Below are 53958 nucleotides of genomic sequence, written 5' to 3'. Positions count from 1 at the left end.
TCGAGGCCGATGCGATCGTCGCGGTGAAGCCCGCCTAAGGGCATAAGTGGCCGAAGCCGACCCACCCCAGCGTACCATCTCGCTCGGCACCGGCGTCGCCGCGGTCGATGCGGCGGCGTGGGATGCGCTGGCGGGCGACGGCAATCCGTTTGTCAGCCATGATTTTCTGGCGCTGCTCGAGGAATCGGGCAGCGTCGGACCGGGCACGGGCTGGCAGCCAGCGCCGATCCTGATCGAGGACGAGAAGGGCGCGCTGATCGGCGCCGCGCCCGCCTATCTCAAATCGCACAGCCAGGGCGAATATGTCTTCGACCACGCCTGGGCCGATGCCTGGACGCGCGCAGGCGGCGATTATTATCCGAAGCTGCAGATCGCGGCACCCTTTACCCCGGTGCCGGGGCCGCGACTGCTCGCGCAGGAGGGGGAAGCGGCGCTGCTCCTGATCCGCGGCGCCGAGGCGGTGGTGCGCCAGAATGAACTGTCGTCGGCGCACGCGACCTTCGTCGCGCCCGAACAGATGTCTGTCTTCGAGGAGGCGGGGTGGCTCGTCCGCCGCGACATCCAGTTTCACTTCGCGAATGCGGGCTACGCGAGCTTCAACGATTTCCTCGCCACGCTGACCTCGCAGAAGCGCAAGCAGCTCCGCAAGGAGCGCGCACGCGCGGTCGAGCGGCTGCGCATCGAGGAGCTCACCGGCGATGCGATCCGCCCCGGACATTGGGACGCGATGTGGGCCTTTTATCAGGACACCGGCGCGCGCAAATGGGGGCATCCCTATCTGACGCGCGAGGCGTTCGACCTGATGGGGCGGCGGATGGCCGACCGGATCATCCTGCTGATCGCCTATGACGGCGAGCAGCCGGTTGCGGGCGCGATGCACCTGATCGGCGCCGATACGCTCTATGGCCGTTACTGGGGCTGCCTTGTCGACATCCCCTATCTCCATTTCGAGCTATGCTATTACCGCGCGATCGACATTGCGATCGCGCGCGGTCTCAAGCGGGTCGAGGCCGGGGCGCAGGGCGGGCACAAGCTCGCCCGCGGCTACGGCCCCGTTGCGACCTGGTCGGCGCATTTCATCGCCGATCCGGGCTTTCGCCGGGCGGTCGCGGATTACCTCGAACAGGAACGCCGCGCCGAAGAGGTCGAGATGGAATGGCTCGAAGGGCATATGCCCTTCAGGCGGAAGGATTAGGCGGCGAAGCGGCGTGCTGCCGGACGGCGCGCGGTCTCGTCGAGCCAGGCGCGCGCCTGACGCTGCGCTTCGGCGATTTCGTCGCGGCTCATTTCGTCGGACAGGTCGGCGCGGCATTGCTGGCCTTCCTTGTTGCCGCCGAGCGCTGCGAGGTTGAACCATTTGTGCGCCTGGATCAGGTCGACATCGACACCGCCGGTCCCGGTGGAAAATGCGATGCCGAGATCGAAATAGGCATTGGCGTCGCCGCGGGCGGCGTCGAGCAACCGGCTCTCGATCAGAAACTGCGCGGACTTCAGACTGTTGGCCATGATAACCCCCTGTCGCTTCCCCCCACAGGAAGCTTCGGGGTCCAAATTTGCGACTTATGGTCAACAAAGCGTTAACGGCGATCCGAATTTTTTGTGGATATCGCGGGAAACTACCGGAAATCCGTCGTTTCCGGAGTTAATCAATCGACCGCAAGATTGTCGATCAGGCGCGTTTTCCCCATTCGAGCCGCGGCCAGAAGCCGCGCGGGCCGCCTCAAATTGCTCAATCTTTCCAGACTGTCGGCGTCGGCGAGCGCAACATAATCGACGCTGTCGAACCCGCCCGCGACGATATCGGCCTCGGCCTTGGCCAGCGTTTCGGCAATGTCGGCGCCGCCTGCGATTGCCTTCGCGGCCGCTTTCAGCGCATTCGGAAAAGCGGTCGCGGCGGCGCGCTGCTCTTTCGAGAGATAGGCGTTGCGCGACGACAGTGCCAAGCCATCCTTGTCGCGCGCGATCGGCGCACCGAGGATGTCGAGCGCGAAGTCGAGGTCGCGCGCCATGCGACGGATGATCGCGAGCTGCTGCCAGTCCTTCTCGCCGAAGATCGCCACGTCGGGGCGGACCTGATTGAAGAGTTTCGACACGACCGTCGCGACGCCGTCGAAATGGCCCGGCCGCGCGGCGCCACAATAATCGGCACCGAGTTCGGCGACCTCGATATGCGTCGAATGGCCCGCCGGGTACATGGTCGAGACATCGGGCGCCCACAGCAGGCTGACGCCTTCCTCGACCAGCATCGCCGCATCGCGCGCTTCGTCGCGCGGATAGGCAGCAAAATCCTCGTTCGGTCCGAACTGGGTCGGGTTGACGAAGATCGAGACCACGACATGGTCTGCAACGCGCTTGCCCATCCGGACGAGCGACAGATGCCCCTCGTGCAGCGCGCCCATCGTCGGCACCAGCGCGACGCTCTTGCCGCCCTGCTGCAGTGCCGAAACGGCACGCCGCAGCATCGCGATGTCACGGATGATTTGCACGCTTGCCCGGCCTCCGATATTGGCGGCGCAACTGCCACCCCGTGCGGCCCCCATGCGCCGCCAACAGGAAAATCGCAACGCTCATGACGACGCCCGCCCCGCACCGCATCATCTTTGCCAATGAAAAGGGCGGGACCGGAAAATCGACCTGTGCGGTACATTTCGCGGTGGCGCTCGCGAGCCAGGGTTTTCGCGTCGCCGGCCTCGATCTCGACCCGCGCCAGCGCACCTTCCACCGCTATCTCGAAAATCGCGAGAATACGGCAAAGCGTCGCGATATCGACCTGCCGACCCCGACCTTCGAGGTGTTCGAGGGCTCGACGATCGAGGAGCTCGACGCGCAGGTCGCGCGGCTGTCCGCGGGCGCCGACTATTTCGTCGCCGACACCCCCGGCCGTGACGACGTCTTCGCGCGCCACCTTGCGACGAGCGCCGACACGCTCGTCACCCCGATCAACGACAGCTTCATCGATTTCGACCTGATTGGGCAGGTCGATCCCGAGACGTTCCAGGTCGTGCGCCCCAGCTTCTATTCGGAGCTGATCTGGGACACGCGCAAGGCGCGCGCCAAGACCGACGGGCGGACGATCGACTGGATCATCCTCAGGAACCGTCTCCAGCATGTCGACGCGCACAATATGCGCCGCGTCGGCGAGGCGTTGACCCAGTTGTCGCGCCGCGTCGGCTTCCGCGTCATCCCGGGGCTCGGCGAACGCGTCATCTACCGCGAGCTCTTCCCGGCCGGCCTGACCCTTCTCGACAAGGTGCATCTGGGTGGCATGGGGATCGGGCATGTCGTGGCGCGGCAGGAATTGCGCGAGGCCATGGGCGGGCTGAACCTTCCGGCGCGCGAGCGGTTGCATCCCGACGGCGACCTGTTCGCTGCCGCCTGACATCCTTCTTCCCCCAGAGGACTCCCGATGACCCATATTTTCCACCCGACGATGCTCCGCGAATATGACATCCGCGGCGTCGTTGGCGACACGCTGTCCGAGAAGGATGCCCGGGCGATCGGGCGCAGCTTCGCGACGCTGATCGCGCGCGCCGGCGGCAAGCGGATCGCGGTAGGCTATGATGGACGCCTGTCGTCGCCGATGCTTGCCGATGCGCTGATCGCAGGGATCAATGCCGCGGGGGTCGACGCACTGAACGTCGGGCTCGGTCCGACGCCGATGCTCTATTATGCCGCGTCAACCGAAGATGTGGACGGCGGCATACAGATAACCGGCAGCCACAACCCCCCCGACTACAACGGTTTCAAGATGGTATTTCAGGGGCGTCCCTTCTTCGGCGCCGACATCCAGCGGATCGGCGAACTCGCCGCGGCCGGCGACTGGGAGGCCGGCGAAGGCGCGGTGGAGAGCATCGATATCATCGACGCCTATGTCGACCGGCTCGTCGAGGGTTTTGCCGGCGGCGCCTTCCGCATCGGCTGGGACGCGGGCAACGGCGCCGCCGGCACCGTCATCGAGAAGCTGACCGCGCGGCTCCCGGGCGAGCACCATCTGCTGTTTACCGATATCGACGGCCATTTTCCGAACCACCATCCCGATCCCACCGAAGAGAAGAATCTGGCGGACCTGAAGAAGCTCGTCGCCGAGAAGAGCCTCGACTTCGGCGTCGCATTCGATGGAGACGGCGACCGCATCGGCGCGATTGACGGACAGGGCCGCGTGATCTGGGGCGACCAGTTGCTGCAAATCTATGCCGCGGCGGTGCTGCGGGACCATCCCGGCGCGACCGTGATAGCTGATGTGAAAGCGAGTCAGGCGCTGTTCGACCGCGTCGCCGAACTGGGCGGTACGCCGCTGATGTGGAAAACCGGCCACAGCCTGATCAAGGCGAAGATGAAGGAAACCGGCAGCCCGCTGGCGGGCGAGATGAGCGGGCATATCTTCTTCGCCGATCGCTATTACGGCTATGACGATGCGCCCTATGCCGCGATCCGGCTGATCGAGGCGGCCGAGAAGCTCGGCAAGAGCATCACCGAACTCCGCAGCGAAATGCCCGTGATGGTCAACACGCCCGAGCTGCGTTTCCAGGTCGACGAGGTGCGCAAATTCGCCATTGTGGACGAGGTTCTGCAGCGCCTGACCGAAGCTGGCGCGACGGTGGACCGCACCGACGGCGCCCGCGTCCTCACCGGCGACGGCTGGTGGCTGCTCCGTGCCTCGAACACGCAGGACGTTCTGGTCGCGCGCGCCGAGGCAAAGGACGAGGCGGCGCTCGCGCGGCTGATGGCGGCGATCGACGACCAGCTCGCCGAGTCGGGCGTGGTGCGCGGGCCGCAGGCCGTGCACTAGGCACGGCGACAGCTTTCGAAGGCTCCCCTGCAATTATCTTGCCAGATTGACCTCTGCCGCGTCGCTGGGGTAACGCGCGCTTGGGGCTAGAAACGGAACCGACCGACCTATGACCGATGAATCGACCGCTGGCACGCTGACCGACGATCATGGTGTCGCCGAGCACAAGGCGCATGTTCAGGAGGATGCGGTAGCGGGCAACGGTCTCGCGGTGATTTCGATCGCCAAGAGTTACGACAAGCGCACAGTGCTGTCGGACGTGTCGCTCTCGGTCGGCAAGGGCGAGGTTGTCGGCCTCCTCGGCCCGAACGGCGCCGGCAAGACGACCTGCTTCTATTCGATCATGGGTCTGGTGAAGCCCGACGCCGGGCGCATCATGCTCGACGGCGCCGACATCACCGCGCTGCCGATGTATCGCCGCGCGATTCTCGGCCTCGGCTATCTGCCGCAGGAAACCTCGATCTTTCGCGGCATGACCGTCGAACAGAATATCAGCGCGGTGCTCGAACTCGCCGAGCCCGACAAGGTGTCGCGCGAACGCCGGCTCGAGGAACTGCTCGACGAATTCGGCCTCGCGCGGCTGCGCGATTCGGCGGCTATGGCGCTCTCGGGCGGCGAACGCCGCCGCGCCGAAATCGCCCGCGCGCTCGCCGCGAACCCCTCGATCATGCTCCTCGACGAGCCCTTCGCGGGCATCGATCCGCTGTCGATCAGCGACATCCGCGACCTCGTCGCCGACCTGAAGACGCGCGGCATCGGGGTGCTGATCACCGACCATAATGTGCGCGAGACGCTGGACCTCGTCGACCGCGCCGCGATCATCTACGACGGCAAGGTATTGCTTGCCGGCTCGCCGGCCGAACTCGTCGCCGATCCCGAGGTCCGCCGCCTCTACCTCGGCGAGGGCTTCTCCTTGTGACGAGCTGACGCGGCAGCATGGCGTTGGGTCCGCGCCTCGATTTACGCCAGTCGCAATCGCTGGTGATGACGCCGCAGCTGCAGCAGGCGATCAAGCTGCTTGCGCTGTCGAACCTCGAACTCGAAGCCTATCTGGCCGAGGCTCTGGAGGGTAATCCGCTGCTCGATACGGCATCGGGTGACCGTGAGGATGGCGGAGCCGACGAGCCCGGCGACGAAGCGCCGGTCGCTGCCGTGTCGGGCGAGACCGATACCGATCAGGCCCTGTCCTCCGACGCGGGCACGGCCGACGATCTCGACGTCGATTTCAACGAAGAGCGCTTCCATCACGACAGCGCCAGCGATTCGGTCGGGCTGTCGGGCGACAGTGAAGGCATCGATTTCGACAGCTTCGCCGAACATGACGGCACGCTCCACGACCATCTGCTCGCCCAAGTCGGCGAGCGTTTCGACGGGATCGAGGCGGTCGTCGCGGGCCAGCTCGTCGCGCTGATCGACGAGGCGGGCTATCTTCGCGCCGACCTGTCCGAGCTCGCTGCGCAGCTCGGCGTGCCGCTGGCGCTGCTCGAAGCGGTGCTGGCGGGTGTCCAGCTGTTCGACCCGTCGGGTGTCGGCGCGCGCGATCTGGCCGAATGCATCGCGATCCAAGCACGCGAGGCCGATCGCTATGACCCCGCGATGGCCACCATGATCGCGCATCTCGATCTCGTCGCAAAGGGTGCCTTCCCGCAACTCAAGCGCATCTGCGGCGTCGATGACGAGGATCTCGCCGACATGATTCGCGAGCTGCGGGGCTATGATCCCAAGCCCGGCCTGAAATTCGGCGGCGAGGGCGCGCAGGCGGTCGTTCCCGACCTGTATGTGCGCCAGACCGCGAAAGGCTGGGCGGTCGAGGTCAACAGCGGCACCTTGCCGCGCCTGCTCGTCAACCGCCGCTATTATACCGAGCTGGCGACGGGCGCGGCGGCGAAGAGCAAGGCATGGCTGTCCGAACAGCTTGCAGGTGCCAACTGGCTTGTCCGCGCGCTCGACCAGCGCCAGCGTACGATCGTCAAGGTCGCGAGCGCGATCGTGAAGCAGCAGGAGGGGTTTTTCCTGCACGGTGTCGCGCATATGCGCCCGCTGACGCTGCGGCAGGTCGCCGAAGAGATTGGCATGCACGAATCGACCGTCAGCCGCGTGACCAGCAACAAATATCTGAGCTGCGCGCGCGGGCTGTTCGAGCTCAAATATTTCTTCTCGTCGGGGATTTCCGCGACCGAGGGCGACGGTGCCGTATCGGCCGAGGCGGTGAAGAGCCGGATCAAGGCGATGATCGAGGCCGAGGATGCCAAGGCGATCCTCTCCGACGAGACGATCGCGCAGAAGCTCTCGGCCGAGGGCCACGACATCGCGCGGCGCACTGTGGTCAAATATCGCGAGGCGATGGGCTATGGCTCGTCGGTTCAGCGGCGGCGGCAAAAGGCGCTCGCGGGCTGATTTTGGCCGGAAAGGCGGTTGACTTTCGGACCGCTTCCCCATAGTTGCGCCGCTTCGCGTCAATACGCCAAGATTTACGGACAGAGATCATGAAGATTCGCAACAGCCTGAAGTCGCTGAAGGACCGCCACCGGGATAACCGCGTCATCCGTCGTCGTGGCCGCACCTATGTGATCAACAAGACCAACCGCCGCTTCAAGGCGCGCCAGGGCTAATCACCCTGTCGGGACATATGTCCCGCGTGCATTTGCAAGTCAGCGTAACGCCGTCGGATGCTTCCGGCGGCGCTTTCGCGTGTCCGGAGGCCCCATGATTCGCCAGAGCGTGATCTTCGACGTCGGCCGCGTCCTGTTCGACTGGGATCTGCGCTATCTGTTCGCCAAGCTGATCGACGACAGGGAAGAGCTCGAATGGTTCGTGACGCATGTCGTGACGCCGCAGTGGCACTTCCAGCACGATGCCGGCCGCCCGCTCGCCGAGATGCTGCCCGAGCTGAAAGCCGAATTTCCGGGGCACGACGCGCTGATCGACGCCTATGCGGCGCGCTTCAACGAGACGATACCCGGGCCGATGCCGGGCAGCCTCGAACTGGTCGAGCGGCTCGATGAGGCGGGTGTGCCGCTGTTCGCGATCACCAATTTCGGGCATGAATTCTGGGAAGGCTTTCGCCCGACCCAGCCGGTCTTCGACCGTTTTCGCGACATCGTCGTGTCGGGTACCGAAAAGCTGATGAAGCCCGACCCCGCGATCTACCACCTCGCGATCGAGCGATTCGGCATCGACCCCGCGGGCGCGATCTTCATCGACGACGTCGCGAAGAATATCGAAGGCGCCGAATCGGTTGGTATCGCTGGGCACCGGTTCGTCGACGCGGCGACGCTGGAAGTCGACCTGACCGCGCGCGGATACTTGCCTGCTTGATGAGCAGGGCGGATCGCCTTGAACGCCTCGATGCCCGTCGTATCGAACTGGAAGCCGAATATGAGGCTGTCCTGATGGACGCGTTGCGTCGGGTCGCGGCTGGCTCGTGGGGTCTGTTTGGGCATAACAAAGACCGAGCGGCCAGTGCCAAATGGGAGCCCGTCGTTACGGATCTGTACGACAGGGGCGACGAAATCGATCAGATGCGCGATCAACTCGGGTTGCAGCCCTTCTCGTTGCACGGAGAGTTCGAGGCATCGCGCGGGCCCGTCTCGACGAACGCTCCGGGCGAACCCAAGCAGGCCAAGGCGTGGCTTCAACGACTGGGCAAGGACGTCTAGTCCGGCCGTTGGCCGAAGCCTGATTGCGCCCTACTTCTCGATCCCCAGCTGCGTCAGCACGAAGGCGAACTCCTCGGCGTCCTCGTGCAGTGCGCCCCAGCGGCCCGATTTGCCGCCGTGGCCCGCGCCCATGTTGGTGCGCAGCAGCAAGGTCGAATCATTGGTGCGCGTCGCGCGGAGCTTTGCGACCCATTTGGCGGGCTCCCAATAGGTGACGCGCGGGTCGTTGAGGCCCGCCGACACCAGCATCGGCGGATAGGCCTTTGCGGTGACATTGTCGTAGGGGCTGTAGCTCAGCATATAGTCGAACGCGGCCTTGTCGGTGATCGGATTGCCCCATTCGGGCCATTCGCCGGGTGTCAGCGGCAGCGTTTCGTCGACCATCGTGTTGATGACGTCGACGAAGGGCACGCCCGCGAGCACCGCGCCCCAGAGTTCGGGCGCCTCGTTATAGATCACGCCCATCACCTGTCCGCCCGCCGAGCGGCCCTCGACCGAAATCTTGCCGGCGCTGGTGTATTTCTTCGCGATCAGGCCCTTCGCGACGTCGATGAAGTCGTTGAACGTGTTCTTGCGCTCGGTCGTCTTGCCCGCGAGATACCAGCCGCGGCCGAGGTCGTCGCCGCCGCGGACATGCGCGATCGCATAGATCATCCCGCGATCGACGAGGCTGAGCCGCGTCGTCGAGAAGCCCGGCGGGACGCGGTAGCCGTAGGATCCATAAGCATAGAGATGCATCGGGGCGCTGCCGTCGAGCTTCGTCCCCTTCTTGTAGACGAGCGAGGCGGGGATCATCGTCTTGCCGTCGCGGCTCGGAAGGCTAACCCGTTCGGTTACATATTGTGTCGCATCGTAACCTGACGGGATTTCCTGCACCTTCAGCGTCTCGAGCTTCCCGCTCGCCAGATCATAGTCGTAGACGGTGTCGGGCGTGACCATCGATTCATAGTCGAGCCTGAGCTTGTCCTGATGATATTCGGGGTTGTCGCCGAGACCCGCCACATAGGTGGCCTCAGGGAATTTGATCCGGCCGGGGGTCAGCGGGGCGTCATATTTGCGGATATCGACCTGATCGAGCCCGTCCTCGCGGCTTTCGACGACGAAATAGTCGCGGAACACCGACAGGCCGGTGATGTAGCTGTGATCCGATCCCGGGATGAGCGTCGTCCACTTGCCGGGATCCTTCACGCTCGCGGTCGCGATGCGGAAGTTCGGATGCTCGTCGTTGGTGTGGATGTAGAGCGTGCCGTCGCGTTCATCGACGCTATACTCGCGGCCCTTCTGGCGCGCCGCGACGAGCTGCATGGGGGCTTCCGGATTGTCGGCGGGGAGCAGATAGACCTCGCTCGTCTCGTTATCGCCCGTCGCGATCACGATATAATTGTCGGCCGCGGTCTTCCCGATCCCGACCCCGAAACCGATGTCGGCCTCCTTGTAGAGCAATTTGTCGTGCGTGACGGGGGTGCCGAGCTTGTGCAGCCGGACATTGTCGGTGCGCCAGTTCTCGTTCGCGAGGCCATAGAGGATCGCGTCATTGCCCGACGTCCAGACCAGCGACGACAGCGTGCCGGGAATGACGTCGGGCAGTTGCTCGCCCGTCTCCAGATTGCGGATGCGCGCCTCGAAGCGTTCCGAGCCATTGTCGTCGAACGAGTAGGCCATCAGTTTGCCGTCGGGGCTGATCGACAGTTCGGCGAGGCGGAAATATTCCTTGCCTTCGGCCATTGCGACCTCGTCGAGGATCAGCTGCGCCTCGCCGCCCGCGACGGGCCTCCGGTACCATTTCTTGTACTCGGCGCCTTCCTCATATTCGACCCAGTAAACCCAGTCGCCATCCTTCTGCGGCACGCTCGAATCGGCTTCCTTGATCCGGCCCTTCATCTCCTGGAACAAGGTCTCGACCAGTTTCGCATGCGGCTTCATCGTCGCGTCGAAATAGGCATTCTCGGCCTTCACATAGGCGAGGATGTCCTCGTCATCGACGACCGGATAGCTCTGGTCGCGCAGCCAGAAATACGGATCGGACAATGTCTCGCCATGCATCGTCAGTTCGTGCGGTCGCTTGTCGGCGACCGGGGCGGTCGGGGTGTTGGTCAATTGGGTCTCTTTCTCTTCGGCGAAGGCGCTCGGGGCTGCGACAAGCGGGGTGGTAATTGCGGCCAGAAACATCCAAATAGCGCGCATAGAAAACCCCCGCAGCATCGCCCCGACCGGGCAGGATTGCTGTGATGTAGGAACAAGGAACAGCGCATGTCCACCCCCGTCCATGCAGAACGTCTCGCCCGCGTCCGCGCAGAACTGAAGGCGCGCGGCCTCGATGGCTTCGTCGTGCCGATCAGCGACGAACATATGAGCGAATATGTCGGCGCCTATGCCCAGCGCATGGCGTGGCTGACGGGCTTCGGCGGCTCGGCCGGAACCGCGGCGGTGCTGCCCGCGAAAGCTGCGGTGTTCGTCGACGGACGCTATACGGTGCAGGTGCGCGATCAGGTCGATGGCGCGTTGTTCGACTATGTCGGTGTGCCGCAGTCGAGCGTTACCGAATGGCTGGGGGCCAATGTCAGCGCGGGGCAGAAGGTCGGTTACGACCCGTGGCTCCACAGCATCGACTGGGCGCGCGGGCTGGAGAAGGCGCTCGTGGCGAAGGGCGCGAGCCTCGTTGCGGTGACCCCAAACCCGCTCGACGCCGCGTGGGACGACCAGCCCGCGCCGAGCGACGCGGTGGTGACGGTGCATGACGCGGCATTGGCTGGCCAGAGCGCGGTCGAGAAGCGCGAGGTGATCGCCGACTGGCTGAAGGTGAAGGGTCTCGACACGACGGTCATGACCGCGCTCGATTCGATCGCGTGGACCTTCAACATCCGCGGCACCGACGTCAGCCACACGCCCGTCGGGCTGGCCTTCGCGCTGCTCCACGCCGATGCGACCGCCGATCTGTTCATCGCCCCCGAGAAGGTCACCGACGCGGTGCGCGCGCATCTCGGCAACAGCGTCCGGATCCACGACCGCGATGCGTTCGAGGCGGCGCTTGCCGATCTGTCGGGCAAGAGCGTGGCGGTCGATCCCGACCGCGCGGTTGCGGCGATCTTCACCGCGCTCGAAGCTGCGGGCGCGAAGATCGAGCGTCACCGCGACCCGGCGGTGCTGCCCAAGGCGATCAAGAACGACACCGAACTCAATGGCACGCGCGTCGCGCATGTCCGTGACGGAGTCGCGGTCGCGCGTTTCCTGAAATGGATGGAAGAGGTCGCGCCCGAGGGGAATCTCGACGAGCTCGGCGCGGCGGCGAAGCTCCGGGAATTTCGTGACGAGAATGGCGATCTCCGGGATTTGTCGTTCGATACCATCTCGGCCGCGGGTCCGAACGGCGCACTGCCGCATTACAAGGTCGACGAAACGACCAATCGCGCGATCGAGACGGGCACGCTCTATCTGGTCGATTCGGGCGGGCAATATGACGACGGCACGACCGACATCACGCGCACCATCGCGATCGGCACGCCGACCGCCGAGATGCGCCGCCGCTTCACGCAGGTGCTGAAGGGCCATATCGCGCTTGCGGTCGCACGCTTCCCCAAGGGCACGCGCGGCAGCCAGCTCGACATTCTCGCGCGGCAATATCTCTGGGCCGACGGCGTCGATTATGCGCATGGCACCGGCCACGGCGTCGGCACCTATCTGGCAGTCCACGAAGGACCGCAGCGCATCGCGAAGCCCTCGGGCGGGCAGGCGGGAACCGAGGAGCCGCTGCACGCCGGCATGATCCTCTCGAACGAGCCCGGCTATTACAAGGCGGGTCATTTCGGCATCCGCATCGAAAATCTCGTCGTCGTCGAGCCGCAGAGCATTGCGGGGGCCGAGGAGGATATGCTCGGTTTCGAGACGATTACCTTTGCGCCGATCGCGCAGAATCTGGTCGATGTGGCGCTGCTGTCGCCCGCCGAGGCCGACTGGCTCGATGCCTACCATGCCGATGTGCTGGCGAAGCTCGGCGCGGGAATGGCGGGCGACGAGCGCGCCTGGCTCGAAGCCGCGTGCGCGCCGCTCGACCGGACACCGGCTGCGCTCGCCGCATGACCGACACCCGCAGCAATGTGCCGCTCGCCGATTTCCGCGTGCAGGAGCGCGTGCGCGTGCGCTTCAACGAGATCGACGGCCAGAACATCGTCTTCAACGGCAATTATCTGGTCTATGCCGATATCGGAGTGACCGAATATTTTCGTGCGCTCGGTGAGGGGCAGCCCGGGCCCTATTTTCACCAATATGGTACAGATATTCGCGAAACGCATTGCGAAATCGACTATCATGCGCCGGCGCGGCTCGACGAGCTGATCACGATCGCGGCGCGGGTCAGCGCCTTCGGGCGGACGAGCTTCACGCTTCATTGTGGTATTTTCCGCGGGAATGAACGGCTGACCGATATCGAGATCAGCTACGCCCATATCGATTCGGACAGCGGCCAGCCAACGCCATTGCCGGGAAGTTTCATCGCCGAAGTGCGGCGATTCGAATCGCGGACGCCGGTTCAGGCCTGATTCGCACCGGCCGATTCGAACCGGATCGTATTTCTCGACCGAAATACTCAGGATTTTGGCCAAAAAGGCCAAAAAAAGGGCCACCCGAAGGTGGCCCGTGAAAGTTTTGGGAGAGGATGCCTAAAAGGCAAGTGTGTTATTGCACTGCACAATGAATGCTGCAACTGCGAAATGAGCATCCGCTATTGCATTTTTTGCAATCGATAACGTTATCAGCGTGCACCATGCGCAATCGCCCTGCCCTGACGCGCCTCTCGCAAATCGCGCCGACATCGCCTAGATTGTGCGCATGGGAATGTTCAACAATTGGGATGTCACCGGCGGCGTCAGCGATTTCTGGGGCTATGTCCGCGAGCCCCGTCCGCATCGCTGGGCGATCTGGGGCGTCGCGATCGCGCTGACGTGGGTCATATTCCACGGCGTTTCGGAATATCTGATCCCCTACGAGAAGCCGAAGGCGTCGATCATCTATTTCGAAAACTGGAAGACGACGCGGAGCGAAGGCGAAATTCGCGCCGACTGGGTTGCGCGTGCGAAGGAGACGACGCTCCGCAACGCCGAGACGCGCGCCGAATATCAGCGGCTCGCGAAGGGTCTCGGAATCGAATATGATTCGACCGAAGCCGACCGGCTGACGCGCGAAACGCTCGGCGACGAAGCCGCGGCAGCGGCGATGAAGAAGCCCGAACCGGCGAAGACGCGGTCGACGCTCGCCGAACGCGCGGCGCGCGCGCCGGCAGCGGCCAAAACGCAGCCCTGATGCGGCGACCGCACGCCGACGCCGACTGGATGGCCGCGGCGGTTGCGCTGTCGCGGCGGGGATGCCCCGCCTCGGCGCCCAATCCCAATGTCGGATGCCTGATTGTCAGCGAGGGCAGAATCGTCGCGCGCGGGTGGACGCAGCCGGGCGGCCGGCCGCACGCCGAGGCCGTCGCGCTTGCCGCCGCCGGTGACACGGCGCGGGGCGCCACCGCCTATGTCAGCCTCGAGCCCTGCGCCCACGCAAGCGCGCGCGGCCCCGCATGCAGCGATTCGCTGATTGCAGCGGGTATCGCCCGCGTCGTGATCGCGGCGCAGGACCCCGATCCGCGCACCGACGGCGAAGGGATTGCGCGGTTGCAGGCAGCCGGGGTCGAGGTGCTGTTCAATGTCCTTCCCGCCGCAGCGCGGGCCGCGATGGCGCCGTGGTGGACGCGGCAGGCCGAAGGGCGACCCTTCGTCACGCTCAAGCTCGCAACCTCGCTCGACGGCTGCATTGCGATGGCGAACGGGGCGAGCCGCTGGATCACCGGCGCGCCCGCCCGCGCGCACGGCCATCTGGAGCGCGCGCGCCATCAGGCGATTCTCGTCGGGCGCGGGACGCTGGAGGCCGACGCGCCGAGGCTCGACGTGCGGCTCCCGGGCCTTGAGGACCGCAGCCCGAAGAAATTGCTGCTGACATCGGGCACCGCCCCTGACGGCTGGATGGCGGTCGCGTCGCCCGAGGCCGTCGACGATGTCGATTCGGTACTTGTCGAAGGAGGGGCCGGCGCGGCCTCTGCTTTCCTTTCCGCCGATCGCGTCGACCGGCTGCTGCTGTATCGTGCTCCGATCCTGATCGGTAGCGGCAGGCCCGCGCTCGGCGATATCGGTCTGACCGATCTTGCCGAAGCGCACGGTCGCTGGCGGCTTGCCGACAGCCGCCTGCTTGGCAGCGACCGGCTCGACGTCTACGAGCGCAACAGGACAATTTGAGGGCATCCATGTTCACCGGAATCATTACCGACATCGGCACCATCCGCAGCCGCGAGGACCGCGGCGACACGCGGCTCGTCATCGGCACCGTCTACGATACGGCAACGATCGATCTCGGCGCGTCGATCGCCTGTTCGGGGGCGTGTCTGACCGTCGTCGACAAGGGGCAGGACGCAGACGGCCACTGGTTCGCGATCGACGCCAGCGGCGAAACGCTGGCGCGCACCGCATCGGGAATGTGGGACGCGGGTCGCCGCCTCAATCTCGAACGCGCGCTCCGGATCGGCGACGAGCTCGGCGGACATATCGTCACCGGCCATGTCGACGCGGTGGGCACGATCGTCTCGGTCACCCCGGTCGGCGACAGCGTCAGTGTTACCGTCGAGGCACCCGCCGAACTGGCCCCGCACATCGCCGCCAAGGGCTCGATCACCGTCGACGGTGTATCGCTGACGGTGAACGAGGTGGCCGATCAGGCTGACGGCACCGCGCACTTCACCCTCAACATCATCCCGCACACGCAGGAAATGACGACGCTGGGCGAAGCGGCGGCCGGACGCCCGGTCAATCTGGAGATCGACATCCTTGCGCGCTATCTGGCGCGGATGCAGGCACGGGGATGAACGAGAATTCGCGGATTCTTTCGTGGATTCGTTGGGGCGCGCTGCTCCTCGCGGCGGTGATGATCGCCGCGCGGGTCGCGAGCCACGGCTTTGATCTGTTCATCCTGATATCGGCCGCGCTGCTCGTCGTCCTCGGCCTCGCGCTGCAATATGTCGAGGCGCACACGGTCCGGCCGCGCAAGAACTATCTGCGCTGGCTGCTCGGCGCGGTAACGCTGGGCCTGATACTGGTCGTCCTGCCGCTCTACCTTGGCGCAAACCTGCTTGTCGGCGCGATCCTCTGGCTCGGGCTTTCGGCGGCGGGTCTGGTCTGGTGCGTCAACTATGAGCGCACCGAACCGCTCTGACACCTAGCCTTCGGTCCAGCCAGCCGCGAGTTCGGGATCGGCGGCCAGCATTGAGCGGCGCATCGCGACGCGCCCGATGCGGAGCAGCTCGGCCTTGCGCCGGGCAGGTGCCAGGTTGCAACTCGCAGCCTCGCGCACGACCGCGGCGCCATAACGGTCGGCGATGATCAGCCCCGAGGTTTCGGGACGGTAGCCTTCGGTTTCGAGGATCGCCGGGTCGAGCCCCGATGCCAACGCCCAGTAAAAGCGGTCGCACCAGTCGCAATAGTCGGGCCATTTGCCGTCGCCGTGCAGATCGGCGCGGCTCACCTTGATCTCGACGATCGTGATATTGCCTTTGGCGTCGATCGCGGTGAGGTCGGTGCGTCGCCCGTTGGGCAGCGTCACCTCGGGAATCGCGACCAGTCCCTGCTGCGCGAACAGCCGGCACACGCCGCGCGCGACGTCCGCGGCGGTCAGCAGGTCAGTCGCCATGCGTTGCTATCCTCAGAACGGAACGTCGTCGTCCAGATCGTCGTCGAAGGGCGCGCGGCCACCGCCGCCGCCACCCGAGCTGCCACCGCCGCCCTGGTTCCAGCCGCCGCCCGAGCTTCCACCCGACGAGCCGCCGCCCTGATCCCAGCCGCCGCTTGATCCGCCGCCGCCTTGGCTCCAGCTGTCGCCGCCGCGCGAACCGCCGCCGCCGCCGCCGGGCGCGCCGTCGAGCATGGTCAGCGTGCCGCCCATGCCGGCGATCACGATCTCGGTCGTATATTTGTCGTTACCGTCGCGGTCCTGCCACTTGCGGGTACGCAGGCTGCCTTCGATGTAAACCTTCGAGCCCTTTTTCAGATAGCGCTCGACGACGCCGATCAGCCCTTCGCCGTTGATGACGACCTGATGCCACTCGGTGCGCTCCTTGCGCTCGCCGGTCATCCGGTCCTTCCACTGCTCGGACGTCGCGATACGGAGATTCGCGACCTTGCCGCCGTTCTGGAACGACTTGATTTCGGGGTCGGCACCGAGGTTGCCGATCAGAATTACCTTGTTGACGCTGCCAGCCATCCGCCGCTCCGCTCCGCTTTAAAAGTTGGGAGGATCAGCCGAGTCCGAAGGCGACGGCTGTCCAGTAAGTGATACCAGCAGCGGCATAGGCGAGCAGGAACAAATAGCCAACCATGAACATCGGCCATTTCCACCCATTGGTCTCGCGGCGGGTGATCGCGATCGTCGAAATGCACTGCGGCGCGAAGACGAACCAGGCGAGGAAGGCCAGCGCGGTCGCGAGGCTCCATTTGCCCTGGAGCCGCTCGCCGAGCGTCTGCGCCATCGCATCCTCGTCGCCATCGGCATCGATCGCATTGGCGGTCGCCATCGCCGACACCGCGACCTCGCGCGCCGCCATCGCGGGGATCAGCGCGAGCGCGATATCGTGGTTGAAACCGATCGGCTTGACGACGACCTCCAGCCCGCTCGCGATCCGGCCGCCCAGGCTGTACTCGACCTGGCTCTGACCCTCGGGTGCCTTCGGAAAGCTCAGCAGCAACCAGAGGACGACGGTCGTCATCGCGATGATCGTACCCGCGCGGCGCAGGAAGATCCACGCGCGCTGCCACAGGCCGAGCGCGATGTCGCGCCATTGCGGCATCTGGTAGCGCGGCATTTCCATCATGAAGCCGGCGGCATTGCCCTTGGCGATCGTCCGGCGCAGCGCGAAGGCGACGACAAGCGCGCCGACGATGCCCGCGAGATAGAGGCCGAACAGCACGAGACCCTGAAGCCCGATGCCGGTGCCGCCGACGGTGCGGTCGGGAATGAAGGCGGCGATGATCAGCGCATAGACGGGCAGGCGCGCCGAACAGGTCATCAGCGGGGCGATCAGGATCGTCGTCAGCCGGTCCTTCTCGTCGGGGATCGCCCGCGTCGCCATGATGCCGGGGACGGCGCAGGCAAAGCTCGACAGCAAAGGAATGAAGCCGCGGCCCGACAGACCGACCTTGGCCATCAACCCGTCCATCAGAAAGGCCGCGCGCGTCATATAGCCTGACGCCTCTAGCAGCAGGATGAAGAGGAAGAGGATCAGGATCTGCGGAAGGAAGACGACCACTGCGCCGACGCCCGCAAGCAGCCCCTCGACGATCAGGTCGCGAATGAAATTCTCGGGCAGCGTGTCGACGACCCAGCCCTGCAAGACGCCGACACCCGCTTCGAGCGCATCGGCGGGCGGCCCGGCCCAGGCATAGACCGCCTGGAACATGACGAACATCAGAGCGAGCAGGATCAGCAGCCCCGCGACCGGATGCAGTACGACCGCATCGACGCGCTGCGTCCAGCGGCGAACCGGGGTCTCGGTGACGATCGCCGCCTTGGCGAGCGCGCGCGCTCGCTGATGAAGCGCCGCATCGCTTTGCGCCGGGGCGACCGTTTCGCGTGGCTGGTGCGACTGGATCGCGCCGTCGATCGCGGCGAGCAGTTCGGTAAGCCCGCGCTTGCGCACTGCCACCGTCGGGATGACCGGAACGCCAAGTTCGCGCGACAGCCGTTCGGGATCGAGCGTCAGCCCGTCGCGTTCGGCGAGGTCGAGCATGTTGAGCGCGACGACCGTTGGCAGGCCGAGCGCCAGCAGTTCGAGTGCGAAGCAGAGGTGGTTGTCGAGATTCGCGGCGTCGAGCACGACGATCAGCGCGTCGGGGCGCTTCTCGCCTTCCTGCCGGCCGAGCACGACATCGCGCGTCACCGCCTCGTCGAGGCTTGCCGGGGTCAGGCTGTAGGTGCCCGGAAGGTCGATCAGCGATAACGGCCGGCCGTCGGCGAAGCTCGCATGGCCCGCCTTTCGTTCGACTGTGACGCCGGGATAATTGGCGATCTTCTGCCGCGCGCCGGTCAGCGCGTTGAACAGGCTCGACTTGCCGGCATTGGGATTGCCGACGAGCGCGATCGAGGGGATCGCGGCGGTCATGCGGCGCCCTCCTCGCTGACGACGTCCTCGACTTCGATCACCGCCGCCTGCTTTGCGCGGATGATCACCTGCATGCGGCCGATCGTCAGCGCGAGCGGGTCGCGCGAGAAGATGCTGCCGCGATGGCGCGGGATCACTTCGCATCCCTCCATCAATCCGAATTCGCGCAGGCGCCGGCCTTCGTCGTCGGTCATCGCGGTCCAGTCGATGCGCGCAATCCGCACCGCAACGCCGAGCGTTGCCTTATCGAGCAAAGCAGTCATTGCGAGCGATTATCAATAACAATCGCGCGGCGCCAGTCCTTTGTCGAAACCGGTCAGCGGCCGGGATAGCGCAGCCGCCCGACGAAGCGTGCGAGGCTCGGCCGTTCGATGCTGCGTGCAGCGCGGCGGTGCTTCCAGCTTTCGAAGCGCATCACCTCGCCGATCCGTCGTGCGAGGAAGGCGCGCGTTTCGGCGAAATCCTCGCTCTCGTCGTTCAGGAACACCGCCATCGTCGAGCCATAGACCGCGCCAAGGATCGTACGCTTGCTGTAATGGTTGAAATCGGTCGCGGTGTCGCCGGCGAGGTTCCACATCAGGTCGGCGGCGCGCCAGCCGAGCTTCGCGGCGTGCGGGGCGTTGGTCGGCAGCGCGAGCAGCGCAAGTGCACGGCGGAGCGATTCGCGGTCGCGTGCGAGCAGGTCGATCCGTGCCTCGACGAGCGTCGTGATCCGCTCGCGGATCTTGAGCGTCGCCAGCTTTTCGGTGGGCCAGCGTGTGGCCATCGCAGCGTCGATGCTCGCAAACCAGGCGTCGACCATATCGCGTGCGCCGCCGGGAAAGGCGAGCTTTGCGACGTCGACATCGACGCCGAGGCGTTCGGCCGCGCCGGCGAGCGCCTCGTTGCTGAACCCGTCGAACGCCGCGCTTTCGGCGATCAGCGGCGCGAGCGCGGCGCGAATCTCGTCGAGGGTCGGATCGGCGGGCAGGATGGAGGCCATGGGCATCAGATAGGCCGCGCGGCGCGGCTCGGCAACCGGATCAATACGAGCGCCGCCGCGACCATCGCGCCGCCGAAGATTTCGATCGCGCTCAGCGTCTCGTGGAAGATCAGCCATCCGGCGACCGCCGCGACGACGGGCTGGACGAGCAGGGTCAGCCCGATGACAAGCGGCGAGAAGCGCGGCAGCGCCCAGATCAGCAAGCCCTGCCCGACGAGCTGGCTCATCAGCGCGAGGACGATCAGCGGGGTCCAGTTATGCGGCACGATCGCTTCGTTCATCGCGAGCGCCGCGGCGAGCAGGATCGGGATGCCGGCGGCCGACGAGATGGCGAGCGCCGACCAGGGGCCGACCTCGCCGCGCACGCGCTGCATCATCAGCACATAACCGGTGTAGAGCGCGCCCGCGAGGAGACTGAGCAGGTCGCCGACCAGATAGGCCGACGATGCCTCATAGCTCTGCCCCATCAGCAGCGCCGATCCCGCGAAGGCGAGCAGGATCGCGAGCGCCTGCCACCCGCGCGGCAAGGTTCGCGACAGCATGATCCCCCAGATCACGAGCAGCAGGCTGGCGCTGTTGCCGAACAAGGTCGCGTTGGCGACCTTGGTCTGCAGGATGCCGATATGCCAGGCCGCCAGATCGAGCCCGAAGAAGACGCCCGCGCCGGTCGCAATCCACAGCGCGCGCGCCGAGGGCAGCTTGCCGCCGGTCTCGCGGCGCATCAGGATCAGCAGCACGGGTAGCGCCAGCGTCAGCCGCCATACCCCGACCGCCATCGGCCCGGTGTCGGCGAAACGCACGACCATGGCCGTAAGCGACAACGCCAGATTGCCGCCGACGAGCGCCGCGAACGCCCAGCGGTTCGCTCGCGATCGGCTTTCGGGCAATTCGTCGATGCTTTCGATCTTGGCTGTCATTTAGATTTTCTTTTGATACCCACCATTGTGCCGGCGCCGCGACGACCATAGCTTCGCGGGCCATAGCGGTGACCGATGGGGTCGTCGCGAACAAAGTGAGACGTGGAGGAACCATGGCCGTATCACTATTCGATCCGATCAGACTGGGCGCCATCGAGGCGCCGAACCGCATCATCATGGCGCCGCTGACGCGCGGCCGCGCCGGACCGGGCTTCGTCCCGAACGAACTCGCGCTCGAATATTATCGCCAGCGCGCTTCGGCGGGGCTGATTATCTCCGAAGCCACCGGTATTTCGCAGGAAGGCCTTGGCTGGCCGTCGGCGCCGGGCCTCTGGACCGACGCGCAGGTCGAGGGGTGGAAGCCCGTGACCGACGCCGTTCATGCTGCCGGCGGGCGCATCGTTGCGCAGCTCTGGCACATGGGTCGTCTCGTCCACTCGGTGTTCAACGACGGCAAGCAGCCGGTCTCGGCGTCGGCGACGACCGGCACGGGCCGCGCGCACACGCCGGTTGGCCGTCTCGACCTCGAGGAAGCGCGCCCGCTCGAGATCGGCGAGATTCCCCGCGTCATCGGCGATTATGTGAAGGCCGCAGAGAACGCGAAGAAGGCCGGTTTCGACGGCGTGCAGCTGCACGGCGCGAACGGCTATCTGATCGACCAGTTCCTGCGCGACGGCAGCAATCTGCGTGACGATGACTATGGCGGCTCGGTCGAGAATCGCATCCGGTTGCTCCGCGAAACGACCGAGGCGCTGATCGGCGTCTGGGGCAAGGACCGCGTCGCCGTCCGCCTGTCACCGAACGGCGAGACGCAGGGCGTCGACGACAGCGCGCCCGAGCAACTGTTCCCGGCGGCTGCCGCTGCACTCGACGCGCTCGGCATCGCCTTCCTCGAGCTGCGCGAGCCCGGTCCCGAGGGCACCTTCGGCCGCACCGATGTGCCCAAGCAGTCGCCGGCGATCCGTCAGGCGTTCAAGGGTCCGCTGATTCTCAACAGCGACTATAATGTCGCGCTGGCGGAAGAGGCGCTGGCGAACGGCAGTGCCGATGCGATTGCCTTTGGCCGTCCCTTCATCGGCAATCCCGATCTCGTCGAGCGCATCCGCACCGGCGCCGAATGGGCGGCGGACAATCCGCAGACCTGGTACTCGCCGGGGCCGGCGGGTTACACCGACTATCCGGCGCTGGTCGCAGCCTGATACCGAATTGGCCGGGCAGAGCGATCTGCCCGGCTAGTTTCTTTCGGCGAGCGCCTTGTCGACGATCCCGGCGCCGATCGGCCCGAGGATGTTGCCGCCGAAGCGGAAGAGCAGGAAGCCGACCACGAACAGGATCACCGGCGCGATCAACAGCGCCACGATCGCCGCGATCAGTGCCACGAAAAACAGCGTAACGAAGCCGCCGCTCAGCGTCTGCTGGCCTTTGGGACCCAGCTCGATCGTGCGCGGGCCTTTCGAATCCCACCATTTGCCGGTGACGATCGTCTTGCGGCCGCCTGCAGATGCCTGTGCCTTCGGCTGCGGCCGCTGCGCGATCCGGGCGGGCTCGGGCTTGGCAGCGGAAGCCCTTGCGGGTTCCTTCCACGGTCGCTTGCGGTTCATTTCGGCGACCGCTGCTGCCATGCGGGGGTTGGGCGGGCGGGTTTCGGGGCGCATCGGTGCGGCCGGTTCGATCGGGGTTGGCGCCGCCTCGGGTTCGACGACCGTTACACGCCCGGTCGGTTGCGCACGCTCGTTCCCCATGCGCCGGTCATATTCGGCCATGCGTTCGGCGGCGCTCGGCGGGGTCTGCCCGGTATCGCGGTCGATGACCACCAGCCGCCCGCCGCGTTCGACGACGGAGTAACGGCTGGGGGGTAGTCGATCAGCCAATGCCGAATTGTTCCTTCAGGGCCAGCATCGCGATCGCGGCCTTTGCCGCTTCGCCGCCCTTATCCTTGCGCGTCTTGTCGGCGCGCGCAAGCGCCTGTTCCTCATTTTCGACCGTCAGGATGCCGTTGCCGATCGCGAGCCCGTCGAGCGTCAGCGCCATGATGCCGCGCGCGCTTTCGTTCGAGACGACTTCGAAATGATAGGTTTCGCCGCGGATCACGACGCCGAGCGCGACATAGGCGTCGTAGCGGCCGCTGTCGGCGGCCAGCGAAATGGCGGCCGGGACCTCGAGCGCGCCGGGGACGGTCACGACCTCGTGGCTGTGGCCCTCGGCTTCGAGCGCGCTTTTCACGCCGTCGATCAGCATGTCGTTGAGGTGGCTGTAGAAACGGGCTTCGACGATCAGGACGTGGGCCATCAGGCTTCTCCGGGAATGGGGCGTTCGCCGACGACCGACAGGCCATAGCCTTCGAGGCCGACGATATTGCTGTGGGTCGGGGTGAGCAGTTCCATCGCATGGACACCGAGGTCGGCGAGAATCTGCGCGCCGATCCCGTAAGTGCGAAGGTCCATGCCTCCGGCTTCCGGCGGCGCTGCATCGGCATCAGCCGAGCCTGGGAGCGGGCGCATCAGCATCACGATAACGCCGGCGCCGGCCTCGCCGATCGCGTCCATCGAGCGCTGCAGGCGGCGCTTCTTCGGCCCCGGGCGCCCCATGATGTCGTCGAAGATCGAGACGGCATGCATCCGCACCAGCGTCGTTCCTTCGGGATCGACCGGGCCTTTCTGGAGTACCAGATTGACGCTGCCGTCGACTTTGTTGCGATAGGATTTGAGCCGCCAGTCGCCGCCATAGTCCGATTCGAACGGCTCGTCGGACACGCATTCGACCAGCCGGTCGGTGCGGCTGCGATAGGCGATCAGGTCGGCGATCGTGCCGATTTTCATCCCGTGGCGCCGCGCGAAGGGGATCAGGTCGTCGAGCCGCGCCATCGTGCCGTCGTCGTTCATGATCTCGCAGATCACGCCCGAGGGGTTGAGTCCGGCGAGGCGGGCGATGTCGACCGACGCTTCGGTGTGGCCGGCGCGGACGAGAACGCCGCCGTCGCGTGCGATCAGCGGGAAGACGTGGCCGGGGGTGACGATATCGTCGCGGCCCTTGCCGGCGTCGATCGCGACCGAGACGGTACGCGCGCGGTCGGCGGCCGATATGCCGGTGGTGACGCCCTCGCGCGCCTCGATCGAGGTGGTGAAGGCGGTTTCGTGCCGCGTGCCGTTCTGGCGGCTCATCAGTTCGAGGCCGAGCGTCTCGACGCGCGATTTGGTGAGCGTCAGGCAGATGAGGCCGCGGCCGTGGGTCGCCATGAAATTGACCGCGTCGGGGGTCGCCATCTGTGCCGGAATGACGAGGTCGCCCTCATTCTCGCGGTCCTCGTCGTCGACGAGGATGAACATGCGCCCATTGCGCGCCTCGGCGATGATCTCTTCCGGGGTGGCCATCGGCGACAGGTCGCTGCCGTGCGCGAGCCAGTTCTCCAGCTTGCGGAGCGTATCGGCGGTGGGATTCCAGCCCTCGGAATCGAGGTCGCGAAGGCTGTTGGCGTGAAGACCCGCGGCGCGCGCCAGCCCCGAACGGGACATGGTCCCGTCTTCGACGATGGCGCGGATGCGGTCGATGAGTTGCGTGGACATGCCACGCGTATTTCACATCACAGTGTGATCGTCAATGGCAATATCACATTGTGCTTACTTGGGGCCGAAAACCGCTCCGCTGTCGCGTATCGCGTCGGGCTTGGCGTCGAGCATCGCCAGAATCGCGCCGGTGCGGTCGTCGCGCTTGGCATAGTCGCGCGCCGACATGCCCGCGATATGGTCGGCCTTGTCGGGATTGGCGCCGTTGCGCACCAGCAGGCGGATCACCGCGGCATTCTTGTTCTGTACCGCAAGGATCAGCGCGGTTTCGCCGCGCCGGTTGGTCTGGTCGACCGGCGCCTTGTCGCCGAGCAGCGCTTCGGCGCCTTCGGGGAAATTGATCAGCGCGGCATGCATCAGCGGGGTGACACCCTGGCGGTCGCCGATCGACGGGTCGGCATCCTTGCCGAGCAGGAAGCGCACCCACTGGATATCGCGCCGTTTCGTCGTCAGGATCAGCGCGGTCTCGCCCGTGTCGGGGTTGCGCGTGTTGATATAGGTCGGATCGTTCTTCAGCGCCTCGGTCGCCTTGGTCCCGTCGCGATTGTCGACCGCCTGCAGGAAGGCGAAGCCGCCGCGGAACTGCGCGAGCGCCGGGCTGGCCGTCAGCGCGGTCGCCGCGGCGAGCAGGGAGAGGGAGGCAAGGCGGAATTCCGCGCGTCGGAACATGATCGAGAGACCCCTGGGGCAATTTGTCCGTCGCTCGGCACGACGACAATGGTTGATTTTCGCGCTTTAGCCGATCAAGGCTGGCCGCATGATGAATATCGATATTATGGGACAAAAGCTGGCCCGTTCAAGCCTGCTCCTGATTTTGGGCGCGATGCTGGCGGGCTGCAATCCGTCGGGCGGTGCGTCGACCGCAGAGCCGCCGCTTGCCGATGCCCGGATCGGCGGACCGTTCACGCTGACCGACCAGGATGGCAGGACCGTCCGCGATACCGACTTCGCCGGCAAGTACCGGCTCGTCTATTTCGGTTACAGCTTCTGTCCAGACATCTGCCCCGTCGACCTTCAGAAACTGATGCGCGGCCTGTCGCGGTTCGAAAAGGAGGATCCGGCGCGCGGCGCGAAGGTCGTGCCGATGTTCATCACCGTCGATCCCGAACGCGATACGCCCGCCGCGCTCAAGCCGTTCGTGAACCGCTATCATCCGCGGCTGCTGGGCCTGACCGGCACGCCCGAGCAGATCGCGGCAGTCGCAAAGGCCTATGCGGTCATTTACAACAAGGTGCCGGGTTCGGCGCCCGACCGCTATCTGATGGCGCACAGCCAGCTCGCCTTCCTGATGGATCCGCAAGGCAAGCCGGTGGCGCTGCTGCCGCTCGACAATCCGTCGACCGATCCCGATGAGGGCGCGCCCGACAAGGTCGCCGCCGAGCTGGCGAAATGGGTCAGGTAGCGATGGCGGGGGCGACACCGGAGCGCCCCTTCTGGGAGGCGCCGCTTGCCAGCCTCGACGCGGGTCAGTGGGAGGCGCTGTGTGACGGCTGCGGCAAATGCTGCCTCCACAAGCTCGAGGACGAGGATACGGGGCGCATCTATCCGACCAATGTCGCGTGCCGTCTGCTCGACCTCGCGACCGCGCGTTGCGGCGATTACAAACATCGCCGCCGCCATGTGCCCGATTGCCTTACGCTGACCAAGACCAAGGTCGACGATATCGAATGGCTGCCGCAAACCTGTGCCTATCGCCTGCGCGCCGAGGGCGAGCCTCTGCCCGAATGGCATTATCTCGTCTGCGGCGATCGCGATGCGGTGCACCGCGCGGGCGAATCGATCGTCGGCTGGACCGTGGGCGAAGATATGGCGGGCCCGTTGGAGAATCATCTTGTCGAACGCGTCGTTTGATCCCGGCGCCGACGGCCCGCACATCCGTGTCGGCGAGACGGCGTGGCCGGTGCGGCTCGTCCATCATTCCCGGTCGCGGCGGTACAAGCTGATCTTCGACGGTGCCCGCGGCGAGCTGCGCCTGACCCTGCCCCGCCGCGCCAGCGTTGCCCGCGCGCTCGAATGGGCAAGCGGGCAGCAGGACTGGCTTCACGAACAGGTGGGCAAGGCCGCCGCACCGGTTCTTGTCGCCCCCGGTGCATGCGTGCCCGTCTTTGGAATCGAACGGCGGGTCGACTGGTCGGTCGCGGCGCCGCGCGCGGTCAGGCTGGAAGGCGACCGGCTATGTCTGGGCGGCCCCGCAGAGACCGTGGGCCGCCGTATCGAGCGCTGGCTGAAGGCCGAGGCGCTCGACCTGATGGCGCGCGAGAGCCGCGAGATCGCGGCGCAGGCGGGGCTGAATGTCGGCCGCGTCGGCGTCGGCGATCCGCGCAGCCGCTGGGGCAGCTGCACCCATGAAGGCGACCTTCGCTACAGCTGGCGGCTGGTCATGGCGCCAGCCCATGTCCGGCGCGCGACGGTCGCGCACGAGGTCGCGCATCTTCGCCACATGGATCATGGTGCCGATTTCCACGCGCTGGTCGACGAACTGCACGACGGCGATGTCGGCGCGGCACGCGCGTGGCTGCGCCGCGAAGGGCGCGGGCTCCACCGCTACCGCTTTACCTAGTTTCCTTCGCCGTTCTGCTGCGGCCGCGGCGGCAGGCCCTTCACGAGCGGGATCGCCTTAGGCGGTGGCGGGATATTCTTCCCCGCGCCATTGTCCGCCGGGCGTCGTCCCGTCTGCTCCTCGATCCATTGCTGGTTGAGCACCGGGCCATCGCCTTCCTGCGGCGGCGGGTTGTCGCCGTCGGGCGGCGGCGCGGCCGAAGGCAGTTCGATCGGCATGCCATTCTCGTCGACCAGCCCGTCCGACCCGGGTTCGCCCATATAGGCGTCGCCTTCGTCCTCGAGCTGCCATTCGGGAAGCTTGACCTCGGTATCGAACGCCTCGACCGGGCGCCGTGCGACCGCGACGCGCATATAGTCGGCGAACGCCTTTGCCGGCGCGCGGCCGCCCTGCAGCCCTCCGACGGGTTTCGCATCGTCGCGGCCCATCCAGACGCCCGTTGTCAGCCCGCTCGAAAAGCCGAGGAACCAGCCGTCCTTGTTGCTCGACGTCGTGCCGGTCTTGCCCGCGACGGGGCGGCCGATCTGGGCCGCCTTGCCGGTGCCGGTATTGACGGCGGTCTGGAGCAGGTCGGTAATGCCTGCGGCGACCCAGCTGTCGACCAGCTGCTGTCCACGTTCGGCGGGGCGTTGATAGAGCAGGCGCCCGTCGGCGGTCGTCACCTTGGTGATGCCATAGGGCTCGACCGATACGCCCTTGCGTGCGACTGCGGCGAACGCGGCGGTCATGTCGATCACCCGCACCTCGGCGCTGCCGAGCACCATCGAGGGGTGGGTGTTGATCGGGGTCGTGATGCCGAAGCGACGCGCCATGTTCGCGACGGCGGAGAAGCCGACCTCGTCGCCGAGCTTCGCCGCGACGGTGTTGACCGAATAGGCGAAGGCGGTGCGCAGATCCATCGCGCCCGCAAACCGCCCCGACGAGTTGCGCGGGCTCCAGCCGTTGATCGTCACCGGTTCGTCGACGACGGGATCATTGACCTTATAGCCTGACTCGAGCGCCGCCATATAGACGAACAGCTTCCACGCAGAACCCGGCTGGCGCATCGCCTGCGTCGCACGGTTATAGTTCGACGCGACATAGTCGGTGCCGCCGACCATCGCGCGCACCGCGCCGTCGCGGTCGAGCGAGACGAGGGCGGCCTGCACGCCCTTTGGCGTATCGGCCTGGATCGCGGCCGTCGCGGCGCGCTGCATGTCGAGGTCGATCGTCGTATAGACGTCGAGTGCCTCGCTGCCTTCGTCGATCAACATGTCGAGTTGCGGCAGCGCCCAGTCGCTGAAATAGCGCGCGCTGTTCTGTCCGGTTTCCTGCGCCATCTGGACATCGGCGGGCTTGGCATTGTCGGCCTGGCTGCGCGTGATCACGCCCGCGTCGACCATCACGTCGAGCACCACGCCGGCGCGGCCGAGTGCGGCCTGCGCGTCGGCGGTCGGCGAATAGCGCGACGGCGCCTTGACGAGGCCCGCGACCACCGCGGCTTCGGAGAGCGACATTTCGGTGGCGCTGTGTCCGAAGAAGCGGCGCGATGCCGCGTCGATGCCATAGCTGCCGCCGCCGAAATAGACCTTGTTCAGATAGAGCTCGAGGAGTTCGTCCTTCGAGAATTTCCACTCGAGCGCCATCGCGAGGATCATCTCGCGGCCCTTGCGGGTCCAGGTATAGCTGTTCGACAGGAAGATATTGCGTGCGAGCTGCTGGGTGATCGTCGACGCGCCCTGCATGCGGCGACCGGTACCATAATGCTCGACCGCGAACACCGCGGCGCGGCTCAGGCCGACGGGGTCGACGCCCGGGTGATAGCGAAAGCGCCGGTCCTCGACCGCGACCATCGCGTCCTGCATCACCTGCGGTGTCTCGCGGAGCGTCAGCCAGCGCCCGTAATTGGGGCCGAGCGACAGGAAGACGGTACCGTCGGCGGCGTGGACGCGGATCGTCTGGCCGGCAGGCGATTTCTTCAGCTCCTCGAAGCTCGGGATACGCTGCACCGCAATGCCGACCGCGACCGCGACCGCGACCAGCCCGACAAAGGCAAGGCCAAGGCCCCAGCGGAACAGCCGCCGGAGCCAGATGCGAAATCGCGACGGCGGAGGCGACGCGCCTCCACCCTTGCCCGAAGATGTCGATTTACCTGCGGTTGCCTGCTGTCGTTCGCGGCGCAAAGCTGTGTGTTCCTTCCCTCACTGCGCCCCTGATGCGTCAGTGCCGGCGGATCGGTTAACCTTTGCCGGTGTCAGCCTCATCCTGCCCGCGGTCGGCGAAGTCAAGCGCCGCGCTGTTGATGCAGTAGCGCAGGCCCGTCGGTCCGGGGCCGTCGGGGAAGACATGGCCCAGGTGACCTTCGCACTTCGCGCAGCGCACTTCGGTGCGGACCATGCCATGGCTCCGGTCGTGATGCTCGCTTACCGAGCCCTCGCCGGCGGGCGCCGTATAGCTGGGCCAGCCCGACCCGCTGTCATATTTGGTCTTGCTGTCGAACAAGGGTTCGCCGCAACCGGCGCAGCGATAGACGCCGTCGCCCTTGTGATCGGTATATTTGCCGGTGAAGGCGCGCTCGGTGCCGCCTTCGCGCAGCACGTGGTGCGCCATGGGATCGAGCGTCTTTTCGGTTTTCGGATCGGTCATGCGAAATCTCCTTCGGATGCGCCGTTTTCGGGCGTCTTCGCTGTTGGCTCCAATATCGGCTTTCGGCAGCGCGGCCGCAAGGGGCGCAGGCTCAACGGGTGTCGATGCGCGTCGCCTGCGATATCATTCGCACCATCGCGGGAAAAAGTGACGCCATGATCGTCATCGGCGCCGCGGTTCGCCGGCTTTCGCCGGCCCGCCAGACGAGATTCGCGAGCGCAAAGGGCCGCGCCATCCGCTCCGCCAGCCGTTCCTGATACGCGGTTGCCGCACCCGGCCCGCCGTGACGCCACGCCGTCACCGCCGCCTCGGCGCTTGCCAGCGCCAGCCCCATGCCTTCGCCCGCGAGCGACGGGATGACGCCGGCCTGATCGCCGAGGCGGAACAGACCGGGCGACGTCTCGCCGGTGCGCCAGCCATAGGGAACATGGCCGATCGCATCGACCGCGCGGTTCCAGTCCGCATAGGCCAGCCGTTCGCCGAGATGCGGCAGGCTGTCGCCGAGCGCCCGAAGCAGCGAGGCCGGATCGCCGCCGGCTTCGTCGAGCCGCGACTTGTGAACCGCGAGGCACAGGTTGCCGCTCCCGTCCTCCTGCCGGACGAGCCCGGCATAGCCGCGATCCAAAAGATGCAGTTCGACCGCGTCGCCGACGAGGCGGTCGAGCGCCGGATGCGCCGGAAGCCTGAGCCGCAGGCCGATCGCGGGGTCGCCGCGCTGCCACGCGGCGGGTTCGCGCGGAAAACCGCGGAAACCATGCTTGCCCGCCGCCAGAAAGATCGAGGGCGCAGCCAGCATTGCGCCGTCGCGCGTCCGGACGCTGCCCGCCTCGATCGAAGTCGCATGCACCGGACGTTCGAGCCCGGCTCCGGCGGTTATGGCGATCGCCTGCAGGGCGCCATCGAGCCGGAGCCGCGACACTCCCATCGCTGCCGAGGGCAGCCGCGTCTCGCTCCGCCGTTCGCCCGCAAGCAGGCGTACGCGGCCGACGGGCTGGCCGCCAAGCGCCGCGCGGTCGATGCCGAGCGCCTCGAGCCGTGCCAGCGTTTGCCAGCTCAGAAATCCGCCGCACAGCGCATCGCCGGTCTCTCGCGACCGTTCGAGCAGCAGCGTCCTTGCCCCGGCGCGGGCCAGCCCGATCGCCGCTGCCGAGCCGGCGGGGCCGGCGCCGACGACGATCGCGTCGGTCGCGGTCATCCGATCACCGGATGCGCTCGACGCAGAGGCGATAGGGGAAGCTGCGGAAGATCCGGCATGCGCCGGCCGTATCGGGCAGCGCCTCGGCGAGCATCGCCTGCCACTCGGCGCGCCGAAAGCTGCGCCCGACCGAAAGCTGACCGTCGCGGCGCACGATCGGGTCGGCGAGGGCGAGCACCGCGAGCAGCGGAAAACCCATGAACGGCAGGCGCTGGCGATGGAGGTCGTTGACCAGCCAGCCGCGTGCGCATTCGCGGTCCATGAAGCGGAGGAATTCGCTACGCTGCGCCGGCGTCATATGATGCGCGACGAGGCTGGAGAGGATGATGTCCCACCCCTGCCCCGCCAGATCGCGATAATCGCCGGTAACCAGCGTCGCGCGGCCGCCGAGCTCCGCTTCGGCCACCGGCGCGCTTTTCGGATTGAGGTCGACGCCGGCGAGATCGACCGGAACGCCGCGCGCATCGGCCCAGCGCGCGATCCGCGCCAGCATATCGCCAGCGCCGAAGCCGACGTCGAGGATGCGCCACGGTTTCATACCGATGCCCCGCGCCCGCACGCGTTCCAGAAAGCCGACCGTCGGCCGCCGGGCGAGGGTCAGCGCGTTGACGCGCGACAGGTCGGCGAGCACTTTCGCATAGCGGACGGGTGGCAGTTCGGCGGCGTCCATCTCCTCCTCGCGCGCGATCGGCCCGGCGAGGCTGGCGAAAGGGTTCACGCCGAAAACCGGATCGCCTCGGCGGCAAGGCCGGGGCCGAAGGCGATCGCGATCCCCTGCCCTTCCGCGCCGCGCGCCATCATTTCGGCGAGCACGAACAGGATCGTCGCCGACGACATATTGCCGAAGCGTTCGAGCACCGAACGGCTGTCGGCAAGCGCTTCGGCGGGAACGGCGAGGGCATGTTCGACCGCGTCGAGCACCGAGCGCCCGCCCGCATGGATCGCCAGCAATCCGGGCGGTCCGGCTCCGTCGAAAAGTTGCCCCCGTACCGCGGGTGCCGACAGCGCCTCGCGCAGCCGCCCGGGCACTTCGCCCGACAGGTGCATCGCGAAGCCGGTGTCGCCGATGTCCCAGCGGATGAGGTCGGCGCTGTCGTCGAGCGCCAGACTGATGCCGTCGCCGAGTTCGAGGCCGGCCGGATCGGCCGAAACGATCCCCGCCGCGGCGCCGTCGCTGAACTGAAGCATGGCGAGCAGCGGCTCGGGCTTGTCCTCGAGCTGCAGATGCAGCGTTGAAAGCTCGACACTGACGACCAGCACCACCGCGTCGGGCTGCGACCGGACGATATGCCGCGCGGTGCGCAATGCGGTGACCCCGGCATAGCAGCCCATGAAGCCGATCAGCACGCGCTCAACGGTAGCGGGCAGGCCCAGCCGCCGCGCAAGGATCTGGTCGATGCCCGGCGCGACGAAGCCGGTGCAGCTCGCGACGACGATATGTGTCACCCGCGCCGGATCGAACGCATCGCCCAGCTTCGCGATCGCCTGCATCGCCAGATCGGGCGCGTGGCTTGCATAGGCGCTCATCCGCGCGGAGGTCGGGGGCAAGCCGGGGACGTCGTAGAAACCGCCCCGCGCGACCGGCGAGCCGCCATCGGCGGTTGGCGGCAGCACCGACCAGCGATGCGCGATTCCCGACCGTGTCGCCATCCGCGAAAAGAGTGCGCGGACGCGCTCGTCGGTCAGGCGCGGGGTCGCCCAGTCGATGAAGGCCTGATGGATATCGTGAGTCGGGACCGCGGTCGCGAGGGCGTTGAGTCGGGGCAGGGGGAGCCGGGAGCTGCTCATCGGCCGCTGGTTAGACCCAAATGCAGGCTGCCGCCAGCGGAATGGCGCGGCGGTCATTTTACTGCGGGTTAACCATGACGGTCTAGGGTGGCGGACGTGAAACTGCGCCTGATCCTCGGCCTCTCGCTGCTTTTTGCCGCGCCGTCTCCGTCGGCGGCGCAGTGCATGCTGTGCGGCAAGGACGAGGGCGGCGCCACGCTCGTCAGGCACAAGGCGGAAACGCCGCTGCGCGTCGAGGTCGAAACCCAGCTCGATATGGGCCGCGTCGCGGCAGGCGCAGGCGGCGGGGAGGTCGCGATCGACCCGCTGACCGGCGCGCGCCGTCTCAGCGGCAATGTCGTCGATCTGGGTGGCTTTGCGCTGACCGGCGTCGTCACCGTCAGCGGCGAACCCGGCGCCGAAGTGCGCGTCTATCTGCCCGCGACGGTCGATCTCGAAAGCGGCGACGGCCGCACCGCGCGTGTCACGGGCCTTGCGACCGATCTTTCGCCCACTCCGCGCCTCGGCCCCGACGGCCGCCTGCAATTCCGGTTCGGCGGCCGGCTCCAGGTCGCCGGCGCCAGCGGCGGCGATTATCGCGGCCGTATCCCCGTTACGGTCGAATATCAGTAAGACCCGCCGTTCTGCAGCTGTTATGTCTGCGCCATGAAGCCGATCGTTGCGGCCCTGGTGGCCCTCTTCCTTGCTCTGACGGCCTCGCCCGCGAGTGCGGCGGATTGGCTTGCGCCGTTACCCGAAGGGACTGCGGGCTCGAAACAGGCTCCGATTCGGGGGCTTTATGCCGAATTTCGTTTCAGCCGGGCCGACGTGAACGAAAGGCTGGAAACGCTTGAGGCGACGTGCAGGGAGCGCGGGATCGAACCCCGGATTGCGGGACGCGATCTCCTTTCGGAGGGTGTCCGCCGGATCTACCGCGGCTCTGCCGGTCTCGCGATATTCGAGGACGCGCCGTCCATCGCGACCGATTCCGATGCCTGTACCGCCTCGATATCGCTTCGCCGCAGCGTCGAGATCAAGCCGGGACCACGCGGCAGGTTCCTGACCGATGACTGGATCAAAGAGCAGCCGAAATGCAGCTGGTTCAGCCGCTGCCGTTCGGGCGAAGTCGCCGGTGTACAGGCCCGATGCTTCGATCTCGGCGACGGCCTTGTCGGTACGATTGTCTGCTATTCGACGCAGGACGATTTCAGCCGGGATTTGATCGTGTCGCGGTGGAACTACTCCGACGACGGCAGCGTGCCAGACAGCGGCTGGATGATGGACCGTGTCGTTGCCGACGCGCTTATCGATCCGGTGGTTTTCCGCGCCGCCCCCGGCCAGCGTTAGTCTCGCGCCCCGAACAGCGCCGTCCCGACGCGCACATGTGTCGCGCCCAGCATGACCGCAGTTTCATAGTCGCCGCTCATCCCCATCGAGCGCAGCGGCAGGTCGTGACGCTCGGCGAGTTCGTCGAGCAGCGCAAAATAAGGCGCAGGTTCGACGTCGGCGGGCGGGATCGCCATCAGACCGTCGATCGTCAGGCCGGCTTCGGCGGCTTCGGCCAGCAGCGCGGGGAGGTCGGCGACCGCACAGCCGCCCTTCTGTTCCTCGTCGCCGACATTGACCTGCACGAACATCTGCGGCCGCCTGCCCGCCTTCGCGCAGGCCTTTGCCAGCGCCTGAACCAGCGACGGGCGATCGACCGAATGGATCGCATCGAACAATTCCACCGCTTCCTCGGCCTTGTTCGACTGCAACTGTCCGATCAGGTGGAGCGTGATGTCGCCGGCTTCGGCGCGCAGTGCGGGCCATTTGGCGGCGGCTTCCTGAACGCGGTTTTCGCCGAAATGGCGCTGACCAGCGGCGATCAGCGGGCGGATTGCGTCCGCCTCGTGCGTTTTCGATACCGCGATCAGGCAGATATCGCCGGCCTTGCGCTGCGCGCGTTTCGCCGCCTCCGCGATATTCGCCTTTACTTCGGCCAGCCGGTCTGCCGCGTCGCTCATAATCGATCCCTTGAAGGGCGCGTTGCGTGCGCCCGCGGCGTGCCTATAGAAAGCACGATGGTCCGGCGCCACCCTCTCCCCGAAATTTGGCTGTTCAGCGACGAGCGTCTTGCCGTCCCGATGACCGAACTCGCCGCAATCCTGCCCCCCGGCAGCGGGATCGTGCTGCGCCACGACAGCCTGAAGCCCGGCGCGCGCTGGCGACTGCTGCGCCGTCTCGCACGTACGGCGCGGACCCGAAATCTGATGCTTCTGCTTGCCGGATCGCCGGCGCTGGCGAAGCGATGGGGGGCCGATGGCGTCCATCTTCGCCAGCATCGTGCCGGGCAAGCGGGACAGGCGCGTCGCATCGGCCTTGTCGTCACCATGCCCGTCCACACCCCGCTAGAGGCGCGGGCGGCGAAACGCGCCGAAGCCGACGGCGCCTTTATCTCGCCGCTCCATCCGACCCGTTCGCACCCCGGCGCCGCTGCAATCGGCCGTGCCGCGTGGCTGCGGCTCGCGCGACTGGCGAAGGCAAAGCCGATCGCGCTCGGCGGCATGTCCGGCGCGCGAGCGCGCGAACTGAAACGCGCAAGCGGACTCGACTCCGGCTGGGCGGCGATCGATGCGTGGGAAGAAAAGGCGACGAGGCGCCGGACGCGTCAGAAGCGGAAGGCGGTTCCGACATAGACCGCCTGGCTGTCGCGACGCGAATCGGTCAGCGGCTGGGCGCGGTCGTCGGTGCGATACCGCACCCCGGCGGTGACATCGAGGTTCTTGGTCAGGCGATAGCTGCTGACGACATCGACATTCTGGTCGTCGCCGGGCGAGGTGACGCGATCGGTCGCGCCGGCGGGGTCGCTCGGGCGATTGATAACGCGCGTCGCAAAGCGCGATTTCTTCTCGGCCTGCTCGGGTGCCTTGGCGACCGGCAGATTGCGCAGGTCGATCCCGCGCGGCAGGGCCGGCGTCACGAACTTCTGGAAGCCGAGCGAAGCGCCCAGATCATAGGCGACCGGTGCGATCGCGATCGGTGCGTTGACGCGGCCGGCGGCCAGTCCGCTGGTGCGGGCGGCGCTCGATGCTTCGTCGCGGGCGCGAATCACGACGGTGATCGCCCGGTTCTTGCGGCCCGTGTCGATCGCGGCCGGCGTAAAGGCAAAGCCGTCACGCCCCTCGACGGGAATATTCTTGTATCGCGCAATCAGTCGCGCGTCGCCCGACGCGGGCGTGAACTGACCGAGCAGCGTTTCGGAAATCGAGGTTTCGCTGGTGCTGCTGGTCCGCGTCATCGCGGCGAGCGCAGGCGGAAGCGCAACCGTAATCGCCGCGCCGGCGAACAGCCCTGCTTTCCAAAGATGTCGCGGCATCCGCGCCATGTCTGCGACTCCAAACCCCGATTGAGTCGTCAGATAGGACTCCGGCGGGGATAATTCCAGTGATTCCCGATCATAATATCGCGCCTCTCCGGCTTTTCGCCGAAGTTGTTGCGCGAACACCACAGTGCGCCCCGAAGCTTGCCCCACGATGAACGGCGGGAAAGAGCGAATTGCCGCGCTTGCCGGACGGCGGCAAGGGCGATAGAGACGCTGGAAATTTCCGGCAGCGCGGCCTTTTGCGGCGCTTTGAAAGATAAGGTGTTCGGCATGTCCAAGCTTACCCTCCTTGCCTCGCGTTCGGCCACGCTGGCACTGCTCGGCGTCGCGGCGCTCGGCCTGTCGGCCTGCGCCGGCAAGGAAAAGCCGAAGGCCGACCTTGCGGCATCGCAGGTGACGACGATTGGCGTGAACTCCTATCTGTGGCGTGCGTCGCTCGACGCTCTGTCGTTCATGCCGCTGCTTCAGGCCGACAGCTCGGGCGGCGTCATCATCACCGACTGGTACGCCAATCCGGCGAACCCCGGCGAACGGATGAAGGTCACCGTGTCGATCCTCGACCGCGACCTTCGCGCCGATGCGCTTCGCGTCGCGGCGTCGCGCCAGGTCGCACAGGGCGGCAGCTGGGTCGACGCACCCGTGCAGGCGGCGACGGTCCAGAAGCTCGAGGAAATCATCCTCACCCGCGCCCGCGACCTGCGCCGCAGCGCCATCGACGGCTAATCCGGCGCGCGCGGTTCGCGCCCGCCCAGACAGACTAACGGGGTAAGCAACGAATGACCCGCGAAACGCGCTTTGGCGCCCTGGCCGCCGATGCCCGATGGCAGGCTGCCTGGGAGGCCGCGAACAGCTTCGTGACCACCGACGCGGCCGACAAGCCGAAAGCCTATATCCTCGAGATGTTCCCCTATCCCTCGGGGCGCATCCATATGGGCCACGTCCGCAACTATGCGATGGGCGACGTGCTCGCGCGCTTCAAGCGGATGACCGGCCACGACGTGCTCCACCCGATGGGCTGGGACGCGTTCGGCATGCCGGCCGAAAATGCGGCGATGGAAAAGGGCGTCCACCCCGGCGGCTGGACGCGCGACAATATCGCCTCGATGCGCGGCCAGCTGAAGCGCCTCGGCCTCGCGATCGACTGGAGCCGCGAGCTCGCGACCTGCGAACCCGACTATTACGGGCAGGAACAGGCGCTGTTCCTCGACCTGTTCGCGCATGGCCTCGTCACGCGCAAGGAAAGCTACGTCAACTGGGACCCCGTCGACATGACCGTGCTCGCGAACGAGCAGGTGATCGATGGTCGCGGCTGGCGCTCGGGCGCGCTGGTCGAAAAGAAGAAGCTGTCGCAGTGGTTCCTGAAGATCACCGATTTCGCCGACGAGCTGCTCGAGGGGCTGGATGGTCTCGACAAATGGCCCGACAAGGTGCGGCTGATGCAGGAAAACTGGATCGGCAAGTCGCAGGGGCTGGAGTTCTCGTTCAAACTCGCAGGCGGTGCGGTCGGCTTCGACGTCTTCACGACGCGGCCCGACACGCTGTTCGGCGCGAGCTTCGCGGCGATTTCGCCCGACCATCCGCTCGCTGAACGCCTCGCGAAGGATTCGCCCGAACTGACCGCGTTCATCGAGGAATGTCGCCGTCAGGGCACGTCGGCCGAACAGCTCGAAACGGGCGAGAAACTCGGCTTCGACACCGGCATTTCGGTCGAACATCCGCTCGATCCCGACTGGCACCTGCCCGTCTGGGTCGTGAATTATGTGCTGATGGATTATGGCACGGGTGCGATCTTCGGTTGCCCGGCGCATGATCAGCGCGACCTCGATTTCTCGCGCAAATATCACCTGCCCGTCCACCGCGTGATCGCCGACGGCGACGAGACCGGCCAGGTCTTCCATGGCGACGAGGCCTATGTCGGCCCCGGCAAGCTGGTGAACAGCCATTTCCTCGACGGCATGACGATCGACGAGGCGAAGGCCGCCGTCATCGCGCGCTCGGAGCATGAGGGCTGGGGCAAGGGCACGACCGTATGGCGCCTGCGCGACTGGGGCGTCTCGCGCCAGCGCTATTGGGGCACGCCGATCCCCTTCATCCATTGCGATGCGTGCGGGCTGCTGCCGGTGCCCAAGGGCCAGCTTCCCGTCGTGCTGCCCGAAGACGCCGATTTCTCGGTCCCCGGCAACCCGCTCGATCGTCATCCGACGTGGAAGCATGTCGCCTGTCCGTCGTGCGGTGGCGACGCGGTGCGCGAGACCGACACGCTCGACACCTTCGTCGATTCGTCGTGGTATTTCCTGCGCTTCGCGTCGGCCCCGGCGGACAAGCCGTTCGACGCCGACGTCATCCGCCGCTGGCTGCCCGTCGACCAGTATATCGGCGGTATCGAACATGCGATCCTCCACCTGCTCTATGCGCGCTTCTGGACGCGCGCGCTGAACAAGCTCGGGATGATCGACATCAGGGAGCCCTTCGCCAGCCTGTTCACACAGGGGATGGTGACGCACGAAACTTACAGCCGCGAGCAGGGCGAGGGCCATGCCCCGCTCTTCTTCACGCCCGACGAGATCGTCCGCACCGCCGACGGCGCGACGCTCGAATCCGACGGCGCGCCGGTCGATGTCGGCCGCGTCATCAAGATGTCGAAGTCGAAGAAGAATGTCGTCGATCCCGACGCCATCCTCGACCAGTATGGCGCCGACGCGGTGCGCTGGTTCATGCTCTCCGACAGCCCGCCCGAACGCGACCTGCCGTGGAGCGAGGCGGGTATCGAGGGCGCGTGGCGCTTCGTCCAGCGCCTGTGGCGCCTGTTCGGCGACACCGAAAACATCGGCGACGGCGGTGAAGACAAGGCGCTCGCGCGCAAGCTCCATCAGGCGATCGCCGGCGTCGCCGCCGACGTCGAGGCGCTGGGCTTCAACAAGGCCGTCGCGAAAATCCACGCGCTTGCCAACGAGATCGAGAAGGCGAAGCCCTCCGCGACCCGCGCCGAGGCGTGCCGGACGCTGATCCTGCTCGTCGCGCCGATGATGCCGCACCTCGCCGAAGAGGCGTGGGCGGCGCTGCCGATAGGCCAGCGCACGACTGCGATGGTCGCCGATGCCGCATGGCCCGTCGCCGATCCGGCACTGCTCGTCGATGACGAGGTGACAATCGCGATCCAGATGGCGGGTAAGCTTCGCGATACGATGACGATCGCCAAGGGCCTCGACAAGGATGCGACCGAAGCCGCCGCGCTCGCGCGCCCGCGCATCGTCGAGCTGCTTGCGGGTGCCGCACCCAAAAAGGTGATTGTGGTCCCCGACCGTCTGGTCAATATCGTACCCTGATGCGCAGCCTTCTCGTCTCCGCCCTTGTCGCAGCCTCGCTCACTCTGGGCGGCTGCGGGCTGCGTCCGCTCTATGCGAACGGAAGCAAGGGCGCGGTGGCGCAAGTGCTCGCCGACGTCGACGTCGCGCCGATCGAGGGACATTCGGGCTTCCTTGTCCGCAATGCGCTTCGTGACCGGCTGCAGGCGACGCAGGGCGGCCAGGGCGCGGGCAACCGGCTTCGCCTCGACGTCCGGCTCGAGGATTCGATCACCGGCTTCGGCGTTCGCGCCGACGATGCCGTGACGCGCGAACGGCGGACGCTGCGCGCGCGCTATCAGCTCGTCGATGCCGGCACCGGCGAGGTCCTGCTCGACGCGACCGCCTTTTCCGATGCGGGGATCGACGTCGTTGGCAGCGAATATGCGACGATTGCCGCCGAATCCTCGGCGCTTGAACGGCTGGCCTCGGCGGTTGCCGACCAGATCGTGACGCGGCTTGCGGTCTTCGCCGACCGCGGCGGCGGACGCACTGCCGACGCGCCCGCGCCCGCCGGGCAATGAAGAGCGTCAAGCCGAACGAACTCGAACGCCAGACGCGCCTCGATCCCGCGGTTCGTTTCACTCTTCTGACCGGCCCCGACGAAGCGACGATGGAGGCCGTGGCCAGCCATCTGATCGGTCTGGCGGGCAAGGATGCCGAACGGCTCGACCTGACCGGATCGCAAGTGTCGCAGGATCCGTCGCTGCTCGCCGCCGAGGCCGCGTCGATGTCGCTTTTCTCGCCCGCGCGGGTGATCCGGCTCGAGATATCGGGCAGCGGCGACGACAGTCTGGCTGCGGTCGAGGCGCTGCTCGCTGCCGAGACTGCGATCAACCCCGTGATCGCCAGCGGTGCCTCGATCACCGCCAAATCGAAGCTGGTGAAGCTCGTCGAAGGGTCGAACCATGCGGTCGCCGCGATCTGCTACCAGCCCGATCGCCGCGCGCTCGTCGGCATCGCAATGGGTGCGGCGCAGGAGCAGGGGCTGCGGCTCGGCAATGCGGAGGCGCAGTTGCTTGTTGATCTTGTGTCGGGCGATCAGGCGCTGATGCGCCGCGAGATCGAGAAGATCGCGCTCTATCTCGACGCGGCCCCGGATCGCCAGCGACAGGTCACCGCGGCCGATATCGCGGCGCTTGGCGCGGCGACGCACGAGGAGGATGTCAGCGAGTGCATCAACGTCGCGCTCGGCGGCAAGGTGCGCGAGCTTCCCGAGATGCTGGGCACGGCGGCGGCGGTCGGGGTCGCCGAGATTCGTATCATCCGCGCGCTCGGTATCCGCGCGATGCAGCTTGCCCGGCTCCGCGCCGAGGTCGATGCCGGCGCACATCCCGCGACCGTCGTTGCGGCGAAGAGCAGCGGGGTGTTCTGGAAGGAACGCGATGCGGTGACCGCGCAGCTTCATATCTGGGATTCGGTCCGCGTCGCGCGGCTGATGACGCGCCTGCTCGACTGCGAGCGCGCGCTCAAATCCTCGGGCACCGCGGGCGCCGTGCTGTTCCGCAAGCTGATGACTGATATCGCGCATCAGGCCGCCCGGGCCAGATAACAGCCAAAAAGAAACCGCCCGCTCACCGAAGCGAGCGGGCGGCCCCTTTACCCTGATTGCGCGATCAGAACTTGCCGCGCAGCGTCACGCCATAGGTCCGCGGTTCGGCAAGGAACTGCGAGAAGAGCTGGCGGCCGCCCGGATATTGCGGATCGGCGAAGGCGGTGCCGGTCGAGGTGCCGCCTTCCTGGAACGGCGAGTTGAACGCGACCTGTGCATATTGCTTGTTGAACAGGTTCTGCGCCCAGAATTCGATGCCCCATTTCTCGTCGGGGCCGCGAACGCCGACGCGTGCGTTGAAGATCGCATAGCCGTCCTGTCCCTTCTGCGGGAACAGGTCCGAACCGGTGTTGTAATCGCTGGTCATGCGGCCATCGATATAGACGAGGCCGGTCAGGCCGCTGCTGCCGATGTCGGGCGTCCAGGCGACGCTGCCGGTCGCGACCAGTTCGGGCGCGTTCGACAGATTGTTGCCGGGAAGCAGGCGGAGCGCCTGATCGAGCGGAGCGCCCGACTTGTTGCCGACCAGCTGACCGCGATATTTGGTGTTCGCATAGGTCAGGCCCGCAGTCATGCGGAAGCTCGGTGCCGGAACCAGCGAGGCTTCGAGTTCGAAGCCTTCCGACCGGACACCATAGCCGACGTCGCCCGACGGGCAGGCGCCCGTGGTCGCCGCCGCCGCATTATAATTCGGCGCGCCGGTGAACTTGCTCTGGTCGCGGTCGCCCCCGCCAAGGCTGCTCGAACAGCCGTTGACGTTCTGCACGAGGAAGACCGTGCCGTTGAACGTGTTCAGCTGGAAGCTCGAGAAGTCCGAACGGAACAGGGTGAGGCCGAGGCTGAACGGACCCGTCGCATATTTGGCGCCGAGTTCGTAGCTGTTCACCGTTTCCGGATCGAACTGCAGGTTGCCGACCAGCGCCTGTGCGCCGCCCGGGGTCGCCGCGAACGGCAGGATCGGCGACTTCAGCGCCGAGCGGTCGAGGTTGAAGCCGCCCGCCTTGTAGCCGCGCGAATAGCTCGCATAGACCATCAGGTCGTCGACGGGCTTGTACGACAGGATCGCCGTGCCGGTGAACTCGTCCTCGCTCCGCTTGTCGTTGATCGAGACGTTGTTCAGCTCGGCGGTCGAGTTGCCCTGACAGGCAAGGCCGATCAGGCCGCCCGCCAGCGCGCGCGCGGTCGCGTTGGTGCTCGACAGATCGTCGAGGACCAGACCTTGCACCGTGGTGCAGACCGTGTTGTCGTTGGTGAAGGTCGCGGCGAACTTCTTCTTGTCGTTGGTGTACCGCAGGCCGAAGGTGAAATCGAGCTTGTCGGTGATGTGGAAGATATTGTGCGTGAACAGCGCCCAGTTCTTGCCGTTCTGGGCGTACTGGTCGTCGATGCTGCCCTTGTCGCTGAGCCCGTCGAGCGCGGTGAAGGCCGCGACGATATCCGGACCCGATGCGCCGCTGGCGCCCGCGATCGTCGCCGGACCGACGCCCGGTGCGACGCACAGCGGGTTGGTCGGCGAATAGAGACCGGCAAGGCCGCCGCCCGAGATGATGCGGCAGGTCGCGAAGCGGCCGTACTGCGTCCCGAAGCGGAGGTTGTCGCGCACGCGCAGCTTTTCGTTGGCGTAGAAGCCGCCGACGAGCCAGTCGAGCTTGCCGTCGAAGGCTTCGCCCTGCAGGCGCAGTTCCTGGGTGAAGGTGTGGAACTGGCGATAGCTGTCGTCGCTCGGCGCGCGATAGAGGATGTCGACCTGGTTATAGTCGACGTCGCCGGCCTGGCCCGAGCGATATTCGCGATAGGCGGTGATCGAGGTCAGCTTCGCGCCGCCCAGATCATAGTCGATCTGGCCCGAGAAGCCGTAGTCCTTGGTCTGGCCGGCGAAGCTGCGACCGGGGCTGACCGAGATGTTGCGGTCATAACCCTGGTTGAACGCCGCGAGCGGCTGGCCGAGATCGCGCAGCACGTTGACGATGTTGTTCGTCGTCGCGGTCGGTGCGACGCCGACGGTGCTCGGATTGTTGAGGTTGCCGATGTACGGATTGACCGACTGGCTGACATAGGTCGCGCCGCAGCATTCCTCGTCGCGGTAGGTATAGTCGGCGATCAGGCGGACCGACAGCGCGTCGGTCGGCTCGAACAGGAGCTGGCCGCGCAGGAAATAGCGGTCGCGGTTGTTGACGTCGCGGCCGTTGACCGTGTCGCGCAGGAAGCCGTCGCGCTTCACCCAGACGCCGTCGAGGCGCGCGGCGAGCGTGTCGCTGATCGGGCCGGTGACGCTGCCGCCGAGGCGCCAGTAATCATAATTGCCATAGGTGATCTCGCCCGTGGCGCCGAAGGTAAAGTCGGGCTTTTTCGAATAGATGCTGATCAGACCCGCCGACGAGTTGCGGCCGCCGAGCGTGCCCTGCGGGCCGCGCTGGACCTCGATGCGGTCGAGTTCGCCGAGTTCGTTGAGGCCGATGCCCGAACGCGAACGATAGACGCCGTCGATGAAGACCGGGACCGAGCTTTCGAGGCCGGGGTTGTCGCCGACCGTACCGATGCCGCGGATACGCGCCGAGCCGTTTGCTTCCGAACCGGTCGAGGAGACGAGCAGCGACGGCGCGACCTGGTTCAGCTGGCGAATGTCGTTCGCGCCGCTGTTCTGCAGCGTTTCGGAACTGACGGCCGAGATCGCGACCGGAACGTCGGCCAGCCGCTGCGCGCGGCCCTGGGCGGTGACGACGATTTCGCTGTTGCCGCTGTCGTCGGCGGTATCGGTGTCGGCCGCATCCTGTGCAAAGGCCGGAACCGCGATCGTTGCGATGGCGAGCGATACGCCAAGCGCGGTGCTGCGCATAAATCGCGCAGCCGGAAGGGAAGATGATTTCATGGTGGGCACTCCTCTCAACATTTCATTATTTTTGTTGCCCGCCGAACATATCGAAATTGCTCCGCCGCGAAAGCGCACGGAACGCCCGTTTGCGCCGTTTTTGCATCATTTTTCAGGGGGTGAGGCTTTTTGGTCACAGGAAAGGCCCGCCTGTGGCGGCCCGCCTTGCGTCAGCGCGCGGCGGCCTTGCGACTTGCCGTAGCGTCATTCGCGCACGGCACCGCGAGCACGCGCCCGCGCGCGACGAGCATCGCGCTGTACGGCCCCGGAAAATTTTCACCGATCACGGGGTCTTCGCATGCCAGTCCGCCGGTCAGGCTGCCGAAGGCGGGCAGGATCAACCGCTGTGCGTCACCTGCGAAACAGGGGCGCGAGACGAGCCGTCCGCGCAGCGACAGCCTGAGCTTCGGATGGAAATGCCCCGAAACTTCGGGACGCGTTTCGTGCGCGAGGCTCTGGTGGCGAAAGACGATGCCGTCGACGACCCGTTCGTCGGCAACCTCGCCTCCCCATGCTCCCGCCGTCAGCCCGTCGTGATTGCCCGCAATCCACAGGAATCGGGTGAGTGCCGCCTGTTCGTGCAGCCGTTCGGCGACCGCGGGGACGATCCGGGCCGCGGCATCGCGGTCGTGAAAGCTGTCGCCGAGGCACCAGATCGCGCGCGCGCCGGTTTCGGAAGCGAGCGCCGCCAGCCGGTCGAGCGTATCGTGACTGTCATAGGGCGGCAGCGGCTGGCCGTGCGCAGCGTACCAGCTCGCCTTTTCAAGGTGCAGGTCGGCAACTATCAGCGCCGCGTGGCGCGGCCAGAACAGCGCCCGGTCGGCCAGCATATGGAATTGCTGGCCCGCAAAGTCGAAGGTCGCGGCGCGGGTCACCGCACCGCTATGGCGACGCGGTCTCCGCTCGGCAAGCGCCCTAGCCGCCGCGAACCGCCAGATTTGCGGCGAAGCGAAGCTTCGTGTCGCGGTCGGCGCGGTCGGGCAGGTCGAAGACGACGCGCTTGTTGGGAAAATCGATCTCGACCCGGTCGAACAGAGCGAGGCTGTCCATGCCGAGCAGCAGCGCCGGCCGCTCGTTCAGGCCGAGCGCGCGAAAGGCCTGGCTGTCGGCAAAGCTTACCGACAGGTCGTTGACGTCCATCCCGTTGATCACGATGCGCTTGATCGCGGTGCGCATTGCCGGAACCGTCTCGCCGGTTACCGCGCCGAGCTCGGTCGGGACGAAGGGAAAGCGGTTCGCGCGCCGGTCGGCGACCAGCTTTTGCAGCGCCAGATTGCCGACGCTCGTCTGCGCGCCGGTATCGACGATGACGTCGATGCGCTTGCCGTTGAGGCGCGCGTCGGACAGGATCAGGCGCCCCGCCGAATTGCGCGCGGTCACGACGATCGCGTCGTCGTCGCGGATGATCGGCGCCGCGCGTTTGCGCGTTTCGAGAATCTGCATGCTCTGCTTGCGGAAATCGATGAGGACGCGCCGCTCCTCCAGCATGTCGACCCCGATCAGTCCTGCCGCGCCGATGTGACGGCCGAACAGCGCCGGCGCATCGAAGCCCGCGAGATGGAGGTCGGACATGCGCAGCGTCGCGACGCGATAGCTCGGCACCAGCGTCGAGCTGCCGATCGTCGCCATCCGCAGCTTGCCGCCTTCGGCGAGGTTCAGCCGCTCGGCGAGTTCGCGCGAGATGACGGTGCGTTCGGCGCCGGTATCGACCAGAAAGGAGAAAGGCCCCTTCTCGCCGACCATGACCTTGACCGACATGCGCTGCGTCGCGTCGAGATCGAACGGCTGGATGAAGGGGGTGACGGTGACCGGCGGGGCGATCGCGTCGGCGGGCGGGGTCGCGGGGGCGGCGGGCGCTGGTGTCGGGGCAGGCGCGGGAGGCTGGGATGCGCCGGTCAGCAGCGGTGCTGCGAGCAGCAGCGCCAATGGAGCCGACCGCTTCAGGATATGGGTCATCGCAGCATCCCTCCTCTGTATATTTTGCGCCAATCTACGCCTCATCGCGGTTCGCGGCAAGCGAAACGCCGGTTACAGCGCCGGCGTCAATCGGGACGCATCGCCTCCTCCGCCAGCGTATCCGCGAGTTCGCCGAGCAGCGCGTCGTCGATGTCGGCTGCGGCGACATTTTCGCGTCCGATCAGCACCAGAACGGGGATGGCGAGCGGGCTGATCCGGTCGAGCGTCCGGTGAAGCATCGTTCCCGCCGCGCGGTCGAGCAGATCGCCGAGCCGTGCGACGTCGGTCAGCCGTTCGCGCGCATCGGCCCACGCCGCCTCGAGCAGCAGATGATCGGGCTCGTATTTGCGCAGCACGTCGAAGATCAGGTCGGTCGAAAAGGTCACCTGCTTGCCCGATTTGCGCTTGCCCGGATGCTGGCGCTCGATCAGCCCGCCGATCACCGCGACCTCGCGGAACGCACGCTTCAGCAGGTGCGACGATTCGACCCATTCGACGAACTCGTCCGACAGGATCTCGGCGTCGAACAGGCCTTCGGGCCGGGTCACCGGACGCAACGACCAGATCGCGATCGCATAGTCCGATGCGACGAAGCCCAGCGGCTGCATGCCCGCGCGCTCCATCCGCTTGGTGATCAGCATGCCGAGCGACTGGTGCGCGTTCCAGCCCTCGAACGGATAGCAGACGAGATAATGATGGCCCTCGTGCGGGAAGGTTTCGACCAGCAGTTCGCCGGGGCGGGGCAGCGCCGAACGGAGCGCCTGCATCTCCAGCCAGAACCGCACATCCTCGGGAAAACGCTGCCAGCTTTCGGGGTCGGCCAGGAAGCCGCGCACCCGGTCGGCGAGCCGCGTCGTCAGCGCCATGCGCGCGCCCATATAGCTCGGAATGCGCGCGGGCCGCGTCGTCGCCCGGACGATCAGGTCGGTGTCGCGGATCGACTCGACCTCGAGGCTGAGCCCCGCAAAGGCGAAAGTGTCGCCCGGCGTCAGCGTGCTCGCGAAATATTCCTCGACCTTGCCGAGCCGCCGCCCGTTCCGGAAGCGCACGTCGGCCATCGGCGCCTCGACGATGATCCCGGCATTGAGCCGGTGCTGCGCCGCGATCCGCGGATGCGCGATCCGCCAGCGCCCCTGTCCGTCGGGGGCAAGGCGGCGAAAGCGGTCATAGCTTTTGAGTGCATAGCCGCCGTCGCGCACGAAACCGAGCAGGCGGCCGAAGGTTTCGGCGTCGATCCACCGGTATGGCGCGGCGCTGCGAATCTCGGTCAGCAGTTCGGCTTCGTCGAACGGCGCGGCGCAGGCGAGCGCCATCACATGCTGCGCCAGCACGTCGAGGGCGCCGGGGCGGAAGCGGTCGGCATCGCGCTCGCCGGCCTCGACCGCATCGAGCGCCGCGCGCGCTTCCAGATATTCGAAGCGGTTGCCCGGCACGATCAGCGCCTTGCTCGGCTCGTCGAGGCGGTGGTTTGCGCGGCCGATGCGCTGGAGCAGCCGCGACGATCCCTTCGGGGCACCCATCTGGATCACGCAGTCGACGTCGCCCCAGTCGAGGCCCAGATCGAGGCTCGCCGTCGCGACGAGCGCGCGCAGCCGCCCCTCCGCCATCGCCGCTTCGGCGCGCTGGCGCGCCTCGCGGTCGAGGCTGCCGTGATGGATCGCGATCGGCAGGCTGAGGTCGTTGACCTTCCACAGCTCCTGAAAGATCAGCTCGGCAAGCCCGCGCGTGTTGCAGAAGATGATCGTGGTGCGGTTCGCCGCGACGACCTCCATCACCTGGTGCACCGCATAGCGGCCCGAATGGCCCGCCCACGGCACTGCGCCCTCGGGCAGCAAGATCCGGATGTCGGGTTCGGCGCCGGCCTCTCCCTCGACCAGCGTGACCTTGCCGGCATCGGCGTCGGGTGCGAGCCACGCCGCATATTGCAGCGGATCGGCGATCGTCGCCGACAGGCCCACACGGCGAAGGTCCGGCGCAATCTGCCCGAGCCGCGCCATCGCGAGGCTCAGCAGGTCGCCGCGCTTGCCCGGCGCAAAGGCGTGGATCTCGTCGATCACGACGGTCTTCAGGTCTGCGAACATCGCGAAACTGTCGGGGTAGGAGAGCAGCAGCGACAGCGATTCGGGGGTGGTGAGCAAGATGTTCGGCGGCCGGCTGCGCTGACGCGCCTTCTTGTCCGAACTCGTGTCGCCGCTGCGGCTCTCGACGCTGATGTCGAGGCCCATGTCGGCGATCGGGCCGAGCAGGTTGCGCTCGACGTCCGCCGCCAGCGCCTTCAGCGGTGACACATAGAGCGTGTGCAGCCGGTCGGTCGGATGTTCGGCAAGATCGACCAGCGTCGGCAGGAACCCCGACAGCGTCTTGCCGGCCCCGGTTGCGGCGACGAGCAGGGCGCTTTCGCCGCGCCGCCCCGCGACCAGCATCTCGGCCTGATGCCGCCGCAGCCGCCACCCGCGCGCGGCGAACCAATCGGCAAAGGGGGCGGGGAGGACCATGGTCCAGATGTGGCGCGGCGGATGGGCGGGAGCAAGCCTTCAGCTCGCCTTGGCCATCTCCTTCAGCAACCCCCGCCAATGTTCGCCCAGCCGCCGCTGGAACAGCATCAGCTCGAAGCCGTGGCGTGCGGCATGTTGCTTCGGGATCATGTCCCAGCCGCGATGCTCGACGGTCACGCGCGTTTCGGTGCCGACCGCCTCGAAGCGCACATCGACCTCGGTCGCCTGATCCGCGGCGAAGCTCGGCAGACGCCAGCCGAAGGTCAGCCGCTCGCCCGGCAGCCAGTGGCGCACCGGCCCGATCTCCCATTCCTCGCCATCGTCGAAGCGCGTCACCAGCCGCCCGTCGGGCCCTGCGGGGTCGAAGCGCAGCACCCCGTCGCCCTTCGGCGACAGGGGGAAGAGCGGATGGCTTTTCCACCAGCGCCCGATTTCATCCGTGAAGGCCGCAAACGCCGCCTGCGGCGTGGCCGCAACGCGCAGCGCGACGATCACCGCCGCGCTCATTTGCCGCCCTCGACATGCGCCTTGAACCCCGCGAGCTGATGCGCCCAGCGCGCCTCGGTCTCGGCGATCCAGCGCTTCAGCTCGTCGGTCGCGCCGTCCTTCAGCGAATAGATGCGGACGCGCGCGTCGAAAGGCGGGTGCCCGTCCTCGACCAGCCCGCCTTCCTTCAGCGCGCGCAGATGCCGGCTCATCGCGGGCGGCGCGAGGCCAAGCTCGCCTGCAAGCTCTCCGGCGCTGCGCGGACGCTGTCCGAGCAGTTCGACGGCGCGCCGCCGCACCGGATCGGCGAGCGCGCCGAGTATCCGGTCGACCGCGCCGCTCAATCGTCGAGCCGCGTCTTCGTGGTGAAGCCGCCCTCGGCGTCCCATTCGTCGGCGGTCTTTTCCTCGACCGTGACGCCGAAGGTCCAGATATGCCCCTCGGGGTCCTTTGCGCGGTAGGTGCGGTCGCCATAGAATTGGGTTTCGGGTTCGGCGATGATGGCGGCGCCCGCGGCACGCGCCTTTTCACAATGCGCGTCGATGTCCTCGCCCGTGCCGAGCTGGACATGCACCGTCTGCGTGTTCTTGCCGCCGAGGTTCGCGGGGCTGCGGTGATCGTCGGACCATTCGTTGCCGATCATGATCGTCGAATTGCCATATTCCATTTCGCTGTGCGCCAGATTGCCGTCGGCATCGAGCAGCGCGAAGACGGGTTCGAACCCGAACGCCTGCTCCAGCCAGCGGAACGCCGCCTTGCTGTCCTTGTAGCAGACGGCGCTTGAAAGCCCCTTCGATCGCGGATGGTCGGCCATATCTCGTCTCCCGAGTCGTGCAGTTGGTTTCTCATATGTATAATATTTTCACAAAAATGAAAATACATGCAATCGCGAGCGAAGTTGCTAGGAAATGCGCATGACCGATCTCGCCCGCTGCGTCGCCGAAGCCTATGAAGTCGCCCTGCCGCATCGCGGGCAGGGCAAGGTCGCCGACTATATCCCGGCGCTCGCCAAGGTCGACCCGAACCGCTTCGGCTTCGCGCTCGCGCTTCCCGACGGTACCGTCCACACCGCGGGCGACGCCGATATTCCCTTCTCGATCCAGTCGGTGTCGAAGGTCTTCACGCTGGCGCTCGCGCTGCGCCGCGTCGGCAGTTCGCTCTGGGACAGCGTCGGGCGCGAGCCGTCGGGCAGCGCGTTCAATTCGATCGTCCAGCTCGAAAGCGAGGCAGGCATCCCGCGCAATCCGCTGATCAACGCCGGCGCGATCGCGACGACCGACCGGTTGATCGACGGCCGCGATGGCGATGCGACGGTCGAGGAAATCCTCACCTTCCTGCGCGCCCGCGCCGGCGACGACGGCGTCGCGATCGATCAGGAGGTCGCATCGTCCGAATCGCAGACCGGCGCGCGCAATCGCAGCCTCGGCTATTTCATGAAGGCGTTCGACAATCTCCGCCATCCGGTCGAAGACGCCGTCGGAGTCTATTTTCGCCAGTGCGCGATTGCGATGAATTGCCGCCAGCTTGCGAAAGCCGGGCTCTTTCTGGCCATGGAGGGTCGCGATCCGCTGACCGGCGAGCAACTGATCGAACCGCATCGCGCCCGGCGGATCAACGCGATCATGATGCTGTGCGGTCACTATGACAACAGCGGCGAATTCGCCTTCCGCGTCGGCCTGCCCGGAAAGAGCGGCGTCGGCGGCGGCATCCTCTGCATCGCACCCGGACAGGGTTCGATCGCGGTCTGGTCGCCGGGCCTCAACGAGGCGGGAACCTCGCTCGTCGGCGCGATCGCGCTCGAACATTTCGCCTATGCGGCCGGCTGGTCGGTTTTCGACTGAGATTTTGCGGGGGCTTGCGCCTTCCATGTGACAGTGTAACATCGTCGCCTCAACGGGGAGGGGCGCGATGAAGCGATATGCAATGGCGTTGGTGGCGGCGGTCCTGCTCGGGGGCGCGGCGTCGCCATCGGGGCTTGGGCTGTCGACGGCCCAGGTCGACGATTTCCTGACCGGCGGCACCTATTCGTCGTACAAACCGCAGCCGTTGACCCGGTGGGACGAGGAGGTCCGCGCCGCGCTGCGCGCGAAGAAGCGCGACGCCGCCGTTGCGGCACTGGCTTCGCGCTACGGCCTTTCGGAAGCGCAGATGACCGAACTGGTAAGCCTGTGGGTCCGGTCCGACAGCGCGGCTTTCGACTTTGTTGCCGCGAAGCCCGATCCGTCCGCGAAGGCGGCGATCCGGCAAAGAATGCTCGCGCTGGTCGGCGAGACCGGCCGGTCGGAGCTGGTGATCGAGGCGGCGGCGGTCGCGCTCGACCGGATCGGTGAATGTCAGGCCGCCGATTTCGACGCGCTGATCGCGGGGGCCACCGACCGCCGCCGCGATGCCTGGCTGATCGCGAACAGCGCGCCCTGCGGCGGTCATTTCCTTCGCGCGGCGCGTATGGGCGACACACCGTTCCTGCCGCCGCTCATCCGCGCCGCCGATTATGGCGTCCTGGCACCGGTCGATGCGCTGGCGCTCTATGCCGGGCTCGTATCGCCCGAAGCGCTTGCGCGGGTTGCCGACGGCGACCGCGACGCGCTGCACGCGCGGCTCGCCCTGCGCTATGCCCAGGAGCTGTTCAATACCGGACAGGCCGATGCGGCGATCGCGTTGATCGACTCCCGGCCTGCGCCGGTCAGGGCGTTGCTGCGCACCGGACAGATCGGTGCGGGAACCGCGACCGTCGACGGCGTGCCGATGACGCTCGACAAGGAGGACAACGCCCGCGCGACGATGCTCCATCTCGTATCGGCCTATGCCCTCGCCGGCCGCCGGGAGGATGCCGCCGCGCTCTTCGCCGAGGTCGGCGACCGGGCGGCGGCCGAACGGGCGTTTCGCTGTCGCTGGAACTCTGCGGCCGAAGGCAAGGCCTCGACCACTTGCCGCGAGCAAGAAGACCGGGACTGGCTCGGCCAGATGATGCTCGTTCAGCTACTCGATCATCCCGGCGACGACCCCTATCCGCTCGCCGAGACCGGGTTTTCGGGGCATGTTGCGGACGGCCAGTCGATTCCGGAGCTTGCATGCCGGATTTTCGATCCCGCCGCCTTCCCCGATATCTGTCCGGATGCCGAACGGTCGATCGTCTATGCGACCGAACTCGACGGCGAACATTATGACGCCGAAGAGAAGAAGGCGTTGAGTGCGGATCTGGCGGCGCTCGGGCTGCCGGTTTTCGTCGAGCGCCGCGCAGCCTATGACACGGCGCTGCGTGCGGTCGTCGCGCGTCTGAAACCGGACGACGATATCGTGCGCGCGGAGCGGGCGAGCGTCGATCCCGACCCCTTGCCCTTTGCTGCGCGACCGCTGCCCGACGCGATACGTTCGGCGGCGCGGCGGGCGCCGGCCTGGCCGAAGGACGCGGCGGCATTACCCCCCGATTTCCGGCCCGTGCGTTTCGAGCGCGAGGGGATGCGCGCGGCGGCGATCAGCCTGTCGCAGAATTATGATCCGGTCGGTGAGGTTTCGGGCGGCGGCTATTGGCTCCACCTGTCCGACGATGGCGGGCGCCACTGGAAGGCGCCGCTCTATACAGGCCTTGCCGACCGCTTTCCCTATGTGGTCCCGGCGGAAGCGCGCATGCCGCTGCTTGCGGAGGACGGTGCGATCAATCTCGAAGTCGAGGTGGCCTTGCTCGACACGGCCTCGATCACCTATCCGCCTGTGGCCCTCGCTACCCGCCGCAAGGAAAGCGATCTCTATCTCCGTCTGCCGATCGCCGATCTCGCGCGCGATTCCGACGGCGACGGATTTACCGACATTGCGGCGCAGCACCTGCTGCTCGATCGAACCGGCGTGGGCGCGCCGATGCTGATCGGCGCGACGAAGGCAGAGACCTGCGGGCCGATGAGCAACGCGCAAGGCGCGCGGATCGCCCTGCTGGCAAAATTGTTCGACGTTCACGCGGCCCCGATCGTCGAGCCGCTCGACATGTCGGGAGCCGATATCGGCCAGCGGATGGAGAAATGGGGCACGGCGACGATGGGCGCGGCGCGCCCGATCTTCCTGCTCGGCGATCCGGCCGATTTCGCCTGCCTGCAGAGCGACCAGCCGATCATCGTCTATTCGCGGGAGCACCAGAGCGCCCTTGCCGGAAAGAGTCCCGATTTTCATCCGGTGACGATGCCGCAGATCGTCTTCAACCGTGCGCGCGACCGCGGCTATGTCGAATGGTCGGCGGGCTGGACCGGCGGCACTTTCCGGCTGCGGTTCGAGAAGAATCGCTGGCAGATCGAAACGATCGGCAGCTGGATCACCTGACGCGCAGGCGGCTCAGTCGTCGAGCAGCGTCATGCGGACCCGCGCGGTGCCGCTGCGGTGCATGCCGATTTCCTTCGCGGCGGCCTGCGAGATATCGATCACGCGGCCGCGGCCCCACGGACCTCGGTCGTTGACGCGCACGATGACGCTCTGGCCGTTGGCGAGGTTGGTGACGCGGACCTTGCTGCCGAAAGGCAGCGAACGGTGCGCACAGGTGAAATCGTCGGGATCGAAGGCCTCGCCGCTTGCGGTGCGGTTTCCGGCGAGCTCGCGGCCGTAATAGCTCGCCATCCCGCTGCCGATATCCTCGCCGTTGACGACTTCGCCGCTGACGCTGCCGTCATCGTCACCGCCGTCCTGCTCCTGCGCGACTGCCGGCAAGGCCAGCAGCAGCGGCAGGGCTATCGCGATCAAGCGCCGCATATGTGCCTCCCCCTGTTGGGTATGTGCCAAAAGACAGCGCGGGCGGCCTTGTGCAAGCCGCCCGCGCCGGTTTGGTCAGTTTCTACGATCAGACGTCGAGGTTGGCGACGCTCAGCGCATTGGTCTGGATGAAGTCGCGCCGCGGCTCGACCTCGTCGCCCATCAGCTGTTCGAAGATGCCGTCGGCGACGTCGGCCTGCTCGGTGCGGACGCGGAGCAGCGAGCGGTTCGACGGATCGAGCGTCGTTTCCCACAGCTGTTCGGCGTTCATTTCGCCCAGCCCCTTGTAGCGGCTGACCGCGAGGCCCTTGCGGCTGTGCGCGAAGATCGCGTCGAGCAGTTCGGACGGGCGCGTTACCGGGATCGCCTTGGCGTTGGTCGCCGCGGGGACATCCTCTTCCTCGCCTTCGGCCGTCTCGACCTCGACCGCCGCGGCGCCGCTCGCCTTCACGAGGCGGCCGGGGCGCGCATAGGTTTCGGCCTGCTCGCTCGCCAGCTTGTGCAGGCGGCGCGCTTCCTGGCTTTGCAGGAATGCGGCATCGACCGCGTGGAGATCGCTGACCCCGCGCCAGCGGCGCTCGAGCGTATAGCCGCCGCCTTCGACCGCCTCGACAGTCCAGACGGCTTCGCCGCCGCCGGTCAGCGCGCCCTCGGCGGCATTGAGCCAGGTTGCCGAAGTCGCGGCAGCGCTATGGCGTCCCGCGGTGTCGAGGTCGGGGTCGAGCGCCCCGGCAAAGGCGAGCGCCTCGACGAGCCCGTGGTTCAGGCTGCGCGGCACATAGCGCATCAGCGCGCGCAGGCGCCGGCCATGCTCGATCAGGTCGCGCAGGTCGTTGCCCGACCGCGCGCCGCCCGGGGTTTCGAGCAGCAGCGCATCGATCCCGCCATCGACGAGGTAGTTTTCGAGCGCGGTATCGTCCTTCAGAT

At 66.7% G+C, this 53958-nt stretch carries 58 protein-coding genes (2 of these 58 only partly in view); 28 read left to right on the top strand and 30 right to left on the bottom strand.

Features of this window, described 5'->3' with window-relative positions; genetic code table 11:
• Together L7H23_RS10245 and L7H23_RS10240 are read left to right on the top strand one after the other, a co-directional pair.
• Positions 1 to 38, top strand: partial view of a RidA family protein gene (locus tag L7H23_RS10245; protein ID WP_237835785.1) — the final stretch only. 430 nt of this gene lie to the left of the window's left edge; the window shows 38 of its 468 coding nt (coding positions 431–468); the start codon falls outside the window, past its left edge; the stop codon is at positions 36 to 38.
• A gap of 8 nt (positions 39 to 46) precedes the next feature.
• On the top strand, positions 47 to 1195 hold the full coding sequence (locus L7H23_RS10240) for a GNAT family N-acetyltransferase (RefSeq protein ID WP_237835784.1): 1149 nt from the start codon (positions 47 to 49) through the stop codon (positions 1193 to 1195).
• Here the strand turns inward: L7H23_RS10240 and L7H23_RS10235 are convergent.
• Both L7H23_RS10235 and panC read right to left on the bottom strand, forming a co-directional pair.
• Entirely contained in the window at positions 1192 to 1506 is a 315-nt protein-coding gene (locus L7H23_RS10235) for a sel1 repeat family protein (RefSeq protein ID WP_120217736.1), read from the bottom strand. The two genes, L7H23_RS10240 and L7H23_RS10235, sit on opposite strands and share 4 nt — an antisense overlap.
• A 140-nt stretch (positions 1507 to 1646) precedes the next feature.
• Positions 1647 to 2486, bottom strand: a complete 840-nt coding sequence (gene panC / locus L7H23_RS10230) for a pantoate--beta-alanine ligase (RefSeq protein WP_237835783.1) — start codon at positions 2484 to 2486, stop codon at positions 1647 to 1649.
• Positions 2487 to 2569: 83 nt separating this feature from the next.
• Between panC and L7H23_RS10225 the strand changes: the two genes are divergently transcribed.
• The 7 genes from L7H23_RS10225 to L7H23_RS10195 all read left to right on the top strand — a co-directional run bounded on the left by L7H23_RS10225 (position 2570) and on the right by L7H23_RS10195 (position 8448).
• Entirely contained in the window at positions 2570 to 3379 is an 810-nt protein-coding gene (locus L7H23_RS10225) for a division plane positioning ATPase MipZ (RefSeq protein WP_237835782.1), read from the top strand.
• 27 nt (positions 3380 to 3406) lie between these two features.
• A complete protein-coding gene (locus L7H23_RS10220) occupies positions 3407 to 4789 on the top strand; it encodes a phosphomannomutase/phosphoglucomutase (RefSeq protein ID WP_237835781.1) in 1383 nt (460 codons plus the stop codon).
• A 109-nt stretch (positions 4790 to 4898) separates the two neighbouring features.
• Positions 4899 to 5708: an LPS export ABC transporter ATP-binding protein gene (gene lptB, locus L7H23_RS10215; protein WP_237835780.1), complete on the top strand. Its 810-nt coding sequence runs from the start codon at positions 4899 to 4901 to the stop codon at positions 5706 to 5708.
• 17 nt (positions 5709 to 5725) lie between these two features.
• Positions 5726 to 7186, top strand: a complete 1461-nt coding sequence (rpoN, locus tag L7H23_RS10210) for an RNA polymerase factor sigma-54 (protein ID WP_237835779.1) — start codon at positions 5726 to 5728, stop codon at positions 7184 to 7186.
• A gap of 89 nt (positions 7187 to 7275) precedes the next feature.
• Positions 7276 to 7401, top strand: coding sequence for a type B 50S ribosomal protein L36 (ykgO, locus tag L7H23_RS10205; protein ID WP_003046794.1), 126 nt, complete (start codon positions 7276 to 7278; stop codon positions 7399 to 7401).
• A gap of 94 nt (positions 7402 to 7495) precedes the next feature.
• On the top strand, positions 7496 to 8107 hold the full coding sequence (locus tag L7H23_RS10200; RefSeq protein ID WP_237835778.1) for an HAD family phosphatase: 612 nt from the start codon (positions 7496 to 7498) through the stop codon (positions 8105 to 8107).
• Entirely contained in the window at positions 8107 to 8448 is a 342-nt protein-coding gene (locus L7H23_RS10195; protein WP_237835777.1) for a hypothetical protein, read from the top strand. The genes L7H23_RS10200 and L7H23_RS10195 overlap by 1 nt, the downstream gene beginning before the upstream one ends.
• Positions 8449 to 8478: 30 nt before the next feature.
• Here the strand turns inward: L7H23_RS10195 and L7H23_RS10190 are convergent, their stop codons facing one another.
• Complete coding sequence (locus L7H23_RS10190; protein WP_237835776.1) at positions 8479 to 10617, bottom strand: S9 family peptidase; 2139 nt, start codon at positions 10615 to 10617, stop codon at positions 8479 to 8481.
• Positions 10618 to 10698: 81 nt separating this feature from the next.
• On the opposite strand from L7H23_RS10190, the gene L7H23_RS10185 reads away from it, so the two are divergent.
• The 6 genes from L7H23_RS10185 (at position 10699) to L7H23_RS10160 (ending at position 15687) form a co-directional block, all read left to right on the top strand.
• Positions 10699 to 12525, top strand: coding sequence for an aminopeptidase P family protein (locus L7H23_RS10185; protein WP_237835775.1), 1827 nt, complete (start codon positions 10699 to 10701; stop codon positions 12523 to 12525).
• On the top strand, positions 12522 to 12983 hold the full coding sequence (locus tag L7H23_RS10180) for a thioesterase family protein (protein WP_237835774.1): 462 nt from the start codon (positions 12522 to 12524) through the stop codon (positions 12981 to 12983). The genes L7H23_RS10185 and L7H23_RS10180 overlap by 4 nt, the downstream gene beginning before the upstream one ends.
• A 289-nt stretch (positions 12984 to 13272) precedes the next feature.
• Positions 13273 to 13743 carry a hypothetical protein gene (locus L7H23_RS10175; protein WP_237835773.1) on the top strand — a complete coding sequence of 157 codons (471 nt, stop codon included), beginning with the start codon at positions 13273 to 13275 and terminating at the stop codon, positions 13741 to 13743.
• A gap of 29 nt (positions 13744 to 13772) precedes the next feature.
• Positions 13773 to 14717, top strand: a complete 945-nt coding sequence (ribD, locus tag L7H23_RS10170) for a bifunctional diaminohydroxyphosphoribosylaminopyrimidine deaminase/5-amino-6-(5-phosphoribosylamino)uracil reductase RibD (protein WP_237839213.1) — start codon at positions 13773 to 13775, stop codon at positions 14715 to 14717.
• 8 nt (positions 14718 to 14725) lie between these two features.
• A complete protein-coding gene (locus tag L7H23_RS10165; protein ID WP_237835772.1) occupies positions 14726 to 15340 on the top strand; it encodes a riboflavin synthase in 615 nt (204 codons plus the stop codon).
• Complete coding sequence (locus tag L7H23_RS10160; protein ID WP_237835771.1) at positions 15337 to 15687, top strand: hypothetical protein; 351 nt, start codon at positions 15337 to 15339, stop codon at positions 15685 to 15687. Before L7H23_RS10165 ends, L7H23_RS10160 begins: the two co-directional genes overlap by 4 nt.
• A 3-nt stretch (positions 15688 to 15690) precedes the next feature.
• Here the strand turns inward: L7H23_RS10160 and L7H23_RS10155 are convergent, their stop codons facing one another.
• Genes L7H23_RS10155 through L7H23_RS10130 form a run of 6 tightly spaced genes read right to left on the bottom strand, consistent with a single transcriptional unit; the run spans position 15691 to position 20524 of the window.
• On the bottom strand, positions 15691 to 16161 hold the full coding sequence (locus tag L7H23_RS10155) for an MmcB family DNA repair protein (RefSeq protein ID WP_237835770.1): 471 nt from the start codon (positions 16159 to 16161) through the stop codon (positions 15691 to 15693).
• A gap of 12 nt (positions 16162 to 16173) precedes the next feature.
• The gene (gene ssb / locus L7H23_RS10150; RefSeq protein WP_237835769.1) at positions 16174 to 16731 is read right to left on the bottom strand and encodes a single-stranded DNA-binding protein; all 558 of its coding nucleotides are present in this window, start codon (positions 16729 to 16731) and stop codon (positions 16174 to 16176) included.
• Positions 16732 to 16765: 34 nt separating this feature from the next.
• Complete coding sequence (locus tag L7H23_RS10145; protein ID WP_237835768.1) at positions 16766 to 18625, bottom strand: ferrous iron transporter B; 1860 nt, start codon at positions 18623 to 18625, stop codon at positions 16766 to 16768.
• Positions 18622 to 18888 carry a FeoA family protein gene (locus tag L7H23_RS10140; RefSeq protein ID WP_237835767.1) on the bottom strand — a complete coding sequence of 89 codons (267 nt, stop codon included), beginning with the start codon at positions 18886 to 18888 and terminating at the stop codon, positions 18622 to 18624. The genes L7H23_RS10145 and L7H23_RS10140 overlap by 4 nt, the downstream gene beginning before the upstream one ends.
• Before the next feature lie 53 nt (positions 18889 to 18941).
• Complete coding sequence (locus L7H23_RS10135) at positions 18942 to 19613, bottom strand: COQ9 family protein (protein ID WP_237835766.1); 672 nt, start codon at positions 19611 to 19613, stop codon at positions 18942 to 18944.
• Entirely contained in the window at positions 19613 to 20524 is a 912-nt protein-coding gene (locus L7H23_RS10130; protein WP_237835765.1) for a DMT family transporter, read from the bottom strand. The genes L7H23_RS10135 and L7H23_RS10130 overlap by 1 nt, the downstream gene beginning before the upstream one ends.
• Before the next feature lie 113 nt (positions 20525 to 20637).
• On the opposite strand from L7H23_RS10130, the gene L7H23_RS10125 reads away from it, so the two are divergent.
• Complete coding sequence (locus L7H23_RS10125; RefSeq protein ID WP_237835764.1) at positions 20638 to 21723, top strand: alkene reductase; 1086 nt, start codon at positions 20638 to 20640, stop codon at positions 21721 to 21723.
• A gap of 33 nt (positions 21724 to 21756) precedes the next feature.
• Here the strand turns inward: L7H23_RS10125 and L7H23_RS10120 are convergent, their stop codons facing one another.
• Genes L7H23_RS10120 through L7H23_RS10105 form a run of 4 tightly spaced genes read right to left on the bottom strand, consistent with a single transcriptional unit; the run spans position 21757 to position 24756 of the window.
• Entirely contained in the window at positions 21757 to 22395 is a 639-nt protein-coding gene (locus L7H23_RS10120) for a hypothetical protein (RefSeq protein ID WP_237835763.1), read from the bottom strand.
• Entirely contained in the window at positions 22388 to 22813 is a 426-nt protein-coding gene (gene ribH, locus L7H23_RS10115; protein ID WP_237835762.1) for a 6,7-dimethyl-8-ribityllumazine synthase, read from the bottom strand. Before ribH ends, L7H23_RS10120 begins: the two co-directional genes overlap by 8 nt.
• On the bottom strand, positions 22813 to 24087 hold the full coding sequence (gene ribB / locus L7H23_RS10110) for a 3,4-dihydroxy-2-butanone-4-phosphate synthase (protein ID WP_237835761.1): 1275 nt from the start codon (positions 24085 to 24087) through the stop codon (positions 22813 to 22815). The genes ribH and ribB overlap by 1 nt, the downstream gene beginning before the upstream one ends.
• Positions 24088 to 24141: 54 nt before the next feature.
• Positions 24142 to 24756, bottom strand: a complete 615-nt coding sequence (locus L7H23_RS10105) for an ankyrin repeat domain-containing protein (protein ID WP_237835760.1) — start codon at positions 24754 to 24756, stop codon at positions 24142 to 24144.
• 88 nt (positions 24757 to 24844) lie between these two features.
• Between L7H23_RS10105 and L7H23_RS10100 the strand changes: the two genes are divergently transcribed.
• From L7H23_RS10100 to L7H23_RS10090, 3 genes are read left to right on the top strand one after another with little or no spacing between them, the layout of a single operon-like run.
• Positions 24845 to 25489 carry an SCO family protein gene (locus tag L7H23_RS10100; protein WP_237835759.1) on the top strand — a complete coding sequence of 215 codons (645 nt, stop codon included), beginning with the start codon at positions 24845 to 24847 and terminating at the stop codon, positions 25487 to 25489.
• A gap of 2 nt (positions 25490 to 25491) precedes the next feature.
• On the top strand, positions 25492 to 25938 hold the full coding sequence (locus tag L7H23_RS10095; protein WP_237835758.1) for a YcgN family cysteine cluster protein: 447 nt from the start codon (positions 25492 to 25494) through the stop codon (positions 25936 to 25938).
• A complete protein-coding gene (locus L7H23_RS10090; protein ID WP_237835757.1) occupies positions 25919 to 26647 on the top strand; it encodes a YgjP-like metallopeptidase domain-containing protein in 729 nt (242 codons plus the stop codon). The genes L7H23_RS10095 and L7H23_RS10090 overlap by 20 nt, the downstream gene beginning before the upstream one ends.
• Here the strand turns inward: L7H23_RS10090 and L7H23_RS10085 are convergent.
• The 5 genes from L7H23_RS10085 to L7H23_RS10065 form a co-directional block, all read right to left on the bottom strand.
• Positions 26644 to 28719: a PBP1A family penicillin-binding protein gene (locus L7H23_RS10085; RefSeq protein ID WP_237839211.1), complete on the bottom strand. Its 2076-nt coding sequence runs from the start codon at positions 28717 to 28719 to the stop codon at positions 26644 to 26646. The genes L7H23_RS10090 and L7H23_RS10085 overlap by 4 nt on opposite strands.
• Before the next feature lie 145 nt (positions 28720 to 28864).
• Positions 28865 to 29272: a peptide-methionine (R)-S-oxide reductase MsrB gene (gene msrB, locus L7H23_RS10080; protein ID WP_237835756.1), complete on the bottom strand. Its 408-nt coding sequence runs from the start codon at positions 29270 to 29272 to the stop codon at positions 28865 to 28867.
• 91 nt (positions 29273 to 29363) lie between these two features.
• The gene (locus L7H23_RS10075) at positions 29364 to 30467 is read right to left on the bottom strand and encodes an FAD-dependent monooxygenase (protein ID WP_237835755.1); all 1104 of its coding nucleotides are present in this window, start codon (positions 30465 to 30467) and stop codon (positions 29364 to 29366) included.
• A 4-nt stretch (positions 30468 to 30471) separates the two neighbouring features.
• The gene (locus L7H23_RS10070) at positions 30472 to 31137 is read right to left on the bottom strand and encodes a methyltransferase domain-containing protein (protein WP_237839210.1); all 666 of its coding nucleotides are present in this window, start codon (positions 31135 to 31137) and stop codon (positions 30472 to 30474) included.
• Positions 31138 to 31181: 44 nt separating this feature from the next.
• Complete coding sequence (locus L7H23_RS10065) at positions 31182 to 32255, bottom strand: type III polyketide synthase (RefSeq protein WP_237835754.1); 1074 nt, start codon at positions 32253 to 32255, stop codon at positions 31182 to 31184.
• 96 nt (positions 32256 to 32351) lie between these two features.
• Between L7H23_RS10065 and L7H23_RS10060 the strand changes: the two genes are divergently transcribed.
• Together L7H23_RS10060 and L7H23_RS10055 are read left to right on the top strand one after the other, a co-directional pair.
• Complete coding sequence (locus L7H23_RS10060) at positions 32352 to 32867, top strand: DUF4402 domain-containing protein (protein ID WP_237835753.1); 516 nt, start codon at positions 32352 to 32354, stop codon at positions 32865 to 32867.
• 33 nt (positions 32868 to 32900) lie between these two features.
• Entirely contained in the window at positions 32901 to 33581 is a 681-nt protein-coding gene (locus L7H23_RS10055) for a hypothetical protein (protein ID WP_237835752.1), read from the top strand.
• Here L7H23_RS10055 and L7H23_RS10050 read toward each other — a convergent pair.
• Positions 33578 to 34240 (bottom strand): YggS family pyridoxal phosphate-dependent enzyme, encoded by a 663-nt coding sequence (locus L7H23_RS10050; RefSeq protein WP_237835751.1) that lies wholly within the window; start codon positions 34238 to 34240, stop codon positions 33578 to 33580. The genes L7H23_RS10055 and L7H23_RS10050 overlap by 4 nt on opposite strands.
• A gap of 57 nt (positions 34241 to 34297) precedes the next feature.
• On the opposite strand from L7H23_RS10050, the gene L7H23_RS10045 reads away from it, so the two are divergent.
• The gene (locus L7H23_RS10045; protein ID WP_237835750.1) at positions 34298 to 34912 is read left to right on the top strand and encodes a thiamine phosphate synthase; all 615 of its coding nucleotides are present in this window, start codon (positions 34298 to 34300) and stop codon (positions 34910 to 34912) included.
• Here the strand turns inward: L7H23_RS10045 and L7H23_RS10040 are convergent.
• Positions 34885 to 35592 (bottom strand): hypothetical protein, encoded by a 708-nt coding sequence (locus L7H23_RS10040; RefSeq protein ID WP_237835749.1) that lies wholly within the window; start codon positions 35590 to 35592, stop codon positions 34885 to 34887. The two genes, L7H23_RS10045 and L7H23_RS10040, sit on opposite strands and share 28 nt — an antisense overlap.
• A 38-nt stretch (positions 35593 to 35630) precedes the next feature.
• Positions 35631 to 35876 (bottom strand): hypothetical protein, encoded by a 246-nt coding sequence (locus tag L7H23_RS10035; RefSeq protein ID WP_237835748.1) that lies wholly within the window; start codon positions 35874 to 35876, stop codon positions 35631 to 35633.
• Here L7H23_RS10035 and L7H23_RS10030 point away from each other — a divergent pair.
• Genes L7H23_RS10030 through holA form a run of 4 tightly spaced genes read left to right on the top strand, consistent with a single transcriptional unit; the run spans position 35869 to position 40494 of the window.
• The gene (locus L7H23_RS10030; RefSeq protein WP_237835747.1) at positions 35869 to 36321 is read left to right on the top strand and encodes a DUF3576 domain-containing protein; all 453 of its coding nucleotides are present in this window, start codon (positions 35869 to 35871) and stop codon (positions 36319 to 36321) included. The two genes, L7H23_RS10035 and L7H23_RS10030, sit on opposite strands and share 8 nt — an antisense overlap.
• A gap of 53 nt (positions 36322 to 36374) precedes the next feature.
• Entirely contained in the window at positions 36375 to 38924 is a 2550-nt protein-coding gene (gene leuS / locus L7H23_RS10025; protein WP_237835746.1) for a leucine--tRNA ligase, read from the top strand.
• On the top strand, positions 38924 to 39466 hold the full coding sequence (lptE, locus tag L7H23_RS10020) for an LPS assembly lipoprotein LptE (protein ID WP_237835745.1): 543 nt from the start codon (positions 38924 to 38926) through the stop codon (positions 39464 to 39466). The genes leuS and lptE overlap by 1 nt, the downstream gene beginning before the upstream one ends.
• Positions 39463 to 40494 carry a DNA polymerase III subunit delta gene (gene holA / locus L7H23_RS10015; RefSeq protein ID WP_237835744.1) on the top strand — a complete coding sequence of 344 codons (1032 nt, stop codon included), beginning with the start codon at positions 39463 to 39465 and terminating at the stop codon, positions 40492 to 40494. Before lptE ends, holA begins: the two co-directional genes overlap by 4 nt.
• Before the next feature lie 64 nt (positions 40495 to 40558).
• On the opposite strand, the gene L7H23_RS10010 is transcribed toward holA, so the two are convergent.
• The 7 genes from L7H23_RS10010 to L7H23_RS09980 all read right to left on the bottom strand — a co-directional run bounded on the left by L7H23_RS10010 (position 40559) and on the right by L7H23_RS09980 (position 49114).
• Positions 40559 to 43363 carry a TonB-dependent receptor gene (locus tag L7H23_RS10010; RefSeq protein WP_237835743.1) on the bottom strand — a complete coding sequence of 935 codons (2805 nt, stop codon included), beginning with the start codon at positions 43361 to 43363 and terminating at the stop codon, positions 40559 to 40561.
• Positions 43364 to 43533: 170 nt separating this feature from the next.
• Positions 43534 to 44238: a ligase-associated DNA damage response endonuclease PdeM gene (pdeM, locus tag L7H23_RS10005; protein WP_237835742.1), complete on the bottom strand. Its 705-nt coding sequence runs from the start codon at positions 44236 to 44238 to the stop codon at positions 43534 to 43536.
• A 40-nt stretch (positions 44239 to 44278) separates the two neighbouring features.
• On the bottom strand, positions 44279 to 45319 hold the full coding sequence (locus L7H23_RS10000) for a retroviral-like aspartic protease family protein (RefSeq protein WP_237835741.1): 1041 nt from the start codon (positions 45317 to 45319) through the stop codon (positions 44279 to 44281).
• Positions 45320 to 45405: 86 nt separating this feature from the next.
• Entirely contained in the window at positions 45406 to 47814 is a 2409-nt protein-coding gene (locus L7H23_RS09995; RefSeq protein ID WP_237835740.1) for a ligase-associated DNA damage response DEXH box helicase, read from the bottom strand.
• A 39-nt stretch (positions 47815 to 47853) separates the two neighbouring features.
• Positions 47854 to 48321, bottom strand: coding sequence for an SRPBCC domain-containing protein (locus tag L7H23_RS09990; RefSeq protein ID WP_237835739.1), 468 nt, complete (start codon positions 48319 to 48321; stop codon positions 47854 to 47856).
• Entirely contained in the window at positions 48318 to 48644 is a 327-nt protein-coding gene (locus L7H23_RS09985; protein WP_237835738.1) for a metalloregulator ArsR/SmtB family transcription factor, read from the bottom strand. Before L7H23_RS09985 ends, L7H23_RS09990 begins: the two co-directional genes overlap by 4 nt.
• Positions 48641 to 49114, bottom strand: coding sequence for a VOC family protein (locus tag L7H23_RS09980; protein ID WP_237835737.1), 474 nt, complete (start codon positions 49112 to 49114; stop codon positions 48641 to 48643). Before L7H23_RS09980 ends, L7H23_RS09985 begins: the two co-directional genes overlap by 4 nt.
• A gap of 100 nt (positions 49115 to 49214) precedes the next feature.
• Here L7H23_RS09980 and L7H23_RS09975 point away from each other — a divergent pair, with 100 nt between their 5' ends.
• On the top strand, positions 49215 to 50141 hold the full coding sequence (locus tag L7H23_RS09975) for a glutaminase (protein ID WP_237835736.1): 927 nt from the start codon (positions 49215 to 49217) through the stop codon (positions 50139 to 50141).
• A gap of 67 nt (positions 50142 to 50208) precedes the next feature.
• Positions 50209 to 52608 carry a hypothetical protein gene (locus L7H23_RS09970; protein ID WP_237835735.1) on the top strand — a complete coding sequence of 800 codons (2400 nt, stop codon included), beginning with the start codon at positions 50209 to 50211 and terminating at the stop codon, positions 52606 to 52608.
• 12 nt (positions 52609 to 52620) lie between these two features.
• Here L7H23_RS09970 and L7H23_RS09965 read toward each other — a convergent pair whose 3' ends face one another.
• Both L7H23_RS09965 and gyrB read right to left on the bottom strand, forming a co-directional pair.
• The gene (locus tag L7H23_RS09965; protein WP_237835734.1) at positions 52621 to 53031 is read right to left on the bottom strand and encodes a septal ring lytic transglycosylase RlpA family protein; all 411 of its coding nucleotides are present in this window, start codon (positions 53029 to 53031) and stop codon (positions 52621 to 52623) included.
• An 88-nt stretch (positions 53032 to 53119) separates the two neighbouring features.
• Positions 53120 to 53958, bottom strand: the 3' portion of a protein-coding gene (gyrB, locus tag L7H23_RS09960) for a DNA topoisomerase (ATP-hydrolyzing) subunit B (RefSeq protein WP_237835733.1). 1705 nt of this gene lie beyond the right edge of the window; 839 of the gene's 2544 nt are visible here — the last part of the coding sequence; its start codon lies beyond the right edge, outside the window; the stop codon is at positions 53120 to 53122.

Origin of the sequence: Sphingopyxis sp. BSN-002, assembly GCF_022024275.1 — a bacterium.
Lineage (GTDB): Bacteria > Pseudomonadota > Alphaproteobacteria > Sphingomonadales > Sphingomonadaceae > Sphingopyxis.
This window is presented reverse-complemented; position numbering and strand designations above follow the sequence as displayed.

Excerpts from the sequence above, each read along its gene's own strand:
- L7H23_RS10180 (WP_237835774.1), top strand. The coding sequence starts at position 12,522 with ATGACCGACACCCGCAGCAATGTGCCGCTCGCCGATTTCCGCGTGCAG.
- lptE (WP_237835745.1), top strand. The coding sequence starts at position 38,924 with ATGCGCAGCCTTCTCGTCTCCGCCCTTGTCGCAGCCTCGCTCACTCTG.
- L7H23_RS10195 (WP_237835777.1), top strand. The coding sequence starts at position 8,107 with ATGAGCAGGGCGGATCGCCTTGAACGCCTCGATGCCCGTCGTATCGAA.
- L7H23_RS10030 (WP_237835747.1), top strand. The coding sequence starts at position 35,869 with ATGTCCAAGCTTACCCTCCTTGCCTCGCGTTCGGCCACGCTGGCACTG.
- L7H23_RS10065 (WP_237835754.1), bottom strand. The coding sequence starts at position 32,255 with ATGAGCAGCTCCCGGCTCCCCCTGCCCCGACTCAACGCCCTCGCGACC.
- L7H23_RS10040 (WP_237835749.1), bottom strand. The coding sequence starts at position 35,592 with ATGCCGCGACATCTTTGGAAAGCAGGGCTGTTCGCCGGCGCGGCGATT.
- L7H23_RS10000 (WP_237835741.1), bottom strand. The coding sequence starts at position 45,319 with ATGACCCATATCCTGAAGCGGTCGGCTCCATTGGCGCTGCTGCTCGCA.
- L7H23_RS09990 (WP_237835739.1), bottom strand. The coding sequence starts at position 48,321 with ATGAGCGCGGCGGTGATCGTCGCGCTGCGCGTTGCGGCCACGCCGCAG.
- L7H23_RS09970 (WP_237835735.1), top strand. The coding sequence starts at position 50,209 with ATGAAGCGATATGCAATGGCGTTGGTGGCGGCGGTCCTGCTCGGGGGC.
- L7H23_RS10070 (WP_237839210.1), bottom strand. The coding sequence starts at position 31,137 with ATGGACGCCGCCGAACTGCCACCCGTCCGCTATGCGAAAGTGCTCGCC.
- L7H23_RS10155 (WP_237835770.1), bottom strand. The coding sequence starts at position 16,161 with ATGGCGACTGACCTGCTGACCGCCGCGGACGTCGCGCGCGGCGTGTGC.
- L7H23_RS10095 (WP_237835758.1), top strand. The coding sequence starts at position 25,492 with ATGGCGGGGGCGACACCGGAGCGCCCCTTCTGGGAGGCGCCGCTTGCC.
- L7H23_RS10225 (WP_237835782.1), top strand. The coding sequence starts at position 2,570 with ATGACGACGCCCGCCCCGCACCGCATCATCTTTGCCAATGAAAAGGGC.
- L7H23_RS10220 (WP_237835781.1), top strand. The coding sequence starts at position 3,407 with ATGACCCATATTTTCCACCCGACGATGCTCCGCGAATATGACATCCGC.
- ykgO (WP_003046794.1), top strand. The coding sequence starts at position 7,276 with ATGAAGATTCGCAACAGCCTGAAGTCGCTGAAGGACCGCCACCGGGAT.
- L7H23_RS10100 (WP_237835759.1), top strand. The coding sequence starts at position 24,845 with ATGATGAATATCGATATTATGGGACAAAAGCTGGCCCGTTCAAGCCTG.
- L7H23_RS10185 (WP_237835775.1), top strand. The coding sequence starts at position 10,699 with ATGTCCACCCCCGTCCATGCAGAACGTCTCGCCCGCGTCCGCGCAGAA.
- L7H23_RS10200 (WP_237835778.1), top strand. The coding sequence starts at position 7,496 with ATGATTCGCCAGAGCGTGATCTTCGACGTCGGCCGCGTCCTGTTCGAC.
- ribD (WP_237839213.1), top strand. The coding sequence starts at position 13,773 with ATGGCCGCGGCGGTTGCGCTGTCGCGGCGGGGATGCCCCGCCTCGGCG.
- leuS (WP_237835746.1), top strand. The coding sequence starts at position 36,375 with ATGACCCGCGAAACGCGCTTTGGCGCCCTGGCCGCCGATGCCCGATGG.
- holA (WP_237835744.1), top strand. The coding sequence starts at position 39,463 with ATGAAGAGCGTCAAGCCGAACGAACTCGAACGCCAGACGCGCCTCGAT.
- lptB (WP_237835780.1), top strand. The coding sequence starts at position 4,899 with ATGACCGATGAATCGACCGCTGGCACGCTGACCGACGATCATGGTGTC.
- L7H23_RS10235 (WP_120217736.1), bottom strand. The coding sequence starts at position 1,506 with ATGGCCAACAGTCTGAAGTCCGCGCAGTTTCTGATCGAGAGCCGGTTG.
- L7H23_RS10055 (WP_237835752.1), top strand. The coding sequence starts at position 32,901 with ATGAAGCCGATCGTTGCGGCCCTGGTGGCCCTCTTCCTTGCTCTGACG.
- L7H23_RS09975 (WP_237835736.1), top strand. The coding sequence starts at position 49,215 with ATGACCGATCTCGCCCGCTGCGTCGCCGAAGCCTATGAAGTCGCCCTG.
- L7H23_RS10145 (WP_237835768.1), bottom strand. The coding sequence starts at position 18,625 with ATGACCGCCGCGATCCCCTCGATCGCGCTCGTCGGCAATCCCAATGCC.
- ribB (WP_237835761.1), bottom strand. The coding sequence starts at position 24,087 with ATGTCCACGCAACTCATCGACCGCATCCGCGCCATCGTCGAAGACGGG.
- L7H23_RS10010 (WP_237835743.1), bottom strand. The coding sequence starts at position 43,363 with ATGAAATCATCTTCCCTTCCGGCTGCGCGATTTATGCGCAGCACCGCG.
- L7H23_RS10130 (WP_237835765.1), bottom strand. The coding sequence starts at position 20,524 with ATGACAGCCAAGATCGAAAGCATCGACGAATTGCCCGAAAGCCGATCG.
- L7H23_RS10045 (WP_237835750.1), top strand. The coding sequence starts at position 34,298 with ATGGTCCGGCGCCACCCTCTCCCCGAAATTTGGCTGTTCAGCGACGAG.
- L7H23_RS10140 (WP_237835767.1), bottom strand. The coding sequence starts at position 18,888 with ATGACTGCTTTGCTCGATAAGGCAACGCTCGGCGTTGCGGTGCGGATT.
- L7H23_RS10175 (WP_237835773.1), top strand. The coding sequence starts at position 13,273 with ATGGGAATGTTCAACAATTGGGATGTCACCGGCGGCGTCAGCGATTTC.
- L7H23_RS10160 (WP_237835771.1), top strand. The coding sequence starts at position 15,337 with ATGAACGAGAATTCGCGGATTCTTTCGTGGATTCGTTGGGGCGCGCTG.
- L7H23_RS09980 (WP_237835737.1), bottom strand. The coding sequence starts at position 49,114 with ATGGCCGACCATCCGCGATCGAAGGGGCTTTCAAGCGCCGTCTGCTAC.
- msrB (WP_237835756.1), bottom strand. The coding sequence starts at position 29,272 with ATGACCGATCCGAAAACCGAAAAGACGCTCGATCCCATGGCGCACCAC.
- ssb (WP_237835769.1), bottom strand. The coding sequence starts at position 16,731 with ATGGCTGGCAGCGTCAACAAGGTAATTCTGATCGGCAACCTCGGTGCC.
- L7H23_RS10125 (WP_237835764.1), top strand. The coding sequence starts at position 20,638 with ATGGCCGTATCACTATTCGATCCGATCAGACTGGGCGCCATCGAGGCG.
- L7H23_RS09995 (WP_237835740.1), bottom strand. The coding sequence starts at position 47,814 with ATGGTCCTCCCCGCCCCCTTTGCCGATTGGTTCGCCGCGCGCGGGTGG.
- L7H23_RS10165 (WP_237835772.1), top strand. The coding sequence starts at position 14,726 with ATGTTCACCGGAATCATTACCGACATCGGCACCATCCGCAGCCGCGAG.
- L7H23_RS09965 (WP_237835734.1), bottom strand. The coding sequence starts at position 53,031 with ATGCGGCGCTTGATCGCGATAGCCCTGCCGCTGCTGCTGGCCTTGCCG.
- L7H23_RS10075 (WP_237835755.1), bottom strand. The coding sequence starts at position 30,467 with ATGACCGCGACCGACGCGATCGTCGTCGGCGCCGGCCCCGCCGGCTCG.
- L7H23_RS10190 (WP_237835776.1), bottom strand. The coding sequence starts at position 10,617 with ATGTTTCTGGCCGCAATTACCACCCCGCTTGTCGCAGCCCCGAGCGCC.
- L7H23_RS10135 (WP_237835766.1), bottom strand. The coding sequence starts at position 19,613 with ATGCCCATGGCCTCCATCCTGCCCGCCGATCCGACCCTCGACGAGATT.
- ribH (WP_237835762.1), bottom strand. The coding sequence starts at position 22,813 with ATGGCCCACGTCCTGATCGTCGAAGCCCGTTTCTACAGCCACCTCAAC.
- rpoN (WP_237835779.1), top strand. The coding sequence starts at position 5,726 with ATGGCGTTGGGTCCGCGCCTCGATTTACGCCAGTCGCAATCGCTGGTG.
- L7H23_RS10050 (WP_237835751.1), bottom strand. The coding sequence starts at position 34,240 with ATGAGCGACGCGGCAGACCGGCTGGCCGAAGTAAAGGCGAATATCGCG.
- L7H23_RS10105 (WP_237835760.1), bottom strand. The coding sequence starts at position 24,756 with ATGTTCCGACGCGCGGAATTCCGCCTTGCCTCCCTCTCCCTGCTCGCC.